The following is a 56,118-nucleotide window of genomic DNA, read 5'->3' on the forward strand; positions in this document are numbered from 1 at the left end:
CTGGCCAGGCCCAGGCCCAGGCTGCACAGGTCGCGCAGGCAGCTGCGCTGCAGGCCCAGATCGACGACGAAGTGGCCGCTGCTCAGGCTAGACTGCCCTGAGCCGGCCGCCGCTGCCGCTTATCCACCGCAAGGACACTGCCCGATGACCCAGGACAGCCAGAACTCCGGCACGCTCGTGCCCGCCACCACGCCCGCTCCGGAACTTGATGACAGCACGTTGAAGGCCCTCGGCCTGGTCCGCGACGATCTGCCGCGCATCGCAGAAATCGGCCGCGAGCTGGAAGATCTCCGCCCAGGCAACCTGCAGGTGTTCGGCCGTGAAGCCGCCGCCCGGACGACGGCCTTCTCCAGCCAGTTGCTGGACCAGGTGCGCAATCGTGATCTCGACGCCAACGGCGAGAAGCTCGGCGAAGTGGTGCGCATCGCGCGCGAGCTCAAGCTGGATGGTTTTTCCCAGCGCTCCAAGGTGCCGTTGATCGGTGGCCTGATCGATCGCCTGCGTTCCTCCAAGGGCGAACTGGTGCAGAAGTTCAGCGATACCAATTCGCAGATCGAACAGCTGCTCGGCGACGTCGGCGCGCAGCAGGCGCTGATGGGCAAGCGGGTGACCGATTTCGACCGCATGCATGACATCGTCCGCGAGGAACGGCACGCCCTGGGCCTGTATGCCGCCGCCGGCAAGCAGCGCCTGGCCCAGCTGCAGTCCGAGCAGCTGCTGGGGCAGGGCAGCGAAGATCCGCAGCAGCGCATCCGCCAGAGCGAGATCGACAATGCGATCCGCCTGATCGAGAAGCGCGTCTCCGATCTGCAGCTGATGCAGCATGCGGCTGATCAGTCGTTGCCGATGATCCGCCTGATCCAGGCCAATGCGCTGCAGCTGATCGAGAAGTTCAACACCGTCCGCGACATCACCATCCCATCGTGGAAGCGCCAGTTCGCGATCCAGTTGTCGCTGGGCGAGCAGAAGAACGCGGCCGAACTGGCCAATGCGATCGATGATGCGACCAACGAGCTGATGCGACGCAATGCCGATCTGATGCGGCAGGCCTCGGTGGACACTGCACGCAGCAACCAGCGCGGGGTGATCGACGTGGCCACCCTGCGCCACGTGCACGATCAGCTGATCGCTACGGTCGAAGAGGTGCGCAGCATCCATCGTGAGGGCATGCAGCAGCGTCAGCAGGCCGAAGTCGAGCTGTCGCGCCTGCGCGAGGATCTGCAGCAGCGCCTGGCGGCGCCGACGGCGCCTTGATAGCGCTTGGCAGCATCGAGCGTGCTCGATCGCTGCCGGTTGGTCCTTCTGTAGAGCCGAGCCCGCGCTCGGCCTTCGTACTCAACGCAACTGCCCAACCACCCAGTCCGCCAGCGCGTCCACGCGCGCATCGACAGGACCGTCCGGCCGCGCCAGCACCCAGAATCCGCCGGTCGCGGCAAACCCCCACGGTGCCAGCAGCCGCCCCGCGGCCAGATCCTCTGCCACCAGCGGCTCTGGCGCGATCGCCGGGCCCAGCCCCGCCACTGCCGCTTCCAGCAGGTAGTACAGGTGTTCGAAGCCGGTGCCCAGTTGCAGCTGGCCTGGATCCAGATCATGTGCCTGCGCCCATGCCGGCCACGCTTGCGGCCGCGAACTGGTATGCAACAGCGTTTCCTGCAGCAGGGCCGACGGCGGCACGTGGCGCAGCCGATGCGCCGCCGGGTGCGATGGCGCCACCACCACGCCCACCCGTTCCGGTGCCAATTCGCGTACCTGCCAGCCGCGCGGCCACGGCCCCTGCGCCAGTAGCAGCACCGCATCCAGGGTGGCCTGCGTCTCGGTGAAGCTGCCATCCAGGGCCGACCACTGCAGGTGCACGCCGGGCAGGGCCGCCTGCAGGGCCGGCAGTCGCGGAATCATCCAGCGCGCCAGCACGCTGCCGCTGCATCCCAGCACCAGCGCCGGTGAAGCCGCTGGCCGCTGCAATGCTTGCACGCAGTCCTCGATGCCGCTGAAGGCATCGCTGCAGGCTTCCTGCAGGCGGGTGCCGGCGGCGGTCAGGCGCAGGCCACGGCCTGCACGCTGGAACAGGGCCAGGCCCAGATGGTCTTCCAGCAGCTTCAGCTGGCGGCTGACCGCACCATGGGTCACATGCAGGGCCTGTGCAGCGCGGCCAACGCCGCCCAGACGTGCGGTGGCCTCGAATGCCCGCAGGGCATTCAGCGGCGGCAGCAATGACGTGCTCATGTGAGATTTCCTGACGTGATGCGCCAGATAATATCCATTTTCCGGACACAATCCGTGCGCTAGAGTATCCACCTGTCTGAACGACCGGTCGTCTCCATGTCTGCCTCTCCCATTGCCGATTTCCACGCATTCCCTGACGCCCAGGGCCACTTCGGCCGTTACGGTGGCAGCTTCGTCGCCGAAACCCTGGTCGGCCCGCTGCAGGAACTGGCCCAGGCCTATGACCAGGCCCGTCAGGACCCGGCGTTCCAGCTGGCCTATGACCGCGATCTGGCCCATTACGTGGGCCGGCCAAGCCCGATCTACCATGCTGAACGCCTCAGCGACCACGTCGGTGGCGCGCAGATCCTGCTCAAGCGTGAGGACCTGAACCACACCGGCGCGCACAAGATCAACAACACCATCGGCCAAGCGCTGCTGGCTGCGCGGATGGGCAAGACGCGCATCATCGCCGAGACCGGCGCCGGCCAGCACGGCGTGGCCAGTGCCACCGTCGCCGCGCGGCTGGGCCTGGAGTGCGTGGTGTACATGGGCGCCACCGACATCGAGCGGCAGAAGATCAACGTCTATCGCATGAAGCTGCTGGGTGCGACGGTGGTGCCGGTCACCTCCGGCTCGGCCACCCTGAAGGACGCCCTCAACGAAGCGATGCGCGACTGGGTCACCAACGTGCAGGACACCTTCTACATCATCGGCACGGTCGCCGGCCCGGACCCGTACCCGCGCATGGTGCGCGACTTCAACGCCATCGTCGGCCGCGAGGCGCGCGAGCAGATGCTGGCCGAGTACGGTCGCCTGCCCGATGCGATCACCGCCTGCGTCGGCGGCGGCAGCAATGCGATCGGCCTGTTCCATGCCTTCCTCAACGACCGCGAGGTCGAGATTGTCGGCGCTGAAGCCGCCGGCGATGGCATCCACACCGGACGCCACGCAGCCTCCATCGCCGCCGGCCGTCCGGGCGTGCTGCACGGCAACCGCACCTATGTGCTGTGCGACGACGATGGCCAGATCATCGAGACCCATTCGGTATCGGCCGGCCTGGACTACCCGGGCGTCGGCCCTGAGCACGCGTTCCTGGCCGACAGCGGCCGCGCGCGTTACGTCGGCATCACCGACGATGAGGCGTTGCAGGCTTTCCACCTGCTGGCGCATACCGAAGGCATCCTGCCGGCGCTGGAGTCCAGCCACGCACTTGCGCAGGCGATGAAGCTTGCGCGCGGGCGCCCGCGCGACCAGATCGTGCTGTGCAACCTGTCAGGGCGTGGCGACAAGGACGTGCATACCATCGCTGCGCGCGAAGGCCTGGTGCTGTGAGCGCGCTGCTGCGGAACAGCGGCATGCTTCTGCTGGTGCTGGGCCTGACCGCGTGCCAGCCGCCGGAACCGCCGGTGCTTGCGCCGGCTGCCAAAGCCACTACGCAGCCTGCGCAGCAGCCGGCCGCCAACGATGATCTTGACCCGATGGCGCGCACGCCCATCGTCGATCCGCCGTCCGCGGAAGGCACGAGCAACGGTGACGCACCGGCAGTGGCCTCGGTGGCGCTGGACCACGCCGGCGACGTGCTGGTTGGCCAGCACATGAGCGACGTCAAGCACCTCGGCTCGTGGGAGTCGCAGGGCGCGATCGAGACCTGCGAGTACTTCACCGGCAAAGGGCTGCCGCCGGGCGTTTCGATGATGGTCGACGATGGACGCATCGTCCGCTTCGACCTGGATCAGGATGAGGATGCCGAAACACCAGTCGCCCAGCCTGGCCCGTACGGCCTGCGCATCGGCATGACCCGCGCACAGGCGCTGGCGCAGTTCCCCGGCGCGCCGGTTTCCGAGCCGCATGCCTACCTGGACGACCAGGGCGAGTACCTGACCTGGCAGGATCCGGGTTCCGACCTGGCCATCCGCCTGGAACTGTTTGAAGGGAAGGTTACCCAGATGTACTGGGGAACCAGTGAAGCGATTGAACTGATTGAAGGGTGTGCCTGAAATGTCCGTATCCCGACTCGATGCCTGTTTCCTGCGCCTGCGCCAGCAGCAGCGCAAGGCCCTGATCCCCTTCATCACCGCCGGTGATCCTTCCCTGGAAGCCACGGTGCCGGTCATGCACGCGCTGGTCGAGGCCGGTGCCGATGTGATCGAACTGGGCGTGCCGTTCTCCGATCCGATGGCCGACGGCCCGACCATCCAGCGCAGCTCCGAGCGTGCGCTGGGCCGCGGCGCAGGTAGCCGCTATGTGTTGCAGGCAGTAGCGCAGTTCCGCGAGCAGGATGCGCAGACGCCAGTAGTGCTGATGGGCTATCTCAACCCGGTGGAGATCCACGGTTACGTGGCGTTCGCCAACGCGGCGGTGGCCGCTGGCGTGGACGGCGTGCTGCTGGTCGACCTGCCACCGGAAGAGGCCGGTGAAGCCCAGCAGGCCTTCGACGCTGCAGGCCTGGCGCTGGTTCTGCTGGCATCGCCGACCACCAGCGAGGCGCGCGCAGACAAGCTGTTGGCGTTGGCCCGTGGCTATCTCTACTACGTCAGCTTTGCCGGTGTCACCGGCGCCTCCGAACGACTGGACAGTGACGCGGCCAGCGCACGTCTGCAGGCGCTGCGGGCCAAGGCCAGCGTGCCGGTGGTGGCCGGCTTCGGCATCAAGGATGCAGCCAGTGCGGCAGCCATGGCCCGCCAGGCCGACGGCGTGGTGGTCGGCAGCGCGCTGGTGGCGGTGCTGGCCGAAGCGGGTTCCGCCGACGATGCAGCGCAGCGCGCAGGCGCCTTCCTCGCGCCTCTGCGGCAGGCGCTCGACGCGTAACGGTAGTGCCGGCCGCTGGCCGGCACCCTCCGTACCCGCCCGCGTGCAAGTGCTGCCGGCCAGCGGCCGGCACTCCCCAGCACCTAAACGTACGTCCCAGCATGGTTTTTTCCGCCGGGCCCAAGGCCGGGCAGGGGGTGCACGGGCAGGGAAAGCGGAGCTAGACTGTCCGCCTTTGCGGCCCCCGGGCCGCCCTGAACGGAAGTGTCCTCCCGCATGAGTTGGCTCAGCAAGTTGATGCCGTCTGGCATCCGCACCGACAACACCCCCAGCAAGAAGCGCAGCGTCCCCGAGGGCCTGTGGGAAAAGTGCAGCAACTGCGGCAGTGCGTTGTACCGTCCGGAGCTGGAAGAGAATCTGGAGGTCTGCCCGAAGTGCGGCCACCATATGGCCATCCGTGCGCGTGCGCGCCTGGCCGCGCTGTTCGACGCCGACAGCACCACCGAGATCGCCGCCCGCCTGGGACCGACCGACCTGCTGAAGTTCAAGGACCAGAAGAAGTACGGCGAGCGCATCAAGATCGCGCAGAAGAACACCGGTGAGTACGACGCGCTGATTGCCATGCGCGGCCTGCTCAAGGGCCGTCCTCTGGTGGCCTCGTCCTTCGATTTCGCCTTCATGGGTGGCTCGATGGGCTCGGTGGTCGGCGAGCGCTTCGCCCTTGCCGCCGAGACCGCGGCCGAGATCGGCGCACCGTACGTGTGCTTCTCCGCCAGCGGTGGCGCGCGCATGCAGGAAGGCCTGTTCTCGCTGATGCAGATGGCCAAGACCTCGGCCGCGCTGGGCAAACTGCGTGAAGCCGGACAGCCGTACATTTCGGTGCTGACCCACCCGACCACCGGTGGCGTGTCGGCGTCGTTCGCGATGCTGGGCGACATCAACATCGCCGAACCGCGTGCACTGATCGGCTTCGCCGGCCCGCGCGTCATCGAGCAGACCGTGCGCGAGAAGCTGCCGGAAGGGTTCCAGCGTTCGGAGTTCCTGCTCGAACACGGTGCCATCGACCAGATCTGCGATCGCCGTGAACTGCGTGACCGCCTGGCCGACCTGCTGGCGATGCTGCGCCGCGAGCCGGCACCGGAGGAGGTCTGATGGGGGCGCGCAAGTACTTCGGTACCGATGGTATCCGCGGTCGGGTCGGCCAAGGCGCGATTTCGGCGGATTTCGTGCTGCGCCTGGGCAACGCCCTGGGCCGTGTGCTGGTCGCCCAGCGCGGGCAGGATGGACGCCGTCCGATCGTGGTGATCGGCAAGGACACGCGGATCTCCGGTTACATGTTCGAAGCCGCGCTGGAAGCGGGGCTGGTCTCTGCGGGCGCTGACGTGCAGCTGCTCGGCCCGATGCCGACCCCGGCCGTTGCCTTCCTGACCCGCACCTTGGGAGTAGATGCAGGCATCGTCATCAGTGCTTCGCACAATCCGCACTACGACAACGGCATCAAGTTCTTCTCCGCCCAAGGCGAGAAGCTTGACGATGCCACCGAGCTGGCGCTGGAAGCCGCACTGGACGTGCCGTTCACCACTGTCGTTTCGGAGAAGCTCGGCAAGGCCTCGCGTGCACGCGAGGCCGTCGGCCGTTACATCGAGTTCTGCAAGTCCAGCGTGCCGCGCGCGTTTGATCTTCGCGGCGTGCGCCTGGTGCTCGACTGCGCGCATGGCGCCACCTACCAGATCGCGCCACTGCTGTTCCGCGAACTGGGTGCGGAGGTCATCGGCATCGGTGCCGAACCCAATGGCGTCAACATCAACGACGGCGTCGGTTCGACCCACATCGACAACCTCGCTGCCAAGGTGCGTGAGACCCGTGCCGACCTGGGCATCGCATTCGACGGCGACGGTGACCGGGTGTTGATGGCCGATGATCGCGGCAACCCGGTCGACGGCGATGACCTTGTGTACATCCTCGCGCGCGCTTGGCAGGCCGAAGGTCGCCTGCGCGGCCCGGTGGTCGGTACCCTGATGAGCAACTTCGGTCTGGAAAAGGCTCTGGCCGAACTGCAGATCCCGTTCCAGCGCAGCAACGTCGGCGACCGCTACGTGCACCAGGCACTGGTGGAGGGAGGCGGCGTGCTCGGCGGCGAAGCGTCCGGCCATCTGCTGTGCCTGGACCGGGCCACCACCGGCGACGGCATCGTCAGTGCCCTGCAGGTACTGGTGGCGCTGAAGCAGCAGGGAAAGAGCCTGCGCGAAGCGCTGCTGCCGTTGTCCAAGGTGCCGCAGAAGACGGTCAACGTGCGCCTCGGCGATGTCTCGGCCAAGGCCATCGTGCAGGCGCAGAGCGTGCAGGCTGCGCTGACCGAAGCGCAGCAGGCGGTATCCGGCCGCGGACGTGCCTTCCTGCGTCCCTCCGGCACCGAACCGGTGGTGCGGGTCACGGTCGAGGCCGATGACGCGACGTTGATGCAGGACACCCTGGATCGGCTTTCGGCGGCGGTCAGGACAGCGGCTGCGGCCTGAGCCCTGACGCTGGATCGAACCGACAACATGGCCGCCTGTGCGGCCATGTTGCTGTCTGCAGCAAGCAAGGCATCAGGCGCTGCGCGGCATCTCCGTCTGCCATTTCCAGGTGTCGCGGCACATGTCCGCCAGGCCATGGCGCGCGGTCCAGCCCAGCTCGCGCAGGGCGAGGGACGGGTCGGCAAAGCTCACCGCGATGTCGCCAGTGCGGCGGCCGGTGATCCGGAATGGAATCGGCCGGCCGACGGTCTGCTCGAAGGCCTTGATCAGTTCCAGCACGCTGTGGCCCTGTCCGGTGCCCAGGTTCAGGGTGATGCTGCGGCGCTTGTCGCGCAGGTACTGCAGCGCCAGCACGTGGGCCCGCGCCACATCTTCCACATGGATGTAATCGCGTACGCCGGTACCGTCGCAGGTCGGGTAGTCATCGCCGAATACCTGCACTTCGGGCAGCAGGCCGGCAGCTACCTGGGCGATGTAGGGCATCAGGTTGCTGGGTGTTCCGTGCGGCAGCTCGCCGATCAGGGCGCTGGAATGCGCACCCACCGGGTTGAAGTAGCGCAGCGTTGCCACATGCAGCGTTGCATCGGCGCCGACCAGGTCGGACAGCAGCTGCTCCACCACCAGCTTCGAACGGCCATAGGGCGTCATCGCGCAGGTCGCGGCCGTCTCGGCCACCGGGCAATGGTCCTGGTCGCCGTACACCGTTGCCGACGAGCTGAACACGAACGTGCCTACACCGGCATCGCGCATGGCGCCGAGCAGGGCAAGGGTGCCGCTGATGTTGTTGTCGAAGTAGTCCAGCGGCATCTGCCGCGATTCACCAACCGACTTCAGCGCGGCAAAATGCAGTACCGCATCGATCGAATGTTCGCGCAGCAAGGCAGCAACCCGCGCACGATCGCGCACGTCGGCCTGTACGAACAGCGGCGTGATACCGGTGATGTCGCCGATCCGGCCGATCACCCCGGCGTCGCTGTTGCAGAGCGAATCGACAATGACCACCGCATGGCCCTGCTGCTGCAGTTCCACGCACGTGTGGGAGCCGATGAATCCCGCGCCGCCGGTAACCAGAACGTTCATTTCCTGTAGTCCTTCCACTCGGTTGCAGCTTCCTTGCCGAAGCTGTGTCAGACCGGGCCTGGAGAAGCCGTCACGGCCCCGGCACCATCTTCTTCTGCCGTGCCTTGAAGCCATTGAACAGCGGTGCGATCAGCGGGTTGTAACTCCATGCGATACGCTTGCGCAGCCAGCTTGCCGGCCGGTTACGGATGGCGAAGCGGTAGATGCGCTCGGGGTCGCCGCCGACCACGTTGCGTCCGAACGGATGGGTGGTGTGCAGGTAGTGGAACCCCTGCTCACGTGCCACTTCGATGTAGTCCTGGTCGAAATCACCGTACGGCCAGCACAGCGTGTCGGACACTTCGCCCAGCTTCTCCATCAGCACTTCCCTGGCCTTCGACAGGTCGCCACTGATGCCGGCACGGCGCTGCGCGCGGTCCAGGTCCTGGCGGCGCAGCCAGCGCGTGTGGGTGTGGGTATGGCAATGGATCTCGAAGGTGCCCGCCTCGATGGCCGCACGTGCTTCGCTCCAACGCATCATCACTTCGTCGCTGCGGTCCTGCTTGTAGATCAGGTCTTCGCAGGCGCGATGTTCTGGCGTTTCCGGCAGCGTGGCGCCGGTGATGCCGGCATGCGGGCGCATCGGGCCCTCGTGCATCCAGCCGGTCACCACGAACACCACCGCGTGCATGCCGTATTTCTGCAGGATCGGGTGGGCGTAGACCCAGTTGTCCAGGTAGCCATCATCGAAGGTGATCACGATCGACTTGCGCGGCACCGGCTTGCCGGCCAGGAAACCCGCGTACTGGTCCAGCGTCAACGAAGTCCAGCCGGTGCGCGCCAGCCAGGCGATCTGGCTTTCGAAATTCTCCGGCGACACCGTGATCATGCCGGGCGAGTTGCTGACGTGATGATGCATCAGCACCGGTACGGTTCTGGCATTAGCCATGACCCAGCTCCTTCATCCATTGGTGGTAGTAGTGTTCGGTGGCTTCAGCGTGGCTTTCGGGGCTGAAACGCTTTGCGCTGCAGATCCACTCCCAGCCGGAACGACCCATCTGCCGGCGGCGCTCGGGATCTTCCACCAGCAGGCGCAGGGCGCCGGTCAGGGCCGCGCCGTCACCCAGGCGAGTGAGGATGGCATTGCTGCCTTCCACCAGCATTTCGGGCACGCCGCCGACCCGGTGCGACACGATCGGCAGGCCCGCCTGGGCTGCTTCCAGGAAGACCGTGCCCGATGCTTCCTTGTGTGTGGCCAGAGCGAAGATGTCGAAGCCGGGCATCAGCTGGTTGGCATCGCTGCGGAAGCCCAGCAGATGGACCTGGCGCTGCAGGTCGTGCTCGGCGCAGGTGGCCTGCAGGCGCTGCATCACGGCCTGGCCATCGCCGACCACCACCAGATGCAGGCGGGGGTTGGCCTTGCACAGCGGCACCATGGCCTGCAGCAGTTCGGCATGGCCCTTGGGTTCACGCAGCACGGCCACGCAGCCCACCACGATGTCCTGTTCGTCGAATCCGAGCTCGCCGCGCACGCGTGCACGGGCCTCCTGCAGCGCCTGCCAGGACGGCTCCTGCGCGGCGTCGATGCCGGTTGGAGAAACCGCCATCGGCGGCACGATGCCGATGTGATCGGCGGGGATTCCGCGGTCCGCCAGCAGCTGCTTGACGAAGTTGCTCACCGTGATGACGCGGTGGGGCAGGCCGGTGTAGGTCAGCAGCGAATTCACCGGGCTCATCAGATGGCGCGAGCGCACCACCAGCGGTGTGCCGCCCAGGCGTGCGCCTGCGGCGGCAATCAATGCATCGCGACGGCTGGTGGTGTTGACCACGTCGTAGCGCTCGCGGCGCACCAGCCGTGACACCGACCAGATGCCGCGCAGCAGCCGGGCAATGCCGCCCATCCGCAGCGTATGCACGGTGAAGCCATCGTCGCGCGCGCGGGTGGCCAGGCGCGCGTCCGGCTGGCACAGCAGGGCGACGTCATGGCCGCGCGCGCGCATCACCTGCATGTGGCGGAAAATGTAGATCTCCTGTCCACCCATGCCTTTGGCGGCTTCGGTATGCAGGATGCGCAGCGGACGGTTCATGGTGGATCGGTCCTTGGATTCAGCGGTTGCGGAAGCGCGTCAGCGCTTCCCATGCCGCGCGGATGCTGGCGGCGTCGGGGGTCTGTTGCGGCAGGGGGCGGTAGCGCGCATCGAGCGCGGTGGCGTTGCCGAATTTGTCGAACACGTAGATCGCCTCGCCAGTGCGCACCGCGCGCTGCGACCAGCTTTCCACCACCAGCGCACGCTTGCCGGTCGGTGCAGCCAGCAGGTCGTTGCCGGTGCTGTAGTCGGTCAAGGCGTTCTCGCAGCCCAGGCCGTGGCGCATCAGCGTCGGTACCCAGTCTTCATGCGAGCTGACGCGCGCGTCGCGGCCGCCAGCCTGGCCCGGCCAATGCAGCACGAACGGCACCTGCAACTGGTAGTTGGAGAAGTTGCCGTTGTGGCCCCAGTAGTTGAGCTTGAGGTCGTTGAATTCCTCGGCGTGGTCACCGGTCACCAGCACGATCGTGTTCTGCGCCAGGCCCTGTGCGCGCAGGTCATCCAGCAGCGATCCAATCAGGCTGTCGGCGTAATGCACGGAGGTGTGATAACGGTTCAACTCCGGCGTTGGATCGTGCTCGGGGCCGAACTTGAGAAAATCGATGGCATCGGCCATCGGCGTGGCGAGCGGCGGATAGCCGGTCGGCATGTGGTAGGGCGCGTGGGTGGAATCGAGGAACACGAAACCGAACCACGGGCGCTGCGCAGCCTGGCTGGCGCGGATGTCCTTCTGCAGTCCAGCGACGATGGCGGCATCGCGGCCGTCGGAGGTCAGTTCGGACGGCCCTTGGTGCAGCTGGTCGCGGACATCGGCGAACGCCGTGCGATCGAATTCCGGGCTGTACAGCGGCGCGCTGCCATACAGATGCAGGTCATAGCCCTGCTGTCCCAGTACCTTGAACAACTGCGAGCCGCGCTGCTCGTCGAGCATGCTGGGCCAGTAGCCGCCCGGCAGGCCATACAGCAGACCGAACAGGCCATAGCGGGTGGCGTTGCCGGTGCTGAAATGATGCTCGTACACCCGCGAGGACCGGGCCAGTGCCGATGCATTGGGCATGAACTGTGGAGTGAGCACGTCATGCCGCAACGACTCCAGTACCACCATCAGTACATTCGGCCGCTGATGGCTCTGGCAGCGCAGGGGCTGCAATGGATAGTTGAGCTGGGCATGGCGCGGGTCGGGCAGGCCGACCTGGTGCTGGCTGACCACGCCGAAGCGGCGCATCGCGCTCTTGGCGGTGATCGGTTGCGCCCATGGCAGGTAATTCCACTGGCTGATCACTGCGCGTTCGCCAAGTGCGTCGTAGTAGGCAGTGGCGACCTGGCCGCCGCCCATCAGCAGGGCAATCACCGCCCAGGCCTGCAGTACCCGCCGCCGCCGCGGCGCTGCGGGCAGCAGCTTCCAGCACGCCCAGGCCAGCAGGCCCTGCGCGGCGAAGATCGCCGACACCATGGCAGCCGCCTGCAGCCAGGTCTTCCAGGACAGGCTTACCTGGTCCTGCAGGGCGCCGCCGAACACCATGTTGGCGACCATCGCGTTGAGGTGGAAGCGATACAGCGCGAACACCTTGGCATCCACCAGCAGCAGGCACAGCCATAGGCCTTGGCAGATCACCGCCGAGACGCTCAGCGCGCGCGCGTTGCGCTGCCACAGGCCGATGGCCAGCGGCAGCAGGCCGGCCAGTGCGCCGAACGCGAGCAGATGGCCGGGCAGGGCAATCGCCAGATAGGCCAGGCCGAGTGTCCCGCCGGGGTTGTCGCGCAGCGGCACGTTGCCCAGCGCGATGAGCGCGGCCAGCACCGCGTTGGCCGCGATGAACAGGGACCACCAGGCCAGCCTGCGCCAGCGTCGGGCAGGGCCGGGAAGAGCGGCGGCGGTGGCGTCGGGCAGGGCGGCGTCCATGGAGAAGGCGGGTTGGGATGGGGCAACGGGGGGCGTTTCCCGGCGTGACGAAGTCGTTAAACCGCGCGCGGGTGGCGCATTGTATCGGTTTGTTTCAGTGTGTCGGTGGCGTGTTCCGATCTATCTGTCACAATGTTCAGATCGGTCGCCATGACATGGCGGGCCCGTACCGACTCAACGACAAGCCAGGAACCGCTGTGAGCCAGATCCCCACCCTCGACATCACCCGTTTCGACAGTGACCGCGACGCCTTCGTGGCCGAGCTGGGGGCGGCATATCGCCAATGGGGGTTTGCCGGCATCCGCAACCACGGCATCCCGCAGGCCGACATCGATGCGGCCTACGACGTGTTCAAGGCCTTCTTCGCACTGCCGGATGAGACCAAGCGCAAGTACCACGTGGCTGGCAGCGGCGGCGCCCGTGGCTATACCCCGTTCGGTGTGGAGACCGCCAAGGGCTCCAAGCACTTCGACCTGAAGGAGTTCTGGCACATCGGTCGCGAGATCGCCGACGACTCCAAGTACCGGGACGTGATGGCGCCGAACCTGTGGCCGTCCGAGGTCGAGGGCTTCCGTGAGCGTGGTTATGGCCTGTACCAGGCGTTGGACAACCTGGGTTCGCGTGTGCTGTCGGCCCTGGCCCTGCACATCGGCCTGCCGGAGCACTTCTTCGCCGACAAGACCAATTTCGGCAATTCGATCCTGCGCCCGATCCACTACCCGCCGATCACCACCGATGACATCCCGAACGTGCGTGCCGGTGCACATGGCGACATCAACTTCATCACGCTGCTGGTTGGCGCCAGCGCCGCTGGCCTGGAAGTGCAGTCGCATGATGGGGACTGGGTGCCGTTCACCTCGGACGCGGACACCATCGTGGTCAACATCGGCGACATGCTGCAGCGCCTGACCAACCATGTGTATCCGTCGACCATCCATCGTGTGGTCAACCCCCCGGGCGAGCTGGCTCGCCAGCCGCGCTATTCGGTGCCGTTCTTCCTGCACCCGAACCCGGATTTCCTGATCGACGTGCTGCCTTCGTGCATCACCGAGGAGAACCCGAGCCGGTACCCGGAGCCGATCACCGCCCACGGCTTCCTCGAAGAGCGCCTGCGTGAGATCAAGCTGAAGTAATGAAGAAGCCGCCGAAAGGCGGCTTTTTCATTGCGGGTAGCGCCGGCCATGCCCGGCGAGCGCAGCGCAGGGTGTTCGGCAGGGTTGCACCCTGCACCCGCAGAGGCCAGGGCCAGAGCCTAAAGCCAAAGCGGCTCCGGGTTTCTGCGGGTTGGGCGGGGCGGTGTGGGCTGGCAGGACACGCCGTAAACCCATCCCTGGGGGCTCGATGGCGCCATCCATGGCGCCAACGGTCCTGCCAGCCCACACCGCCCCACCCCCGACAATTTCCCGCAGCTGTTGGTAGGTGTCGACCTTGGTCGACACGATCTATCCACGCCATGCGTGGATGGGATCTGTCAGATCTCGAGGCGAGGGAGGGGACACGGCTTCTGCTTCTGCCTTTGCTCTTCTTTTTTCTTTCCGTGGCGGGCGGAACCGCCGCAATGTGTCAGGGGCCGGGCGGGTGGGGCTGGCGAGGGTGTCCGCGGCATGGATGCCGCGGCCAAGCCCCCATGGACGGGTTCACGGCGTCCCTCGCCAGTCCTACCCGCCCGGCCAACCCCACAAATCCAGCCGGGGCTCTCCGCGACCAACCCGCCCCCGCCACGAGGGGCTGCGCCGTTGGCTGAAAATCCATGTAACCGCTTACAAAGAAACGGTTTTTTGCCGCAGCAGGTATCATGGGCGGCTGAGTTCACACAGGAGCCACCCGCTCATGCGCCGCAAGATCGTCGCTGGAAACTGGAAGCTGCACGGCAGCCGTCAATTCGCCACCGAACTGCTGGGGCAGGTCGCTGCCGGGCTGCCGAAGCGCGGGGTGGAGGTGGTGATCCTGCCGCCGATGCCCTACCTGGGTGAGCTGGTCGAAGATTTCGGCGACACCGGCCTGGCCTTTGGTGCACAGGACGTCAGCAGCAACGAGAAGGGCGCCTACACCGGTGAGGTATGCGCGGCCATGCTGCACGAGGTGGGTGCCCGCTATGGCCTGGTCGGCCACTCCGAGCGCCGCCAGTACCACAACGAGAGCAGTGAGCTGGTCGCGCGCAAGTTCGCTGCTGCCCTGCACGCCGGCCTGGTGCCGGTGCTATGCGTCGGTGAAACCCTTGAGCAGCGCGAGGCCGGGCAGACCGAGGCGGTCATCGCCAGCCAGCTGGCCCCGGTGCTGGAGCTTGTCGGGGCGCAAGGCTTCGCCAATGCCGTGGTCGCCTACGAGCCGGTCTGGGCGATCGGAACCGGTCGTACCGCTACCAAGGAACAGGCGCAGCAGGTGCACGCGTTCATTCGTGGCGAAGTCGCGCGCATCGATGCTAGAATTGCTGATTCACTGCCCATTGTTTACGGCGGTAGCGTGAAGCCCGACAATGCCGGGGAACTGTTCGCGCAGCCGGATGTCGATGGTGGGCTGGTTGGTGGTGCCTCCCTGGTGGCCGCCGACTTCCTGGCCATCGCAGAGGCGGCGGCAAACAATTAGTTACGGTTGCCGGCTAGCCGCCGGCACTCTAGTCCGAGGGCGGATTTCCAATGCTGATGTTGATCCTCAATGTCGTCTACGTGCTGGTTGCCGTAGCCATGGTCGCGCTGATCCTGATGCAGCGTGGCTCGGGTGCGGCGGCAGGTTCGGGCTTTGGCGCTGGCGCCTCGGGGACCGTGTTCGGTGCGCGTGGCGCGTCCAACTTCCTGTCCAAGTCGACCAAGTGGCTGGCCGTGGTGTTCTTCGGCATCAGCCTCTTCATGGCCTGGTACGCCGGCCATGGCAACCGCCCGGCCGCCGAACAGGATCTGGGTCTGATGTCTGCCCCGGCGGCCAGTGCTCCGGCCGCTCCGGCGGGCGAATTGCCGGCTGTTCCGAAGGCCGATGCGGTCCCGGCCGCCCCGGTTCCGGCCGCAACTGTGCCGGCTCAGGCGGAATCTTCGGTTTCTGGTGAAGAAAAGCCTTCGGAAGGCTCCCAGAAAGACTGAAGCCGGTTACAATACGCGGCGCATCGGGAAGATAGTCTGATGTGATCGTTTGCCCAGGTGGCGGAATTGGTAGACGCACTACCTTGAGGTGGTAGCGACTTAGGTCGTAGGGGTTCGAGTCCCCTCTTGGGCACCATTTAGTAAGTAAAGCGGGTTCGTCTGGCGCGCAAGGCGCCAGGCAGATTCCCGTCCACTCCCCCATGCCAAAGCGCCTGCAGGCGCAGCGGCAGAGGCAAGAGAGAATCGCTGTGCTGGCCGAATATTTGCCGTCTCTGCTGTTTCTGATCGTTGCCACCGGTATCGGCATTACGCTGATGCTGGTTGGTCGATTCCTCGGTCCCCGCCGCCCCGATCTGGAAAAGCTGTCGCCGTACGAGTGCGGCTTCGAAGCCTTCGAAGACGCACGTATGAAGTTCGACGTGCGCTACTACCTGATCGCGATCCAGTTCATCGTCTTCGACCTGGAAATCATCTTCATCGTGCCGTGGACGCAGGTCTTCATGGAGCTTGGCGCGCGTTCGCTCGTCACCATGGGTCTGTTCGTCGGCATGCTGTTCCTCGGTTTCATTTATGTCTGGAAGAAGGGAGCGCTGGAATGGGAGTGATTCAGACTCTCGATGGCCTGATGACCAATCCTGTCCCGGAAGGGCGGGTTGATGACATCCTGCGGCCGGAAGGCGACAACCCACTGCTGGAAAAGGGCTTTGTCACCACCAGCGTCGATGCCCTGCTGAACTGGGCGCGCACCGGCTCGATGTGGCCCATGACCTTCGGTCTGGCCTGCTGTGCGGTCGAAATGATGCACGCAGGTGCGGCGCGCCTGGACCTTGACCGCTACGGCGTGGTGTTCCGCCCGTCGCCGCGTCAGTCCGACGTGATGATCGTCGCCGGCACCCTGGTCAACAAGATGGCCCCGGCGCTGCGCAAGGTCTATGACCAGATGCCCGACCCCAAGTGGGTGATCTCCATGGGCAGCTGCGCCAACGGCGGTGGTTACTACCACTACTCCTATTCTGTGGTGCGCGGCTGTGATCGCGTGGTGCCGGTGGACATCTATGTCCCGGGCTGCCCGCCGACCGCCGAGGCGCTGGTGTACGGGATCCTGCAGCTGCAGAAGAAGATCTGGCGTACACAGACCATCGCCCGCTGACCCCTTTACCTGACAAGAGCGCGCCAAGCCCCCATGGCAGAGCAAGCATCCTTCATCGACCGACTCTCCGCACGTTTCGCAGGTGCGAAGGTCATCGTGGTCGAACCCCGCGGCGAAGTGACGCTGGAAGTGCCTGCCGCTGAGTGGCACGCCACCGCCCTCGCGCTGCGTGACGAGTTTGGTTTCGAGCAGGCCGTGGACCTCTGCGGCGTCGATTACCTCGGTTACGGCTCCGATGAGTGGGACACCGCCGACGTGTCCTCGCAGGGCTTCAGCCGCGGTGTCGAAGGCAAGGCCCAGGGCCGCTTCGCCTGGGGCGAGTTCCCCAGCGAAGAGAGCGCCGACGGTGCCCGCCCGCAGCACATGCCGACCCAGCGCTTTGCCGTGGTCGCACAGCTGCGTTCGTACCAGCACAACCTGATGATGCACCTGCGCTGCTTCGCGCCTGACGAAGCGCTGCCGGTGGTGTCCTCGCTGACCGGCATCTGGCCGGGCCTGAACTGGTTCGAGCGCGAAGCGTTCGACCTGTATGGCGTGATCTTCGAAGGTCACCCGGACCTGCGCCGGATCCTGACCGACTACGGTTTCGTCGGCCATCCGTTCCGCAAGGACTTCCCGCTGATCGGCAACGTCGAAGTCCGCTACGACGAAGAAAAGAAGCGTGTCATCTACGAACCGGTCACCTCGGTGGAGCCGCGTGTCGGCGTGCCGCGCGTGATCCGCGACGACGCCCGCCTGCAGACCGCTGCCGGCGAGCGCTCGCAGGAGGCAGTGAAGTGAGTCACGTACACCAGGCCGGCGAAGCATTCGCCAGCAATGCTGCCGAAAGCCGGCAGGAAATCCGCAACTACACCATGAACTTCGGCCCGCAGCATCCGGCCGCGCACGGTGTGCTGCGCCTGATCCTGGAGATGGACGGCGAGACCATCATGCGTGCCGACCCGCACGTGGGTCTGCTGCACCGGGGCACCGAGAAGCTGGCCGAGTCCAAGCCCTTCAACCAGTCGATCGGCTACATGGATCGCCTGGATTACGTGTCGATGATGTGCAACGAACACGCCTACGTGCGCTCGATCGAGACCCTGATGGGGATCGAGGCGCCGGAGCGCGCGCAGTACATCCGCACGATGTTCGACGAGATCACCCGCATCCTGAACCACCTGATGTGGCTGGGTTCCAACGCGCTCGATCTGGGTGCGATGGCGGTGATGCTGTACGCCTTCCGCGAGCGCGAAGAGCTGATGGACTGCTACGAAGCGGTCTCCGGCGCGCGCATGCACGCGGCGTACTACCGTCCGGGCGGCGTTTACCGCGACCTGCCGGACCACATGCCGAAGTACAAGGAATCACGCTGGCACAAGGGCAAGGCCCTGAAGAACCTCAACGCCTCGCGCGAAGGTTCGCTGCTGGACTTCCTGGAAAACTTCACCAATGAATTCCCGGGTCGTGTCGACGAATACGAGACCCTGCTGACCGACAACCGTATCTGGAAGCAGCGTACCGTTGGCATCGGCGTGGTCACCCCGGAGCTGGCCCACCAGTGGGGCATGACCGGCGTGATGCTGCGTGGTTCGGGCATCGCCTGGGATCTGCGCAAGAAGCGTCCGTACGCGAAGTACGATGCCGTCGATTTCGACATCCCGCTGGGCAAGGAAGGCGATTGCTACGATCGCTACCTGTGCCGCGTGGCCGAAATGCGCGAGTCCAACCGCATCATCAAGCAGTGCGTGGCGTGGCTGAAGGCCAACCCAGGCCCGGTCATGGTCAAGAACTTCAAGGTCGCTCCGCCCAAGCGCGAGGACATGAAGGACGACATGGAAGCGCTGATCCACCACTTCAAGCTGTTCAGTGAAGGCTATTGCGTGCCGGCCGGCGAGACCTACGCCGCGGTTGAAGCGCCCAAGGGCGAATTCGGCTGCTACCTGGTTTCCGACGGCGCCAACAAGCCGTTCCGCGTACACCTCCGTGCGCCGGGCTTCGCCCACCTGTCCTCGATCGATTCGATCGTGCGCGGCCACATGCTGGCCGACGTGGTGGCGATGATCGGTACCTACGATCTGGTGTTCGGCGAGGTTGACCGGTAATGCCGTCCGCCACGCCAACGCCCGCTGCAGGCAGCCGGCGCAAGCCGGCGCCGCAGTTTCTGCAATTTCACGCTATGCATTTCGCTGAGGTCGGCCGATGAAGGCGACAGGTAATTTCGAGGCGGCGCGCGACGTCGACCCGATGGTGGTGTTGAGCGACAAAACTCGCGCTCACATCGATCACTGGCTGTCCAAGTTCCCGCCGGACCGCAAGCGCTCTGCCGTGCTGCAGGGTCTGCATGCTGCCCAGGAGCAGAACCAGGGCTGGCTGACCGACGAGCTGATCGCCGGCGTGGCCAAGTACCTGGACCTGCCGCCGGTGTGGGCCTACGAGGTCGCCAGCTTCTACTCGATGTTCGAGACCGAGAAGGTGGGCCGCAACAACGTGGCCATCTGCACGAACATCAGCTGCTGGCTCAATGGCGCCGAAGACATCGTGCGCCATTGCGAGAAGAAGCTGGGCATCAAGAACGGTCAGTCGACCGCTGACGGCCGCGTCTACCTCAAGCGTGAGGAAGAGTGCCTGGCCGGCTGCGCGGGTGCACCGATGATGGTCATCAATGGTCACTACCATGAGCGTCTGACCCTGGAAAAGGTCGACGAGCTTCTGGACGGGCTGGAGTAAGGGCATGGCACATCACCACGAATCCAAGGGTCCGGTCGGCCCCGCGCCGCTGCCGCACCAGGTGGTCTACACCACCCTGCATTACGACACCCCGTGGTCGTACGAAAGCTATCTGAAGACCGGTGGCTACGCTGCCCTGCGCAGGATCCTCGAAGAGAAGATCCCGCCGGAGCAGGTCATCGAAATGGTCAAGGCCTCGGGCCTGCGCGGCCGTGGCGGCGCAGGTTTCCCGACCGGCCTGAAGTGGTCCTTCATGCCCAAGGGCAACGTGCAGAAGTACATCCTCTGCAACTCGGATGAATCCGAGCCGGGCACCTGCAAGGATCGCGACATCCTGCGTTACAACCCGCATTCGGTGGTGGAAGGCATGGCGATCGCCTGCTACGCCACCGGTTCCACCGTGGGTTACAACTACCTGCGCGGTGAGTTCCACCACGAGCCGTTCGAGCACTTCGAGCAGGCCCTGGCCGACGCCTATGCAAACGGCTGGCTGGGCAAGAACGTGATGGGCTCGGGCGTGGATATCGATATCTACGGCGCCCTCGGTGCCGGCGCCTACATCTGCGGCGAAGAAACCGCGCTGATGGAGTCGCTGGAAGGCAAGAAGGGCCAGCCGCGCTACAAGCCGCCGTTCCCGGCCAACTTCGGCCTGTATGGCAAGCCGTCGACGATCAACAACACCGAAACCTATGGTTCGGTGCCGGCGATCATCCGCAATGGTCCCGAGTGGTTCAAGGGCCTGAGCCTGACCGCCAATGGCGGCCCGAAGTGCTTCTCGGTGTCCGGCTGCGTGCAGAAGGGCGGCAACTTCGAAGTGCCGCTCGGTACCACCTTCGACGACCTGCTGGAAATGGCTGGCGGCCTCAAGCCGGGCCGCAAGCTCAAGGGTGCGATCCCGGGCGGCGTGTCCATGCCGGTGCTGACCGCGGCCGAGCTGAAGGGCCTGCCGATGGACTACGACACCATCCGTGCGCTGGGCTCCGGCCTGGGTTCCGGTGCGGTCGTGGTGCTGGATGACAGCGTCTGCTGCGTCAAGTTCGCTTGCCGCATCAGCCAGTTCTTCCACAAGGAATCCTGTGGCCAGTGCACCCCGTGCCGCGAAGGTACCGGCTGGATGCACCGCGTGCTGGAGCGCATCGTTGCCGGCAAGGCCACGATGGAAGACCTGCACCAGTTGAAGACCGTGGCCGGTCAGATCGAAGGTCACACCATCTGTGCGTTCGGCGAAGCGGCGGCGTGGCCCATCCAGGGCTTCCTGCGCCAGTTCTGGGACGAATTCGAGTACTACATCGTCAACGGTCATTCGATGGTTGACGGCAAGAAGGTGGAGGCAGCCGCTGCATGAGCGCGCAACCCAATAATCCTGGAGTGACCCCCAGCGTGCCACCGGACCACGTCACCATCGAGATCGATGGCAAGTCGCTGGTCGTGCCCAAGGGTTCGATGATCATCCAGGCCGCCGACAAGGCGGGCATTTCGATTCCGCGCTTCTGCTACCACGAGAAGCTGCCGATCGCTGCCAACTGCCGCATGTGCCTGGTCGACGTGGAAAAGTCGCCGAAGCCGGCGCCGGCCTGCGCCACGCCGGTGATGGATGGCATGAAGGTCGCCACCCGCAGTGAGAAGGCGCTGAAGTTCCAGCGCTCGGTGATGGAGTTCCTGCTGATCAACCACCCGCTGGATTGCCCGATCTGCGATCAGGGCGGCGAGTGCGAACTGCAGGACGTGTCGCTGGGTTACGGCCGTTCGGTCAGCCGCTTCAACGAGCGCAAGCGCGTGGTGGTCGACGAGGACATGGGGCCGCTGGTCGCCACCGAGATGACCCGCTGCATCCAGTGCACCCGCTGCGTCCGCTTCACCGCCGACGTTGCCGGTACCTACGAACTGGGTGGCATGTACCGCGGTGAAAACCTGCAGATCGGCACCTACGACGGCAAGCCGCTGACCACCGAGCTTTCGGGCAATGTGGTCGACGTGTGCCCGGTCGGCGCGCTGACCAACAAGGTGTTCCAGTTCCGCGCCCGTCCGTGGGAACTGACCGCGCGCGAATCGCTGGGCTACCACGACGCGATGGGCTCGAACCTGTTCCTGCACGTGCGTCGCGGCGAAGTGCTGCGTACCGTGCCGCGCGACAACGAGTCGGTCAACGAGTGCTGGCTGTCCGATCGTGACCGTTATTCGCACCAGGGCCTGTACAGCGAAGACCGTGCGGTCAAGCCGCTGCGCAAGGTCAATGGCGAGTGGAAGGAAGTGAGCTGGGCCGAAGGCCTGGCCGCGGCCGCCGAGATCCTCAAGGCCAACCAGGGCGACAACCTGGGCGTGCTGGTGCACCCGTCGACCTCGAACGAAGAGGGCGCACTGCTGGCCCGCCTGGCCACGGGCCTGGGGTCGAGCAACATCGACCACCGCATCAACAACCGCGACTTCTCCGACGCCGCCACCGCCGAAGTGTTCGGCCTGCCGCTGGCCGAGATCGAAGGCGCCGACCGCATCGTCGTGCTCGGCAGCAACATCCGCCACGAACTGCCGCTGCTGCACGCCCGCCTGCGCAAGGCGCAGACGACCAACGGCGCGAAGATCCACGTCGTCAACCCGGTCGACTTCGACTTCGCGTTCAGCATTGCCGGCAAGCAGATCGTGGCCCCGTCAAAGTTCGCCGATGCACTGGCCAACGCCGAGCTGCGTTCGGCGGTGCAGGGCGGTACCAACACCGTGCTGATCGTCGGTGGCATCGCCGAGAACCATCCGCAGGCTGCCGCGATCCGTGCCGCTGCGCGTGATTTCGCCGCCGCTACCGGTGCCAAGCTGTGCCGTATCCCGCAGGGCGCCAACGCCATCGGCCTGACCCGCGCCGGCGTGCTGCCGGCCGGCAAGGACGTCGCCGCGATGCTGGCCGATCCGCGCAAGGCCTACGTGGTCTATGGCCTGGAACCGGGGCTGGACTTCGCCGATGCTCCGGCCGCGCGCAAGGCGCTGCTCGGCGCACAGGTGGTGGCCTTCAGCCAGTTCGCCTGCGCCTCGACCCGCGACGTCGCCGACGTGATCCTGCCGATCGGTGCGCTGCCGGAAATCGATGCCACCCTGACCAACCTCGATGGTCGCGAGCAGTCGGCCCGTGCCGGCGGCAAGCTGCCGGGCGAGGCCCGTGAGGGCTGGCGCGTGCTGCGCGCCCTGGGCGGAGACCTTGGTCTGGCCGGCTTCGAGTTCATCGACCTGGCCGGCCTGCGCGCCAGCCTGGCCCCGGTGACTGTTGCCGTCGCTGCCTCGGCCCAGCCGGCCCTTGCCGGCGAAGGCCTGGAAGTGGCCTCGACCGCTGCGATCTACCGCACCGATGCGGTGGTCCGTCGCGCGCCGGCGCTGCAGTCTCATCCGCTCAACAACGCCCCGCGCATCGTGCTCAACGCTGACGATGCCGCCCGCCTGCAGCTGCAGGAAGGGCAGATGGCCAAGGTCGGCACCGATGCCGGCAAGGCCACCCTGCCGGTGGTGGTCGATGCCCGCGTCGCTGCGGGTTCGGTCTGGATTGAATCGGGCCACGGCGCAACCGCGCCGCTGGGTGCCGCTCGTGTTTCGGTGGTGGCTGCATGAACGAATTGCTGATTAACGCGGTCGATCCGCTGCACCAGTGGCTGCTTGGCCTCGGTGACATCGGCGCGCTGATCTGGATCATCCTGAAGATCCTCGTGATCACCGTTCCGGTGATCGTCTCGGTGGCCTTCTACGTGGTCTGGGAACGCAAGCTGATCGGCTGGATGCACGTCCGCCACGGCCCGATGTATGTGGGCATGGGCATCTTCCAGGCCTTCGCCGACGTCTTCAAGCTGCTGTTCAAGGAAGTCCTGCAGCCCAGCAGCGCCAACAAGGCGATCTTCCTGCTGGCGCCGCTGATCACCCTCGCTCCGGCCTTCGCGGCCTGGTCGGTGGTGCCGTTCGACAACCAGCTGGTGCTGTCCAACGCCAACGCCGGTCTGCTGTACCTGCTGGCGATGACCTCGCTGGGCATCTACGGCGTGATCCTGGCCGGTTGGGCCTCCAACTCGAAGTACGCGTTCCTCGGCGCCATGCGCGCCTCGGCACAGATGATCAGCTACGAAATCGCGATGGGCTTTGCCCTGGTCGGCGTGATGATCGCTTCGGGCAGCCTCAATCTCAGCAACATCGTGGCGGCCCAGGCCGGCAGCTCCGGCTTCTTCGACTGGTTCCTGATCCCGCTGTTCCCGCTGTTCATCGTGTACTGGGTGTCCGGCGTTGCCGAAACCAACCGCGCGCCGTTCGACGTGGTGGAAGGCGAGTCGGAAATCGTCGCCGGCCACATGGTCGAGTACTCCGGCGGTGCGTTCGCACTGTTCTTCCTGGCCGAATACGCGAACATGATCCTGATTAGCTTCCTGATCTCGATCTTCTTCCTCGGCGGCTGGCTGAGCCCGATCCAGGGCTGGGTCAACCCGGGCGAGATCTCGCCGTTCATCGACTGGATCTGGAAGGGCGGCTGGCCGTGGCTGTTCGTCAAGGTCTTCTTCTTCGCCAGTGCCTACATCTGGTTCCGTGCAAGCTTCCCGCGCTTCCGCTATGACCAGATCATGCGCCTGGGCTGGAAGGTCTTCATCCCGCTGACCATTTTCTGGATCGCGGTTACCGCCGTCATGGTGTTCTTCGGCGTGATTCAAAAGGGCGTCTAAGTGATGAACAGGATTACCCATTACTTCAAGAGCCTGCTGCTGCTCGAACTGCTGGCCGGTCTCTGGCTGACGCTGAAGTACAGCTTCAAGCCGAAGTACACGATGATGTACCCGATGGAGAAGTTCCCGCAGTCGCCGCGCTTCCGTGGCCTGCACGCCCTACGCCGTTATCCCAACGGTGAAGAGCGCTGCATTGCCTGCAAGCTGTGCGAAGCGGTGTGCCCGGCATTGGCCATCACCATCGATTCGGCCAAGCGCGAGGACGGCACCCGCCGTACCACGCGCTACGACATCGATCTGTTCAAGTGCATCTTCTGCGGCTTCTGTGAGGAAAGCTGCCCGGTGGACTCGATCGTCGAGACCCACATCCTCGAGTACCACTTCGAGAATCGTGGCGAAAACATCGTTACCAAGCCGCAGCTGCTGGCCCTGGGCGACCGTCTCGAATCCGAGATCGCCGAGCGTCGTGCCGCCGATGCCGCTTACCGCTGAGGTCGAGAGATGGATTGGGTAAATATCGCTTTCTGGGTCTTCGCCATCGCGGCAACGGTTTCGGCCGCTGCGGTGATCAGCGTGCGCAACCCCGTGCATGCTGTCCTGTGCCTGGTGCTGACCTTCTTCTCCATCGCCTGCGTGTGGCTGCTGGTCGGCGCCGAGTTCCTCGGCGTGGCACTGGTGCTGGTCTACGTTGGTGCGGTGATGGTGTTGTTCCTGTTCGTGGTGATGATGCTCGACATCGATCCGGACAAGCTGCGTGAGGGCTGGGTGCGCTACCTGCCGGTCGGCCTGATCGTGGCCGTGGCGATGCTGGTGCAGATGCTGATCCTGATCGGCGTGAAGGGCAGGACGGTCAACCCGTTCCCGGCCGATAACGCCGCCGCGCTCGCCGCCGACAGCTCCAACGTCACCTGGCTGGCACGCAGCCTGTTCACCGAGTACCTGCTGCCGTTCGAGTTCGCCGCCGTCATCCTGACCGTGGCCGTGGTCGCCGCGGTGATGCTGACCCTGCGCCGTCGTGAAGGCCTGAAGACGCAGAACCCGTCGCAGCAGACCATGGTCAAGGCACACGACCGCCTGCGCGTGGTCAAGATGGACGTCGAGCAGCCGCTGATCCACAGCAACACCAAGCCGGCCGCTGGCGACGAGGAGACCAAGGCATGATCTCGATCACTCTGGGCCACATCCTGGCGCTGGGCGCGGTGCTGTTCTGCATCAGCCTCGCCGGCATCTTCCTCAACCGCAAGAACATCATCGTCCTGCTGATGTCCATCGAGTTGATGCTGCTGTCGGTCAACATCAATTTCGTCGGGTTCTCGCGGGAACTGGGGGACACGGCCGGCCAGCTGTTCGTGTTCTTCATCCTGACCGTGGCTGCTGCCGAGGCCGCCATCGGCCTGGCGATCCTGGTGACCCTGTTCCGTACACGCCGAACGATCAATGTCGGCGAAGTCGATTCGTTGAAGGGCTGATCCACAGATGGAAATCACTCTCTCCAAGAGTCTGTTGATCGCAGTGGTGCTTGCACCGCTGTTCGGCAGCATCATCGCCGGCCTGTTCGGTCGCCAGGTCAAGCGCTTCGGTGCGCAGACCATCACGATCCTCGGTGTCGCGGTTGCCTGCGGCCTGTCGATGCACACGCTCTACCAGCTGCTGTGGGGCGGGGCGCAGCCGTTCAACGAGAACCTGTACACGTTCTTCGAAGTCGGCCAGTACTCGGCCCACGTCGGTTTCATGGTCGACAAGCTGACCGCGATGATGATGGTGGTGGTGACCTTCGTGTCGCTGCTGGTCCACATCTACACGATCGGCTACATGCAGGACGATCCGGGTTACCAGCGGTTCTTCAGCTACATCTCGCTGTTCACCTTCTCGATGCTCACCCTGGTGATGAGCAACAACTTCCTGCAGCTGTTCTTCGGCTGGGAAGCGGTGGGCCTGGTGTCGTACCTGCTGATCGGCTTCTGGTTCAAGCGCCCGACCGCGATCTTCGCCAACATGAAGGCGTTCCTGGTCAACCGCGTCGGTGACTTCGGCTTCCTGCTGGGCATCGCCGGTGTGTTGTGGGTGTTCGGTACCCTGGATTACTCGCAGGTGTTCTCGCAGGCCGGCATGCTCGCCGACCCGCGCGCCCAGCTGCAGATCTGGGACGGCACCATGTTCGGCATGCAGCTGCTCAACGAGCCGGTGGTCTGGTCGATCGCCACCGTCATCTGCATCGGCCTGTTCATCGGCGCCATGGGCAAGTCGGCGCAGGTTCCGCTGCACGTGTGGCTGCCGGATTCGATGGAAGGCCCGACCCCGATCTCGGCACTGATCCATGCCGCGACGATGGTGACCGCCGGTATCTTCATGGTCACCCGCATGTCGCCGTTGTTCGAGCTGTCGCAGACCGCGTTGAACTTCATCCTGTTCATCGGTGCCACCACCGCGTTCTTCACCGGCCTGATCGGCATCGTGCAGAACGACATCAAGCGCGTCGTCGCGTACTCCACGCTGTCCCAGCTGGGTTACATGACCGTGGCGCTGGGTGTGTCGGCGTACTCCGCTGCCGTGTTCCACCTGATGACCCACGCCTTCTTCAAGGCGCTGCTGTTCCTGGGTGCCGGCTCGGTCATCATCGCGATGCACCACGAGCAGGACATGCGCAAGATGGGCGGCCTGCGCAAGTACATGCCGATCACCTTCATCACCATGTGGATCGGTACCCTGGCCCTGGTCGGTACGCCGTTCTTCTCCGGCTTCTACTCGAAGGACACCATCATCGAGGCCGCCGAGATCCACGCCCACATGCAGAACAGCTGGGTGGCCACCTATGGCTACTGGGCAGTGCTGGGTGGCGTGCTGGTGACCAGCTTCTACAGCTTCCGTCTGCTGTTCCTGACCTTCCACGGCAAGGAACGCTTCCGCGACGCACACGACGATCATGGTCATGACGACCACCATGCCGCCGACGCACATCATGCCGACGCGCATGACGACCACGGCCACGGCCACGGTCCGCATGAGCCGCATGAAACGCCGTGGGTGGTGACGCTGCCGCTGATCCTGCTGGCCATCCCTTCCATCGCCATCGGTTTCTTCAGCATCGGTCCGATGCTGCATGGCACCGACTGGGCCGGTCACCACGCCCATGCGGCGATCAAGGGCCAGGTCAACACGTTCTTCACCGGCATCGTCGATTTCTACGATCCGGCCAAGAACACCGTGGCCTTCCTGGGCGAGGAGTTCCATGGTCCGGTGGCGTTCGCGCTGCACGGCATGATGCTGCCGCCGTTCTGGCTGACCCTGGCAGGCTTCCTGCTGGCTGCGTTGTTCTACCTGTGGAAGCCGGATCTGTCGGGCAAGGCGCGCAAGACCTTCGCCCCGGTGGTGTCCGTGCTGGAAAACAAGTACGGCTTCGACAAGCTGTGGATCGATGGCCTCGCCGGTGGCAGCGTCAAGCTGGGCAAGGTCTCGCGCTGGATCGACAGCAACATCGTCGACGGCGTGGTCAATCTCTCGGCACGTGTTGTGGACGTCGCAGCCAGCGTGCTGCGCCGTACCCAATCCGGTTTCCTCTATCACTACGCCTTCGCGATGATCATCGGCCTGATTGCCCTCCTGGGCGTGCTGATGCATTACCTGCGTTGATGACCTGTACGGAATAAGAAGACGTGTCGAACTGGCCTCTACTCAGTGTCCTCATCTGGCTGCCGATCCTCGGCGGTGCCCTGATCCTTGCGATCCGTGATGCGCAGACCGCCCGCTGGGCGTCGCTGGGCGTCGCGGTGCTGACCTTCGTGGCGAGTCTCTCGCTGCTGGGCGGCTACAACCCGGGTATCGACGCGCTGCAGTTCGTCGAGACCCACGCCTGGATCCCGACCTACAACATCGGCTACAACCTGGGCGTGGACGGCATCGCCGTAGCGCTGATCCTGCTGACCACGCTGGTCAGCGTGCTCGCCCTGATCGGTGCCTGGAGCGCGATCGACAAGCGCGTGAACCAGTACGTGGCTGCCTTCCTGATCCTGGAAGGTGTCACCGTCGGTATCTTCTCGGCCACGGACGCGATGCTGTTCTACGTGTTCTTCGAGGCGATGCTGATCCCGATGTTCCTGATCATCGGTGTCTGGGGCGGCCCGCGCCGCATCTACGCCGCGCTGAAGTTCTTCCTGTACACCTTCCTCGGCTCGGTGCTGATGCTGGTGGCGCTGATCTACCTGTACATGAAGGGCGGCAGCTTCCAGCTGGCCGACCTCTATGCACTGCAGCTGTCGGGCAAGGAACAGACCTGGATCTTCTTCGCCTTCCTGATCGCGTTCGCGGTCAAGGTGCCGATGTTCCCGGTGCACACCTGGCTGCCGGACGCGCACGTGGAAGCGCCGACCGCCGGTTCGGTGATCCTGGCCGCCATCGCACTGAAGATCGGTGGCTACGGCTTCCTGCGCTTCAACCTGCCGATCGTCCCCGATGCGTCGCAGGAGTGGGCATGGCTGGTCATCGCACTTTCGCTGATCGCGGTGATCTACGTCGGCCTGGTCGCCCTGGTGCAGGACGACATGAAGAAGCTGATCGCCTATTCGTCGATCGCGCACATGGGCTTCGTCACCCTGGGCACCTTCATTGCCCTGTGGCTGGTGCGTGAAGCCGGCAACGTCGATGCGGCCCGCCTGGGCCTGCAGGGTGCCATGGTGCAGATGATCTCGCACGGCTTCGTGTCCGGCGCGATGTTCTCCTGCGTCGGCGTGCTGTACGACCGCATGCACAGCCGCCGCATCGCCGATTACGGCGGCGTGGTCAACGTGATGCCCTGGTTCGCCACCTTCGCCATGCTGTTCTTCATGGCCAACGCGGGCCTGCCGGGTACCAGCGGTTTCGTCGGCGAGTTCATGGTCATCCTCGCGGCGTTCCAGCGGAACCCGTGGATCGCCCTGGGCGCAGCCACCACCCTGATCATCGGCGCGGCCTACACCCTGTGGCTGTACAAGCGCGTCTTCTTCGGCGAGGTGGCCAACAGCCACGTCGCCGAACTGAAGGACATCAACGGCCGCGAATGGCTGGTGCTGGGCGTGTTCGCCATTGGCGTGCTGGCCCTGGGCATCTACCCCAAGCCGCTGACCGACCTGATGGAGCCCTCGATCGCAAAGCTGGCGATGCAGATCGCATCCAGCAAGTTGCTGTAATTCCAGGATTTGATGATGACCACCTCGCCGCTGCTGCCACTGACCGCCGCTGACCTGCCACCGCTCGCTCCCGAGCTGGTGCTGATCGGCAGTGCCTTCGCCCTGATGATCCTCGACCTGTTCGTCAGCGAACGGAACAAGATCGTCACCCACCTGTTCTCGGTCGCTGCACTGGCCGTGGTGCTGTTCATGCTGGCCACCGGCGTGGGCGGGCAGGGGGAGGTCTTCCATGGCATGTTCGTGCGCGATACCGCCGCGGACGTGATGAAGACCGGGATCGTGCTGCTCAGCGGCCTGACCCTGATCTACGGCTGGGGCTACCTGCGCGAGCGCAAGCTGTTCCAGGGTGAGATTCCGGTGCTGATCCTGTTCGGTACCGCCGGCATGATGATCCTGGTCTCCGCCGGCAGCCTGCTGATGGTGTACCTGGGCCTGGAACTGCTGGCCCTGTGCTCCTACGCGCTGGTCGCCAGCAACCGCGAAAGCGGCCTGGCCTCGGAAGCGGCGATGAAATACATCGTCCTCGGCTCGCTGGCTTCGGGCCTGCTGCTGTACGGCATGTCGCTGATCTATGGCGCCACCGGCAGCCTGCACCTGGATGCCATCCAGGCCGCCATTCCGCACTCGGAAGAGCGCGTGCTGCTGATCACCGGCGCGGTATTCATGATTGCCGGTGTTGCCTTCAAGCTGGGTGCCGCACCGTTCCACATGTGGCTGCCGGACGTGTACCAGGGTGCTCCGGCACCGATCGCGCTGTTCATCAGCTCGGCACCGAAGCTGGCCGCCTTCGGCATGGCCTATCGCCTGCTGGAAATGGGCGTGGGTCCGCTGTCGACCGAACTGCAGCTGATGATTGCCGGCCTGGCCGCGTTGTCGCTGGTGATCGGCAACCTGATGGCCATCGCACAGAGCAACCTCAAGCGCATGCTGGCGTTCTCCACCGTGTCGCACATCGGCTTCCTGCTGATGGGCATTGCCGGTGGCGGTTCGCAGGGTTATGCGGCTGCGCTGTTCTACGCTCTGGCCTACGCCATCATGTCCACCGCGGCCTTCGGCGCGATCATCGCGCTGTCGCGTGCTGGCTTCGAGGCGGAGAACATCGAGGATTTCAAGGGCCTGAATGCCCGCAACCCGTGGATGGCCGGCCTGGTGCTGTGCATCATGGCGTCGCTGGCAGGCATCCCGCCGTTCCTCGGTTTCTGGACCAAGCTGGCCGTGCTCGGCGCAGCCATCAACGGCGGCCTGTTGTGGCTGGCGATCCTGGGCGTGCTGTGCGCCGTGGTCGGTTGCTTCTACTACCTGCGTGTCATCAAGGTCATGTACTTCGATGAGCCGGTGGGCGAGGCCATGCCGCGCAGCAAGGACCGCGTGCTGGGTGTGGTGCTGGGCGTCAACGCACTGGCATTGCTGGCGCTGGGCCTGGCCTGGAACCCGATCATGGTCTGGTGCCAGCAGGCATTTGCGCATCTTGCATAAAAGTTGACACAAAGCTGCGCGATTCGTGTAATATACGCAGCTTGAGTTGTCACTGCAGCGGTTCAGCCAGAACATCGTTGCGGAGCGCCCCTCGCCAGAGTAGGGCGGCAGTTCAAACACTTCCGGTGCGGGGTGGAGCAGTCTGGCAGCTCGTCGGGCTCATAACCCGAAGGTCGCAGGTTCAAATCCTGCCCCCGCTACCAACACATCGAATCGGCGCCAACCAGTTCGATGAATGAGGAAAAGCTTGCAGGTTTTGAAGTTATCCCTCATAATTCCGCTTCTGATGCGGGGTGGAGCAGTCTGGCAGCTCGTCGGGCTCATAACCCGAAGGTCGCAGGTTCAAATCCTGCCCCCGCTACCAAGTAAAGAATGCGCCTTCGAAGCTCTGCTTCGAGGGCGTTTTTCTTTGCGGCTTCCGCCGATCCGCCGATCCGCCGGGCCATGCCCGGCGAGCGCAGCGAAGGGTTTCAGGACGGCCGCAGCCTTGCACCAGAGCGGTGCAAGGGCTATCATCAGCGGCCTAGAAGTACCCCTGACGGCGGCGCTCCCCATCGGAGATCCGCCCGGAAGGAGGGCCGCAACACGCTTGTTCAGCGCGTTGCAACCGGAATCCAGTCACCGGAGTCTTTCCGGAAAAGGGGCCCAGCGGGCCCTTCGTCGTTTTCGGGGCGTCATGTTTCCATGCTGGCCAAGGCCGGCACCCAACCAAGAGATCAAGGCAGGCTGTGAGCGACAAGGCAACCGACATCGCGAATCTGCTCGCCCCGACCGTTGTGTCGCTGGGCCTGGAGCTGCTGGGCGTTGAGTATCTGCCGGCCCCCGGCGGTGCGACCCTTCGCCTTTACATCGACGTGCCGCTGGCGGAACAGCCGGAGCGCATCATCAATGTAGACGACTGTGAGCGGGTAAGCCGCGAAGTTTCTGCGCAGATGGACGTCGAGGACCCGATCAGCGGCAATTACACGCTGGAAGTGTCCTCGCCGGGCGTGGATCGCCCGCTGTTCAACCTGGAGCAGTTCGGTCGTCACCTCGGCGAATCGGCCAAGGTCACCCTGAAGCTGCCGCAGGAAAACCGCCGTCGCCTGCAGGGTCGCATCGACGCGATCGACGAGGCGCAGGGCAGCATCACCTTCATCGTCGACAACACCGCACTGGTGGTGTCGGCCGACAACATCGACAAGGCGCGGATCATGCCTGACTGGGTGGCGCTGGGGCTGGCCCCGAGCAAGCCGACCGGTCCGGCACCGAAGCGTCCGAAGCCGAACAAGAATTCTTCTTCCAACGAGCCGGCGGCAAAGAAGCCGCGCGCGGAGTGAGCCAATGAGCAAGGAACTGTTGCTGGTAGTGGACGCGGTCGCCAACGAGAAGGGCGTGCCGCGTGAAGTAATCTTCGATGCCATCGAGGCCGCCCTGGCTTCGGCAGCGAAGAAGCGCTATCCCGACGAGGAAGTGCTGACCCGCGTGGTCATCGACCACAAGGATGGCAACTACGAAACCTACCGCCGCTGGGAAGTGGTGGCCGATGACGTAGTGATGGAGTCGCCGGATCGCCAGATCCGCCTGATGGACGCGATCGACGAAGCCGAAGGCGTGGACGTCGGCGATTACATCGAAGAGCAGATCGAGAACCCCGACTTCGGTCGCATCGCCGCCCAGGCCGCCAAGCAGGTGATCGTGCAGCGCGTGCGCGAAGCCGAGCGCCAGCAGGTTGTCGATGCGTGGGCCGACCGTGTGGGCGAGCTCATCACCGGTGTGGTCAAGCGCGCCGAGCGCGGCAACATCTATGTCGACCTTGGCGGCAACGCTGAAGGTTTCATTCCGAAGGACAAGGGCATTCCGCGTGATGTCCTGCGTGCCGGCGACCGCGTCCGCGGTTACCTGGCCGAAGTGCGTTCGGAGCCGCGTGGCCCGCAGCTGTTCATCAGCCGCGCCGCACCGGAATTCATGATCGAGCTGTTCAAGCTGGAAGTGCCGGAAGTCGGCCAGGGCCTGGTGGAAATCAAGGCCTGTGCCCGCGATCCGGGCGACCGCGCCAAGATTGCCGTGCTCGCCCACGACCAGCGCACCGATCCGATCGGCGCCTGCATCGGCATGCGTGGTTCGCGCGTGCAGGCCGTGTCCAACGAGCTCAATGGCGAGCGCGTGGACATCGTCCTGTGGAACGAGAACCCGGCCAACTTCGTCATCAATGCGATGGCGCCGGCCGAAGTGCAGTCGATCATCGTCGATGAAGACAAGCATTCGATGGACCTGGCCGTTGCTGAAGACCGCCTGGCCCAGGCGATCGGCAAGGGCGGCCAGAACGTGCGCCTGGCCAGCCGCCTGACCGGCTGGCAGCTCAACGTGATGACCCAGGACCAGGTGACCGCCAAGTCGGAAGCCGAACAGGCTTCGGCCCGCCAGCTGTTCATGGACAAGCTGGAAGTGGACGAGGAAATCGCTGGCATCCTGGTCAGCGAAGGCTTCGGCACGGTCGAGGAAATTGCATACGTACCGGTCGGCGAACTGCTGGCCGTGGAAGGTTTCGACGAAGACATCGTCGAAGAGCTGCGCGCACGTGCCCGCGATGCGCTGCTCAATGAGGCCCTGGCAGTCGAGGAAGGCCTGGAGGACGGCCAGCCGGCACAGGACCTGCTGTCCCTGAAGGGCATGGACGAAGCCACCGCATACGCGTTGGCCGGCCACGGCGTGCGTACCAGCGAGGACTTGTCCGACCTGGCCGCCGACGAGGTCATGGACTTCGGCATTGAAGGGCTGGACCAGGAGCGCGCCGCGGCGCTGATCCTGGCCGCGCGTGCCGAGGAAATCGCCCGACTGGAACGCGGCGAATGAGCCGGCAATGAACAGGGCCCTGAGCCGATCAGGGCGTAGAATCCGCGCCACCTCCAGATGCGGGGGGGCGCCCACAAGATCATAGGATCCGAATGTCGCAGCAAACCACCATCCGCAAGCTTGCTGAACTGGTCAATACACCGGTCGAAAAACTGCTGGAACAGCTGGCTGGTGCCGGCATGAAGTTCAGCGGTCCCGACCAGGTCGTGACCAGCTCCGAGAAAGTGAAGCTCCTGGGCTTCCTTCGTCGCTCGCACGGCAAGCCCGAGCAGGCCCCGGAAGAGACTGATCAGTCTGCCAAGAAGATCACCCTCAACCGTCGCAAGCAACAGGAAGTGACGGTCAGTTCCGGTCGCAGCAAGACAACCGTGAACGTGGAAGTGCGCCAGAAGCGCACCTACGTCAAGGATGGTGCTCGTGCGATGACCCCGGACGAAGAGCGTGCCGACATCCTGCGCAAGCTGGAAGAGTCGCGCGCACGCAACCTTGCCGAGCAGCAGGCCCTGGCCGAGAAGGACCGCCTGCGTGACGAGGCCATCGTCCGTGCACGCGAGGAAGAGGTCGCTGCCAAGGAGCGTGCCGAGGCCGAGAAGAAGGCGGCCGAGGAAGCTGCGGTTGCCGCCAAGGCTGCCGAGGCCCTGGCTGCCAGCAAGCCCAAGGTGCGTGCTCCGATCGACGAAACCGCGCCGCGCCCGCCGCGCGCTCCGGCCGCAGCCCCGGCTGCTCCGCGTAGTGCAGCGCCGCCGCGCAGCGACGACCGCAACAACCGCAACGCGCCGCGCAACGAGCGTGGACCGGGTGACCGCTTTGCCGGTCAGATGCACCTGTCCGCCGCCGATCGTGCGCGCCGTGGCAACAGCAACAACAGCAACAACCGTGGTCGCCCGGGCAGCCGTCCGACGTCCGGCCGTCGCGACATGTCGCGCGGCGGTGGCAACTCCGGCCCGCACGCCTTCGAGCGTCCGACCGCACCCGTCGTGCGTGAAGTGGCGATCGGCGACACCATCACCGTGGCCGACCTGGCGCAGAAGCTCGCGCTGAAGGGCGGCGAGGTGGTGAAGGCGCTGTTCAAGATGGGCGTGATGGCCACCATCACCCAGTCCATCGACCACGACACCGCGGCACTGGTCACCGAAGAGCTGGGCCACAAGGCGATCCGCGCCAGCGACAACGACGCCGAAGACGCGCTGTTGGCATCGGCGGGTGAGAACAAGGGCGAGGCCGTGCAGCGTCCGCCGGTGGTCACCATCATGGGCCACGTCGACCACGGCAAGACCTCGTTGCTGGATTACATCCGTCGCACCAAGGTCGCCACCGGCGAAGCCGGCGGCATCACCCAGCACATCGGTGCGTACCACGTTGAAACGCCGAAGGGCGTCATCAGCTTCCTGGATACCCCGGGCCACGCCGCGTTCACCTCGATGCGTGCCCGCGGTGCCAAGCTGACCGACATCGTGGTGCTGGTCGTGGCTGCCGATGACGGCGTCATGCCGCAGACCAAGGAAGCGATCCAGCACGCCCGTTCGGCGGGTGTGCCGCTGATCGTGGCGATCAACAAGATCGACAAGTCCGGCGCCGACCCGATGCGGGTCAAGAACGAGCTGCTCTCCGAGCAGGTCGTGGCCGAAGACTTCGGTGGCGACACCCAGATGGTGGAGATCTCGGCCAAGACCGGCCTGGGCATCGACGACCTGCTGGAAGCTGTATCGGTCCAGGCTGAGCTGCTGGAACTGAAGGCGGTCGACGAGGGTCGTGCCAACGGCGTGGTCATCGAATCGTCGCTGGACAAGGGCCGTGGCCCGATCGCGACGGTGCTGGTGCAGCAGGGCCGCCTGAAGAAGGGCGACTACCTGGTGTGCGGCATCCAGTACGGCCGCGTGCGTGCGCTGTTCGACGAAACCGGCAAGCAGCCGGAGTTCGCTGGCCCGTCCATCCCGGTGCAGGTCCTGGGCCTGTCAGGCGTGCCGGAAGCCGGTGACGACTTCGTCGTCGTCGACGACGAGCGTCTGGCCAAGGACGTTGCCCAGCAGCGTGAGACCAAGCGCCGTGAATCGCGCCTGGTCGCCACCGCTGGCAGCCGCATGGAAGACATCATGGCGACCCTGGGCAAGGGCGAGGGCCAGCAGGTCCTCAACCTGGTCATCAAGGCCGACGTGCAGGGTTCGGTGCAGGCGTTGAGCCAGGCCCTGGTGGCGCTGTCCAACGACGACATCCGCATCAACGTGATCCACTCCGGCGTGGGCGGCATCACCGAGTCGGACGCCAATTCGGCCGCCGCTTCGAAGGCCACCGTCATCGGCTTCAACGTGCGTGCGGATGCTTCGGCCCGTCGCATCATCGAATCCAACGGCGTGGACCTGCGTTACTTCTCGATCATCTATGACGTGATCGATCAGGTGAAGCAGGTGGCCTCCGGTCTGCTGGGCGTGGAGATCCGCGAAGAGATCATCGGTATCGCCGAGGTCCGCGACGTCTTCCGCAGCTCCAAGCTGGGTGCCGTCGCCGGCAGCATGGTCATCGAGGGTGTGGTCAAGCGCAACAAGCCGATCCGCGTCCTGCGCGACAGCGTGGTGATCTTCGAAGGCGAGCTGGAATCGCTGCGCCGCTTCAAGGAAAACGTCGAGGAAGTCCGCAACGGTACCGAGTGTGGTATCGCGGTGAAGGCCTACAACGACGTCAAGCCGGGTGACCAGATCGAGTGCTTCGAGCGTATCGAAGTGCCGCGCACCCTGTAATGCTGCAACGGACCGGCCCTCACGGGCCGGTCTCGTTTCATCCCGTAAACTGTAGTGCCTGACCTTGGTCGGGCCACAATCGAATCAAGAGCCTGCCGCGTGCCCAAGACTTTCCATCGAACCGACCGTGTCTCCGCCCAGCTGCGCCGTGAACTCGGCACCCTGGTGCACAACGCCGTGCGCGAGCACGGGTTGCCCTCGGTGAGCGTGTCCGACGTGGAAATCACCCGCGACATGGCCCACGCCAAGGTGTTCGTCACCGCGCTGATGCCGGAACGTTCGGTTGAAGCCATGAAGGGCCTGAAGGAACTGGCCTGGGGCCTGCGCATGGAGCTGGCGCGTGCGATGAAGCTGCGGCATGTGCCGGAGCTGCATTTCCACTACGACGATTCGGTCGATCGTGGCGAGCGCATCGACAACCTGCTGCGCGACCTGCCCGATACCGTGGCCGCCGAAAAGCGTCGCGAAGGCGACGAAGAATAACCGCGCGACGCCGGGCATGCCCGGCGTTGTTGCATTCCGGCTGCGCGATGTCTGATGCAGACCGCGCTGCGCGCTCGCCGGGCATGGCCCGGCGCTACCCGTACCTGTCATGACCCGAATTCAGTTCCGCCGCCTGGATGGCATCCTGCTGCTCGACAAGCCGACCGGCATGAGCTCCAACGCCGCGCTGCAGGTCGCCCGTCGCCTGTTCCGTGCGGAGAAGGGCGGCCACACCGGCAGCCTTGACCCGCTGGCCACCGGCCTGTTGCCGCTGTGCTTCGGCGAGGCCACCAAGATCGCCGGCCTGCTGCTGGGCTCGGCCAAGGCCTACGACGCCGAGATCGTGCTGGGCCAGACCACCGATACTGACGACGCCGAGGGCCAGGTGCTGCTCGAGCGGCCGGTGCCTGCGATCAGTCCCGAGACCCTGCAGGCGGCAATAGCGCCGCTGCTGGGCGACATCCTGCAGCGTGCGCCGATCTATTCGGCGCTCAAGCAGGGCGGGGAGCCGCTTTATGTGAAGGCCCGACGTGGCGACGCCATCGAAGCGCCCGAGCGCCAGGTCAAGGTCCACGCCATCGAGATACTGGAGCAGCAGCCCGAGCGGCTGCGGCTGCGGGTCACCTGCGGCTCGGGCACCTATATCCGCAGTCTGGCCCGTGACCTTGGTGAAACGCTGGGCTGCGGGGCGCACATCAGTGCCCTGCGTCGCTTGTGGGTGGAGCCGTTCCACGAACCGGCGATGGTCACCCTGGAGCAGCTGAGGGCCCTGGTGGAAGCGCAGGACGAGACCGCCATGGACGCGCTGCTGCTGCCGCTGGAGGCGGGTCTGTCCGAGTATCCCCGGGTCGATCTGGACGCCGAGCAGACCCAGCGTTTCTGCGTAGGCCAGCGCCAGCGCGACCCTTCCTGGCCGCGCGGCCTGGTGGCCGTGTTCGGCCCCGGATCGATGGCGCAGGGCCTGGGCCAGGTCGACGATGGCGGCCTGCTGGCCCCGCAGCGCCGCTTCAACCTCTGAACGGGGAGGCCCGGTTCAGCCCCGGACCTTGTTCCAAAGCCCCCTGGCCGTTACAATTCCGCGGCCGTTTTACGGCAGCCTGCCGAAGGCGGGTTTCATCCATTTGTTGGTTCACGGCGAGCCAGGCGGTGCGCGAAAGCGCGTTCCTGCCGGCCACGCATCACAGAGAAAAAAAGACATGTCGATCGACACCCAGAAGGTCATTGAAGACAACAAGCGCAGCTCGGCTGACACCGGCTCTCCGGAAGTCCAGGTTGCACTGCTGACCGCCCGCATCGAACTGCTGACCGGCCACTTCAAGACCCACAAGAAGGATCACCACAGCCGCCGTGGTCTGCTGCAGATGGTCAACCGCCGCCGCAGCCTGCTCGACTACCTGAAGAAGAAGGACGTCGAGCGTTACAAGGCCCTGATCGAGAAGCTTGGCCTGCGTCGCTAAGCAACGAATCCCCCGCGGCGCAGCGATGCGCCGCGGTTTTGTTTTGTAGCACCGTAATACCTTTTTCAGATCGGAACGACCGGTCATCCGTTGGCGGCAAGGGTCGCCCTCGGTCCATTCGCAGACAGCATCCCCAAGGACACCCTCCGTGGCAAAAATCACCAAAACCTTCCAGTACGGCAAGCACACCGTCACGCTTGAGACCGGCGAAATCGCCCGCCAGGCCGGTGGCGCCGTCATCGTCAAGTTCGACGACACCGTGCTGCTGGTCTCCGCCGTTGCCGCCAAGAGCGCGCGTGAGGGCCAGGACTTCTTCCCCCTGACCTGTGACTACCAGGAGAAGTTCTACGCCGGTGGCCGTATCCCGGGTGGCTTCTTCAAGCGCGAAGGCCGCGCGACCGAGAAGGAAACCCTGATCTCGCGTCTGATCGATCGTCCGATCCGTCCGCTGTTCCCGGAAGACTACAAGAACGAAGTCCAGATCATCGCCACGGTGATGTCGCTGAACCCGGACATCGATGGTGACATCGCTGCCCTGATCGGTGCCTCGGCTGCGCTGTCGCTGGCCGGCACCCCGTTCAAGGGTCCGATCGCCGCCGCCAAGGTCGGTTACAAGAACGGTGAGTACATCCTCAACCCGACCGTGACCGAGCTGAAGGATTCGGAGCTGGAGCTGGTCGTCGCCGGTACCGCCAACGCGGTGCTGATGGTGGAATCCGAAGCCGCGCTGCTGTCCGAAGACGTGATGCTGGGCGCCGTGACCTTCGGTCACCGCGAAATGCAGAAGGTCATCAACGCGATCAACGAGCTGACCGTGGAAGCCGGCACCAAGCCGTCGACCTGGGTCGCCCCGGCCAAGAACGACGTGCTGATCAGCGCCCTGCAGGAAGCCATCGGCCCGCGTCTGGGCGAAGCCTTCCAGGTGCGCGACAAGCTGCAGCGCCGCGACGCCATCTCGGCGATCAAGAAGGACGTGGTCGAGTCGCTGGCTGGCCGCGTGGCCGCTGAAGGCTGGAACCCGGCCGAGCTGTCGAAGGAATTCGGCGAGCTGGAATACAGCACCATGCGCAACTCGGTGCTGGACACCAAGGTCCGCATCGACGGCCGTGCGCTGGACACCGTCCGCCCGATCGCGGTGAAGACCGGCATCCTGCCGCGTACCCACGGTTCCTCGCTGTTCACCCGCGGCGAAACGCAGGCCATCGTGACCATCACCCTGGGCACCGCCCGTGATGGCCAGGTCATCGATGCCGTCTCCGGTGAGTACAAAGAGAACTTCCTGTTCCATTACAACTTCCCCCCCTACTCGGTGGGTGAGACCGGCCGCATGATGGGCCCGAAGCGTCGCGAGATCGGCCACGGCCGTCTGGCCAAGCGCGGCGTGCTGGCAGTGATGCCGTCGCTGGAATCCTTCCCGTACACCATTCGTGTCGTGTCGGAAATCACCGAATCCAACGGCTCCTCGTCGATGGCATCGGTCTGCGGCTCGTCGCTGGCCCTGATGGACGCCGGCGTGCCGGTGAAGGCACCGGTTGCCGGTATCGCCATGGGTCTGGTCAAGGAAGGCGATCGCTTCGTCGTCCTGTCCGACATCCTGGGTGACGAAGATCACCTGGGCGACATGGACTTCAAGGTTGCCGGTACCGCTGAGGGCATTTCCGCCCTGCAGATGGACATCAAGATCGAAGGCATCACCGAAGAGATCATGAAGCAGGCTCTGCAGCAGGCCAAGGCTGGCCGTCTGCACATCCTGGGCGAAATGGCCCATGGCCTGACCGCTCCGCGCGAAGAGCTGTCGGACTACGCGCCGCGTCTGCTGACCATCAAGATCCACCCGGACAAGATCCGCGAAGTGATCGGCAAGGGTGGTTCGACCATCCAGGCCATCACCAAGGAAACCGGCACCCAGATCGACATCCAGGATGACGGCACCATCGTCATCGCGTCGGTCAATGCCATCGCTGCGCAGGCTGCCAAGGCCCGCATCGAGCAGATCACCTCGGACGTCGAGCCGGGCCGCATCTACGAAGGCAAGGTCGCCAAGATCATGGACTTCGGTGCGTTCGTCACCATCCTGCCGGGCAAGGACGGCCTGGTGCACGTGTCGCAGATCTCCAGCGACCGCGTCGAGAAGGTCGGCGACGTGCTGAAGGAAGGCGACGTGGTCAAGGTCAAGGTGCTGGAAGTCGACAAGCAGGGCCGTATCCGCCTGTCGATGAAGGCCGTCGAGGAAGGCGAAGGCGCCACCGCCGAGTAATCGACGGTAGGTGTCAACCTTGGTTGGCACGCCTCGATTCCGGTAGGTGTCAACCTTGGTTGACACGCCTCGATTCCGGTAGGTGTCAACCTTGGTTGACACGCCGAAATGAAAAAGCGGGCTTCGGCCCGCTTTTTCTTTGCCCGCAACACCCGCCAGGCGTGGCGCTACGGCGACGGTTCCTCTGCATCTTCGTGCCCCAGCCACCACACCTGGCCGGGCTCCGGATCCGGAAGTGGATGCTCGCGCTGTTCAATCGCCTCCAGCACGCGCCCCCTGCCGGCTGCCGTCCATACCGCCATCAGCTTCTCCACTGCGGCCCGGCCCTGTGCGGCGATACCGAGGTTGCGTTCGCTTTCCCAGCGATCGTCATCATCACGGGTCTCGTCATCGCCACGGTCGTCATCGTGCTGGTGCGGCGTGCCATAGCTGCAGCGCAGGCACAGGTGACGCACCGACTCGGTCCAGTCCTCGACCAGGCCGATGCCCGGCAAGGTCAGCGCACGCAATGCGGCAATGTCCTCTGGCCCGTCGCACTGCACGAACACGGCATGGGTTGCCATGTCCGACGGCTGCAGACGCTGCATGGCGTTGAACACCGGTACCTGACGCTCACCATGGCTGCGATGCCCGGTGGATGCGCCGTCATGCAGCACGATGTCGCCGAAGCGGAACCCGCTCTCAGGCAGCGGTACGTTCTCCACCCGTGCACGCACCGGATCCAACCGGCGCATGTACACGGTCTCGCCGCTGGACCACGGATTCAAGCGGACACAGGCAACGCCGAAATTGCCGTCGATCGGGCCTTCGCCTTCGGGCAGTGTGATGCCGCAACGGGTCCATTGCCGGCGCGCCTCGGCCCAGTCACCGGCGCCGGTGGCGGCAATGCCGGCATTCCATGCGGTGGCCTCGTCGAATGCATCGCGCAGCTGTTCCGAGCGCAGGTTGTCCTGCAGCGATGCCGGCCAGTCGCGCAGGTACTTGTGCGCCAGCCCGCGCATGTAGTGCAGATTGGGCAGTTCGGGTGTGAGTTCGATCAGCTCGCCGAACAGGGTGGTGGCTTCCTCCAGGTCGCCAGCATCGAACGCCGCATAGGCACGCGCTTCCATTGCCTGCAGCTTTTCGAGGGTTTCGTCGTCCAGCAGTTCGCCGTCTGTGTCGTGGTCTGCGGTCATGTCCGTGTGCCATTGAAGATCCAGCGCCACCTTAGCCCAAGCGGGTCGTATGTTGTCCTGCAGCGAAGTGCTTTCGACGTTGCGCAGCCACGACCGTGTCAGCTTCCAGTGGCCGGCCACTGTCCAGCGGACGACTTGCACGGACATCCGCACCCTGGAGCGATCTGTTTGCTAACGTGGCTGCGCCTTCGACCCGGGAGTTTCCATGTTCCGCCAGACCTTGGCCGTACTTGCGGTGCTGATCGCCGGTACCCTGCCCATTGCCGCGCAGGCGCAACCCGCGCAAACGCCGATCTTCGGTGCGTACTACCCCGGCGGTTCGGCCGAGCGCTATCCGGTATCGAGCATCCCGGCCGAACGGCTCACCCATCTGTTCTATGCGTTCTCCACCATCGAGGACGGGCGCTGTGCGATCGGAGCCGAGGCGCCGGCCAACTTCGCCGCATTGGCCGCGCTCAAGCGCCGTCATCCGCATCTGCGCACGTTGATTTCGATCGGTGGCTGGGGCGCGGGCGGATTCTCCGACGCTGCGCTGACCGAGGCCAGCCGCAGGCGCCTGGTCGACTCGTGCATGGCGTTGTTCTTCGAGCGTCATGCCGGCAGCTTCGATGGCGTGGACATCGACTGGGAGTTCCCGGTCAGCGGTGGCCCGAAGGAACTGGCGCACCGTCCGCAGGACCGTGCCAACCTGACCAGGCTTGCGCAGGCCTTCCGCGTGGCGCTGGATGCGCGCGGCAGAAAAGCGGGGCAGCCGATGCTGCTGACTGCGGCGCTGGCGGCAGGTCGCCTGCAGACCGACGGTCCGTACGATCCCGGCGCCAGCTACGATCTGCCGGCGCTGGCCAAGGTGTTCGATTTCATCAACCTGATGAGCTACGACATGGGCACCGGCTTCTCGGCGGTGTCGACCTTCAATGCCCCCCTGCATGAAGTGCCTGCCGACCCGCTGGCGCCGGAACTGCGGCGCTGGAACAACGTCGCCGGTGCCGTGCAGTACTACCGCGAGCACGGCGTACCGGCGAGCAAGCTGGTGCTGGGCGTGCCGTTCTATGGGCGCGGTTTCAAGGTCACCGGCGAGTCGGCAGATGGCCTGTACCAGGCCTACAGCGCTCCGGCCGATGCCGGTGACTGGCGGGTGATCAAGGCGCGCTATCTCGACCGGCCGGGCTGGAACAAACACTGGCAGCCGCAGGCGCGGAGCCCGTGGTTGTACAACCCGACCGAGAAGATTTTCATCAGCTATGAAGACCCGCGTTCGATCGGACTGCGGGCGCAGTTCGCGCGCGAGCAGGGCCTGGCCGGTGTCTTCATGTGGGAGCTGACCGGTGACGACGAGCAGGCCAGCCTGCTCAACGCCATGCTGGCTCCGTGGCAGAAGGCCCGCGTCGGCGACTGACCGGCTCTGGCAGCGCCGGGCCATGCCCGGCGCTGTCACCCGATCATCGAAGGCGGGTGGTCAGTTTGCCCACACGCTGTTGGGGTCACCGTTGCGGGCCCGCCGCTGGCTCGCATATGCCAGGCGGGCAAAGCCGAAGGCCATCGCCAGCGCCATCGCATCGATCCAGAACAACGGCCAGTGGCCGCGTGCGGCGGCCAACCACAGCCAGTCACCGTTGAGGGCGCCGTGTGCCACCGGCACCAGCGCGGTGCTGATCGCCGCGGCCCATAGCAGCTCGCGCGCCGCCTGTGCCGGGCGGCGCAGGGCTGCCCACAGCGCACATGCGGCCCAGGTCACGAAGCAGGCCCAGCGGATGCCGTGGTCGACCTGGGCAGGGGAGACCCGCTCCAGCACCAGTGCGGCTACGAAGGCCACCGAGATCGCCACGCACAGGCCGATGCAGACACCCACCGTGGCCCGTGCCATGTTGACGGCAGCGCGTGACTGCTGCGGCTGACGGCGCTTGCGGCGCGACTCGATCCACAGCAGGTTGCCCGAATAGAACAGGAAGGCGCCGCCGAGGCCGAGCAGGAAGTACAGCCAGACCACCACGCCGTTGCCGAACTCGCCGAAGTGCAGCGCATAGGCGGCACTGAGCGTGGCGTGGTTGGCATCGCGTTGGCCGGGCAGCTGGCTGGCCAGCACGCGGCCGCTTTCGACATCCAGCGCGACAGCGCCGAGCGGGCCGAGCGTGCCGCTGGCCTCGCCGGTGATCTCGATGGTCGCGTTGGCATCACCGCCATTGGCCAGTTTCAGGTAGGCCGGTTCAAAGTTGGCCACACCTTGCGCGCGCGCCACTTCCAGCGCCCGTGCGTGCAGTTCGCGCAGGCTGCCCGGTGCAGCCGGGATGCCACTGGCTTCGCGCAGCGGCGCGGTATCCATCGCCGTCGGTACCGCCTGCAGCGCCTTGCCGTCGTAGATCAGGGGATTGAGCACGGCCATCTGCATGAACACCAGGCAGAGCAGGGCGCCGGTCACCGCGAACATCAGATGGAACGGCAGGCTGAGCACGCCGATCACGTTGTGCGCGTCCTGCCATTGCTGCTTCAGATTGCGGCCCGGGCGCAGCGCGAACAGATCGCCCAGCAGCTTGGGCAGGTGGATCACCAGTCCGCTGAGCAGGGCCATGCCGTACAGCAGGCTGACGATGCCCATTACGTAGATGCCGGCCACCGGCAGGCCCAGGCTGTAATGCAGCTCGTTGACCAGTTCGGCCAGCCCGGTCTGCGGTGGCGTCGGACTGCCGCCGGTCTGTCCCGGCCATGCATAGCGCCAGCTGCCGTCTTCGGCCTGCCAGTAGGCCAGCGGCTGCGGATGATCGGCACCGGGGAAGGTCATGCCAACGTGGCGACGCGCTTCGGCGTGGGTGGCCAGTACATCGTCGAGCAGGTACTGGGCGTCATCCAGGCCGGCCGGCAACGCGGTTGCTGCACCAGGCGTCTGCCACAGCGGGAGATCGTGGTGGAACAGGGTCAGCGCGCCGGCATAGAACGCCACGAACAGCCCGAAGCCGGCGACCAGGCCAACCCAGGTGTGCAGGGTGGTGAACGTGCGCAGGGTCTGTGAACTGAATTTCATGCGGTCGATCTCATTGCACCGCGCCGGTCAGGCGCAGCAGGCCGAGTACGGCGAAGCCAAGGGCCGCGCAACCGGCCAGGGTCAGCCAGGCGCGCAGCGGGCTGCGGAAACTGAAGGCCCACAACGCGGCCAGCATCCACAACGGGACGAATGCGATCAGGCTCGGCACCAGGGCCTTCTGCCAGGGGCCCGGCGGCAGCCATGCGACCAGGCCGGTCGCCGCAGCGGCAAGGAAGAAGCCGGCGAAGATGCCGGCCAGTGCGCGCGACCACATCAGCGCGGCTCCACATCGGGGCGGTGCCACGCGGCCAGTGCCGGCAGCAGCATGGCGGCCAGCATCCAGGTGCACAGCATCGCCACCAGGCCGGCGGCAAAGCCCAGTTCGGCCATCCACAGCCACAGTGCGGCCACGGCAGCGACCAGGCCGATCTGCCGGCCCAGGCGCCCGGCACGGCGCAGGCGTGGCCAACGGCAGTGCGGGGAGGCGGCATAGAAGGCCAGCGCGGAGAACATCGCCGACAGCATGCCGAGGCTGCAGAAGCCAAGGGTCGACAGGCCGACGGTGATCATTGCGGGCTCCGAGCCCGGCACTCGGCCGGTGAACGCGGGGCACGGGCGGGACCGGCAGGCGCCGGTCGGGGCGGGTGGCGCATTGCAGGGTCCTGGGGGAAGCGGGCAGGTCGGCACGGAGGCTGGCTGCGCGCACATGGTAATCATTGCGTTTTCACGCCGCCAGCGAGCGCCATTCAGGCGCCGCTTGGGCTTTGTCGGCCACTGGTTTAAGATCGTGGGCAACCACATCCTGGAAACCAAGGTGGCCCGCGCACTGCGCCGGCCGAGCGTGCGACATGAGCACTACCACCGCCCACTGTTGACCTGCCCCGAAGGCCCTGCATTCCAGGCGCCCTCGTGGCGCTTTTTTATTGCCCGGGCGTTGGCCCGGGAGCGCTTTCCAGCCCGCCCGGCGGGCCCCGCATGAAGCCATTGCAATGATCACGATTACCCTTCCCGACGGCAGCCGCCGCGAATTCGAACATCCCGTCAGCGTCATGGACGTCGCCCAGTCGATCGGCGCCGGCCTGGCCAAGGCCACCATCGCCGGTTCGGTGGATGGCGTGCTGGTGGATGCCAGTGACGTCATCGATCACGACGCCTCCCTGCGCATCATCACCGCCAAGGACGAGGAGGGCGTGGAAATCATCCGCCACTCCAGCGCCCACCTTGTCGGCCACGCGGTCAAGCAGCTCTATCCGGACGTGAAGATGGTCATCGGCCCGGTGATCGCCGAGGGCTTCTACTACGACATCTACTCCGAGCGCCCGTTCACCCCCGAAGACATGGCGGCGATCGAAAAGCGCATGGGCGAGCTGATCGCCCAGGACTACGACGTCATCAAGAAAGTGACGCCGCGCGCGGAAGTCATCGAGATCTTCAAGGCCCGTGGCGAGGACTACAAGCTGCGCCTGATCGAGGACATGTCGCCTGACATCCAGGCGATGGGCATGTACTACCACCAGGAATACGTGGACATGTGTCGCGGTCCGCACGTGCCGAACACGCGCTTCCTGAAGGCCTTCAAGCTGACCCGCATTTCCGGCGCCTACTGGCGCGGCGACGCGCAGAACGAGCAGCTGCAGCGCGTCTACGGCACCGCCTGGGCCGACAAGAAGCAGCTCGATGCGTACATCAAGCGCATCGAAGAAGCGGAGATGCGCGACCACCGTCGCATCGGCAAGCAGCAGGACCTGTTCCACCTGCAGGAAGAGGCGCCGGGCCTGGTGTTCTGGCACCCGAAGGGCTGGGCGCTGTGGCAGGTGGTCGAGCAGTACATGCGCAAGGTGTACCGCAGCACCGGCTACGGCGAAGTGCGCTGCCCGCAGATCCTGGACGTGTCGCTGTGGCAGAAGTCGGGCCACTGGGACAACTACCAGGACGCGATGTTCTTCACCGAGTCGGAGAAGCGTACCTACGCGCTCAAGCCGATGAACTGCCCGGGCCACGTGCAGGTGTTCAACCAGGGGCTGCACAGCTACCGCGATCTGCCGATCCGCTACGGTGAGTTTGGTGCCTGCCATCGCAACGAGCCCTCCGGCGCGCTGCACGGCATCCTGCGCGTGCGTGGCTTCACCCAGGACGACGGTCACGTGTTCTGCACCGAAGACCAGGTCGAGGCGGAAGTGACCGCGTTCCACCAGCAGGCGCTGGCGGTGTACCAGCACTTCGGCTTCGAGGAGATCCAGGTCAAGATCGCACTGCGCCCCGAATCGCGCCTGGGCGATGACGCCACCTGGGACAAGGCAGAGGGCGCGCTGCGCTCGGCACTGTCCAGCTGCGGGGTGGAATGGCAGGAACTGCCGGGCGAGGGTGCCTTCTACGGCCCGAAGATCGAGTACCACCTGAAGGACGCCATCGGCCGCACCTGGCAGCTGGGCACCATGCAGGTCGATTTCATGATGCCTGGCCGTCTGGGCGCTGAATACGTGGACGAAAACAGCCAGAAGAAGCATCCGGTGATGCTGCACCGGGCCATCGTCGGCTCGATGGAGCGTTTTCTGGGCATCCTGATCGAGCACCATGCCGGCCAGTTCCCGGCCTGGCTGGCGCCGACCCAGGTGGTGGTGGCCAATATCACCGATGCGCAGGCTGAATACGTGTCTGCCGTGACCAAAAGCCTTGCGGATCAAGGCTTCCGCGTCAGCGCCGATTTGCGTAACGAGAAGATCGGCTATAAGATTCGCGAGCACACGCTGCAGCGCGTGCCGTACCTGCTGGTCATTGGTGACCGCGAGAAGGAAAACGGCGCTGTGGCGGTGCGTACGCGTTCTGGCGAAGATCTCGGCAGCATGAGCCTCCAGGCTTTCACCGAGCGGCTCCAGGCCGAGGGCGCGTAAATAAAGGTCCGGCCCGTGCGCATTGGCGCCCGGGCCGGGTTCGACACCCTTGGGAGATCGCAATATCAGTACCCCTGACAACAAACAGAACCGCAAGAATCAGGAAATCCGTGTGCCGCGCGTCCGCGTGATCGGCAGTGACGGAGAAATGATCGGCGTGTTGACGCGAGACGAAGCGTTGTCCATGGCCGAAGATGAAGGCCTGGACCTGGTCGAGATCCAGCCGCAGGCAGACCCGCCGGTGTGCAAGATCATGGACTTCGGCAAGTTCAAGTTCGAAGCCCAGAAGAAGGCCAGCGAGGCCAAGAAGAAGACCAAGCAGGTCGAGATCAAGGAAGTGAAGTTCCGTCCGGTTACGGACGAGGGCGACTACCAGATCAAGCTGCGCAAGATGCGCGGTTTCCTTGAAGAAGGCGACAAGATCAAGGTCAACATCCGTTTCCGTGGCCGTGAAATGAGCCACCAGGAACTGGGTCGCGAGATGGCCAGCCGGATCGAGGGTGATCTGGGCGAGGACATCGTCATCGAATCCCGTCCGCGCCTGGAAGGGCGTCAGATGGTGATGATGATCGCGCCGAAGAAGAAGACCTGAGGCCTGACGGGCTGCCTCGCGGGGCGCCTGGCGGCTGAATGGATGAAGGTGAAGGGGCGCCGCTGGCGTCCTTTTGCTTTTCCGGGTCCGGCACAGTCGGGTTACGGATGAAAAGCTGTATGGGGCTGGTTACAGGGCGGTTTTGCCTGTATCATGCCCGGCTCGACCCACCCAGGACGGGTCGTACGCCGATCATGGCAGGACGGAAAGAGCGGCCCAGGCCGCCGCCAGATCAGTCAGAAACCAGGGTCATATCCCATCAAGGACATTGCAATGCCCAAGATCAAGACCAACCGGGCGGCGGCCAAGCGTTTCCGCAAGACTGCCTCGGGCAAGTACAAGTGCGGCCACGCCAACCGTAGCCACATCCTCACGAAGAAAGCGACCAAGCGTAAGCGTAACCTGCGTCAGACGAATCACGTCCGCGCAGAAGACGCAGGCCGTCTGGACCGCATGCTCCCTTACCTCTGAGGAACTGAAAAATGGCACGAGTTAAGCGTGGCGTACAGGCGCGTCGCCGCCACAAGAAAATCCTTGATCTGGCGAAGGGCTACTACAATGCCCGTCGCAAGGTCTTCCGCGTCGCCAAGCAGGCGGTCATCAAGGCACAGCAGTACGCCTACATCGGCCGTAAGCAGAAGAAGCGCAACTTCCGTTCGCTGTGGATCACCCGCATCAACGCGGCTGCCCGCATCAACGGCCTGAGCTACAGCCGTTTCATGAACGGCCTGCTGAAGGCTGGCATCACCCTGGACCGTAAGGTTCTGGCTGACATCGCCGTGCACGACGCAGCTGGCTTTGCTGCACTGGCCGAAAAGGCCAAGGGCGCACTGGCGGCATAAGTCCTTCCCGATGCCGTTGCCGTTCACGGAGAACGGTGTCAGGTAGAGGCAATGCATGGGGAAGGGCGCAAGTCCTTCCCCATTCTTTTTTGTGCCGGGCGCCGCCGTGCAGATGGCGGGCGACCGGCAAGCGGTTGCGACGGCGCGGCCCTTCGTGCATCGCGATGGCAGACCGACTGGAGTTCCGGCTACCCATGAGCGACATCCAATCCCTCACTTCCCAGGCGCTGGCCGATGTGGCCGCCGCGCAGAGCCCGGACGCGCTGGAACAGCTGCGCGTGGCCCTGCTTGGCAAGAGCGGCAGCATCACCTCGCAGCTCAAGCAGCTCGGTGCGCTGCCGGCCGACGAACGCAAGGCGGCCGGTGAGGCCATCAACCAGGCCCGCGACGCGCTGAGCAGCGCGCTGGGCGAGCGCAAGGCAGTGCTGGAAGATGCCGCACTCGATGCGCGCCTCGCCGCCGAGGCGATCGACATCACGCTGCCGGGCCGCAGTGGCGAACGCGCCGGCCTGCACCCGATCACCCGCACCCTCGAGCGCATCACAGGCATCTTCGGCCGGCTGGGCTACGAGTTGTCCGAAGGGCCGGAGATCGAGGACGACTGGCACAACTTCGAGGCGCTGAACTTCCCGCCGCACCATCCGGCGCGTGCCATGCATGACACGTTCTACTTCGGTGACGGTCGCCTGCTGCGCACGCATACCTCCGGTGTGCAGGTGCGTTACATGGGCGAACACCAGCCGCCGCTGCGCATGATCGCCGCCGGCAAGGTCTATCGCAGCGACAGCGACCAGACCCATTCGCCGATGTTCCACCAGGTCGAAGGCCTGCTGGTTGACGAGCACTCGACCTTCGCCGACCTGAAGGGCACGTTGTCCGAGTTCGTGCGCGCGTTCTTCGAGCGTGATTTCGAGATGCGCTTCCGCCCCAGCTACTTCCCGTTCGTCGAACCCGGCGCGGAAGTGGACATCGCCTGGCAGCAGCCCGATGGCAGCACCCGCTGGCTGGAAGTGCTCGGCTGCGGCATGGTTCACCCGAACGTGCTGCGCAACGTCGGCATCGATCCGGAGCGCTACACCGGCTTTGCCTTCGGCTTGGGCGTGGAGCGTTTTGCGATGCTGCGCTACGGCGTCAACGACCTGCGTGCGTTCTTCGAGAACGACGTGCGGTTCCTGAAGCAGTTCGCGTAAGCCACAGCCATGTCGTGCCGGGCCATGTCCGGCTGCACTTGAATCCGAAGCCCAGGCGCATGCGCCGGGCCCACCAGGGTGACCCCATGAAATTCTCCGAAAACTGGCTGCGCAGCCACGTCCCGACCACTGCCTCGCGCGATGAGCTCAGCGCGGTGCTGACCGCCATCGGCCTGGAAGTGGAAGAGGTGACCGCGCTCGGCGATGGCCTGCAGCACGTGGTCGTGGCCCGTATCGTCGAAGCCGAACGCCATCCCGAAGCCGACCGCCTGCAGGTGTGCAAGGTTGATGCGGGGCAGGCCGAGCTGCTGCAGATCGTCTGTGGTGCGCCGAATGCGCGCCCGGGCCTGGTCGCGCCGCTGGCGATGGTCGGTGCGCAGATCGGTGAATTGAAGATCAAGCCGGCCAAACTGCGCGGCGTTGAATCCAACGGGATGCTGTGCTCGGCCAAGGAGCTGGGCCTGGACAACGACGCCTCCGGTTTGCTGGAACTGCCGGATGACGCGCCGGTCGGCCAGACCCTGGTGGAGTACCTCGGCCTGCCGGACGCCAGCATCGAGATCAAGCTGACCCCCAACCGCGCCGACTGCTTCAGCATCCGCGGCATCGCCTATGACGTTGCTGCAGCCACGCGCAGTGAAGTACTGGATTTCATCGCAGAGCCGATCGCTGCCCACGGCAGCCGCGAGCTGGTGATCCAGCTCGACGCAGGTGCCGAAGCGCCGCGCTATCTCGGTCGTGTCATCGAAGGTGTCAACGCTGCGGCGAAGACTCCGTTGTGGATGGCCGAGCGCCTGCGCCGCAGTGGCGTGCGCCCTGTGTCGCTGCTGGTCGACATCACCCAGTACGTGATGCTCGAGCTGGGCCAGCCGATGCACGCCTACGATCTGGGCACCCTGCAGGGCACGATCGGTGTGCGTCGTTCGCGCGCCGGCGAAAACCTGAAGCTGCTGGACGGCCGTGATGCTGCGCTGGATGACAGCTTCCTGGTGGTCACCGACGCTGATCGCGCGGTCGGCCTGGCCGGCCTGATGGGCGGCTTCGATACGCGCGTTACCGATGCCACTACTGCCGTGTTCCTGGAAGCGGCGCACTTCGCGCCCGCCGCGATCATGGGCCGTGGCCGCAAGCTGGGCCTGCATACCGATGCCGGCCACCGCTTCGAGCGTGGCGTCGACCCGGCGCTGCCGCGTACCGCCATCGAATACGCCACCCGCCTGGTGCTGGACCTGGCCGGTGGTACCCCGGCGCCGGTGACCGAGGCGGTACATGCGGCCGACCTGCCGCAGCCGGCGACGATCCTGCTGCGCCGCGCGCGCATCACCCGCGTGCTGGGCATCACCATCGAAGACGCCGAAGTCGAGCGCATCCTGCGCGCGCTGGGCATGCAGGTGGTGGTCGCTGGCGAAGGCTGGCAGGTCACCGCGCCGAGCCGCCGCTTCGACATCGCCATCGAAGAAGACCTGATCGAGGAGCTGGCCCGGATCCACGGTTACGAGCAGATCCCGACCACGCTGCCGGGTGGTGCATCGCGTGTTGCGATGCCGACCGAGACCCAGCTGGACACGCTCAGCGTGCGCCGCCAGCTGGTTGCCCGCGACCTGCAGGAAACCGTCAATTTCGCCTTCGTCGACGACGCACTGCTGAGCCAGTGGCAGCTGCGCGACAACCTGGTGCCGCTGGCCAACCCGCTGTCGGCCGAGCTGGCGGTGATGCGCCCGGCGCTGCTGCCGGGCCTGGTCGCTACCCTGGGCCGCAACGCCGCCCGCCAGCTGGGCCGCGTGCGCCTGTTCGAAATCGGCCGGGTGTTCGCCCAGCAGGCCGGTGACGCGTCGCTCGGCGAAAGCCGGCCGGCACCGCTGGAAACCTCGCGCGTGGCCGCTGCGGTCTGCGGTGAAGCGCAGGCGGTGCAGTGGGGCCTGCCGACCCGCAAGGTTGATTTCCATGACCTGAAGGGCGACCTGGAATCGCTGGCCGCTGCCAGTGGCGCGGTGCTGGAGTTCCGCCCGTCCACCCGTGCCTACGGCCATCCGGTGCGTTCGGCCGAAGTCTTCCGCGACGGCGTGGCGATCGGCTGGATCGGTCAGATCCACCCGCGCCTGGCCAAGGCGATGGACATCGACGTGGACGTGTACGCCTTCGAGCTGGATCTGGAAGCGCTGTCCGCCCGTGCGCTGCCGCGCGCCGGTGAACTGTCGCGCCACCCGGCGGTGCGTCGCGACCTGGCCTTCCTGGTGCCTGAACAGGTGGCCTGGAGTGACCTGGCCGCGACCATCCGCCAGGCTGCCGGCCCGTTGCTGCGCGAGCTGAACCTGTTCGACCGCTACGTCGGCCAGGGCGTCGAGCCGGGATTCAAGAGTCTCGCTATGGGCTTGATTTTGCAGGACAAGTCGCGCACTCTGACGGACCGCGACGTGGAAGCGGTAGTGGCCGAGGCGGTCACTGCCATCGAGCGTGAACACCACGCCCGGATCCGCGGCTGAGCGGGCAGCACTCGGGGGTAGCAGGCAATGGCATTGACCAAGGCGGAGATGGCGGAAAAGCTGTTCGACGAAGTCGGTCTGAACAAGCGGGAAGCCAAGGAATTCGTCGACGCGTTCTTCGATGTGCTGCGTGAAGCATTGGAACAGGGACGTCAGGTGAAGCTGTCGGGCTTTGGCAATTTCGACCTGCGGCGCAAGAACCAGCGCCCGGGTCGCAACCCCAAGACCGGCGAGGAAATTCCGATTTCCGCCCGTACGGTGGTCACCTTCCGTCCGGGCCAGAAGCTCAAGGAGAGGGTGGAAGCTTATGCTGGATCCGGGCAGTAACCGCGAACTTCCGCCGATTCCGGCCAAGCGCTACTTCACCATCGGTGAAGTCAGCGAACTGTGCGACGTCAAGCCGCACGTGCTGCGCTACTGGGAAACCGAGTTTCCCAGTCTCGAGCCGGCCAAGCGCCGTGGCAACCGTCGTTACTACCAGCGCCACGATGTGCTGATGGTGCGGCAGATCCGCAGCCTGTTGTACGAACAGGGCTACACCATCGGTGGCGCGCGCCTGCGCCTGGATGGTCCGGATGCGCGCGAGGAATCGGCCTTGAGCAACCAGATCATCAAGCAGGTGCGGATGGAACTGGAAGAAGTGCTGCAACTGCTGCGTCGCTGACCCATTTCCGCCGTAATCCGCTATACTTCACGGCCCGCCGCACTGGCGGGCACATCGCAGCATCAGTCGGGGCGTAGCGCAGCCTGGTAGCGCATCTGCCTGGGGGGCAGAGGGTCGTCGGTTCGAATCCGGCCGTCCCGACCACTGTGATGAAACAGACAAGCCTGCGCAGCGATGCGTGGGCTTTTTTGTTGCGGCGTTGTATCCTGCGCGCACTCGTACTACCGCGGCTGCTGAACCCGGTACCCACGAGAACACGATCATGGAAACGCAAAGGAACCGCGCCTGGAGGCGCTCGCAGTCGCGCCATCACGGTGGCGACCACACGGCACCGCTGCCGATCTTCAAGCCGGAAAAGAACTGGAAGCTGATGTATACGCGGGGCGAAAAGCTGCTGCGGGCGCGCCAGCTGGGTTTCACCTATCCGGTCCTCAGCCCGCGGCAACTGCTGGATCAGGAATGTTGAACCTGTTGTTTGTCTGCAGCCGCAACCAGCTGCGCAGCCCCACCGCCGAAGCGATGTGGCAGCGCCGGCCGGGTATCAGTGCGCGCTCGGCTGGCACCAGCCCGCATGCGCGCCGGCCCATCAGCCCAGCGGATATCCGCTGGGCTGATGTCATCTTCGTGATGGAGCCCAAGCACCAGCATCGGCTGCAGGCGAATTTCGCGCGCCTGCTTGAACACACGCCGCTGCACTGCCTGGATATCCCCGACGACTATCGCTGCATGGATCCGGCGCTGATGGCGCTGCTGGAAGCGAAGGTCGCCCCTTACCTCACATCGTCAGTGGCGAAGCGGTAGATCAGCTCCGGATCGCCTTCGTCGAGGCCGTGCACGATCCCGCACCTTACGAAGCCAGCGGCTGCCAGCAGCCGCTGCATGCTGGTATTGGACTGGTTGGTCGAGCTGAAAAGTCGGGTGCCCGCGCTGATCGACGTGGCATGCAGAAGCAACGCACGGCCGATGCCGTGTCTGCGCAGCGGTGCGGCTACCATCAGCATCTCGATGAAGGCTTCACCGAAGAAGTGCCGATGCTGGACCCGGTAGCCGGCCAGCGTGCCATCGAGCTCGGCAACGTGCATGTGGCCGTCCACCAGCCACTGGCCGATCTGCACGGCACGGCGTGGGTCATCGGCCGCAACGCTATCCAGCGCGATCAGTGCTGGAAGATCCGTGCACGCAGCCATGCGTACCCGAAGTGCTGGAGACTGCAGGGTCATCGCCGACGGCTGCGTAGCAGCAATCCGCTGCCGCTGACCAGGCAGGCCAGAAGCGTGAGCAGCGACAGCGGCAGGTGGAATTCATCGCGACCGGCCGCAGCGAAGCCGGCATGGATGAGGGCGGTGCCGATACCCAGCACGCCGCACAACAACGCGTAGCGGCGCGCAGAGCCCAGGCCGAGCACCACCTGGCGATAACCGTGCAGCAGTACGCCGATGGCAAGCAGGTTGAACAGCAGGAATCCCTGGATGCCGCCGGGCACCTGGAACATCCGCCATTCCTGCCAGAACGCGGCATCGATCTGATGCAGCAGCAAGGACATCATCGTTGCCAGATACCAGCGTTCCATGCGGTGTTTCCTGCTGTGAGAGCCTCATTCTAGCGAGGATGGGCGCGCAGCCATCGCACTCAGTAGACGCGGAATTCGGCGCGGCAGCCGTCGCTGACCCATACACCTCGTCGGTCCCAGCCCCAGTTGCGGTCCTCGGTGCAGGTGGTGACCGACTTCTGCTTGACCAGCCGCACGTCATGACGGACGCGGATGCGGCACTGCTTCTCCTTGTTTTCGTAGGATTCGCAGACCAGGCGCTCGCCATCGCGATCACGGTCATGGTCACGGTCACGGTCACGTCCGGGCCAACGGCCTCGCCCACGCTCTTCGGCGACGAATTCGGCGCGACAGCCGTCGGTAACCCACAGCATGCCGCGGCGCTGTCCCCAGTTGTCGTCTTCCACGCATCGCGTCACCGACAGCTGCCGCGCCAGTCGCGCGCGTCCTTCGAACGGGCACTGCTGGGTCTTGTTGAAGTGTGATTCGCAGGTCGTGCGCGGTGACGATTCGCTGTCGTAATCCTGGGCCGAGACGGTGGTTGCGGCCAGCAGCAGGGCAAGCGCAGAACCGCCCAGGGGCAGTAGCAGGCGAAGGCTCATTGAAACCTCGGGTTGGGAATGGGACGCAAGAATGGCGCACGTGCGGCGCTCTGCGACGACCGGGGCCCGCGCTGGCTCAGGACGGATTTATAAGTGTCCGGCAGCGCATGCAGGGCGTTACATCCCGTATCATCCCCGGCACATCCGATTGCATCGGTTTACAGTTTTTTACACGTTCCAGCGCTTTCGAATGCGACCTTCGGGCCTCGTCCGTGGCTGCTGGCGCGGGTGCGGACAAGGATGTGCGGACCACGACGACCACAGGGGGTTGCGTTGATCAGCAGTATCGTCATTCATCGGTCGGCCGGCACAGGCGCGGTCGAAGTGCAGGTCCTGGACACGACGTTCAAGGGCAAGCGTGTTTTTGTTGCCTGGGGCCTGCGTGGCCTGGAATTGACCCGCCAAGCCGAGCCGGAAGATACGGCAGCGGCCCGGCGTGCCTTGCGGATGGTTTCGCGCCAGGCCGACGGACCGCGCAGCAGTGAGATTTTCATCGCCAGCCAATTTGGCGTGGCGATCAGCGTCTATCGGATGCTGACCGAAGCCCGCAGCGGCGACGCCGTGTTCTTCCTGTGCGAT

General features: G+C 65.2%; 55 protein-coding genes and 4 tRNA genes (2 of these 59 only partly in view). 47 read left to right on the top strand and 12 right to left on the bottom strand.

Going from position 1 to position 56,118, the window contains the following annotated elements; all coding sequences use genetic code 11:
- Both QOL57_RS13020 and QOL57_RS13025 read left to right on the top strand, forming a co-directional pair.
- A protein-coding gene (locus QOL57_RS13020) for a cell division protein FtsY (protein WP_089238031.1) crosses the window boundary here: on the top strand, nt 1-101 show its 3' end. 577 nt of this gene lie to the left of the window's left edge; the window shows 101 of its 678 coding nt (coding positions 578-678); its start codon lies off the left edge, out of view; it ends in the stop codon at nt 99-101.
- Nucleotides 102-144: 43 nt separating this feature from the next.
- Nucleotides 145-1,254, top strand: coding sequence for a toxic anion resistance protein (locus tag QOL57_RS13025; RefSeq protein ID WP_089236314.1), 1,110 nt, complete (start codon nt 145-147; stop codon nt 1,252-1,254).
- A gap of 81 nt (nt 1,255-1,335) precedes the next feature.
- Here QOL57_RS13025 and QOL57_RS13030 read toward each other — a convergent pair whose 3' ends face one another.
- Nucleotides 1,336-2,223, bottom strand: coding sequence for a LysR family transcriptional regulator (locus QOL57_RS13030; protein ID WP_089236313.1), 888 nt, complete (start codon nt 2,221-2,223; stop codon nt 1,336-1,338).
- Between the two features lie 96 nt (nt 2,224-2,319).
- Here QOL57_RS13030 and trpB point away from each other — a divergent pair, with 96 nt between their 5' ends.
- From trpB to glmM, 5 genes are all read left to right on the top strand, one after another.
- Nucleotides 2,320-3,537, top strand: a complete 1,218-nt coding sequence (trpB, locus tag QOL57_RS13035; RefSeq protein WP_089236312.1) for a tryptophan synthase subunit beta — start codon at nt 2,320-2,322, stop codon at nt 3,535-3,537.
- Complete coding sequence (locus tag QOL57_RS13040; protein WP_089236311.1) at nt 3,534-4,202, top strand: hypothetical protein; 669 nt, start codon at nt 3,534-3,536, stop codon at nt 4,200-4,202. Before trpB ends, QOL57_RS13040 begins: the two co-directional genes overlap by 4 nt.
- Before the next feature lies 1 nt (nt 4,203).
- Nucleotides 4,204-5,013: a tryptophan synthase subunit alpha gene (gene trpA, locus QOL57_RS13045; protein ID WP_089236310.1), complete on the top strand. Its 810-nt coding sequence runs from the start codon at nt 4,204-4,206 to the stop codon at nt 5,011-5,013.
- A gap of 216 nt (nt 5,014-5,229) precedes the next feature.
- A complete protein-coding gene (gene accD, locus QOL57_RS13050) occupies nt 5,230-6,105 on the top strand; it encodes an acetyl-CoA carboxylase, carboxyltransferase subunit beta (protein ID WP_089236309.1) in 876 nt (291 codons plus the stop codon).
- A complete protein-coding gene (glmM, locus tag QOL57_RS13055; protein WP_089236308.1) occupies nt 6,105-7,469 on the top strand; it encodes a phosphoglucosamine mutase in 1,365 nt (454 codons plus the stop codon). Before accD ends, glmM begins: the two co-directional genes overlap by 1 nt.
- Before the next feature lie 72 nt (nt 7,470-7,541).
- Here the strand turns inward: glmM and galE are convergent, their stop codons facing one another.
- The 4 genes from galE to QOL57_RS13075 form a co-directional block, all read right to left on the bottom strand.
- On the bottom strand, nt 7,542-8,549 hold the full coding sequence (galE, locus tag QOL57_RS13060; RefSeq protein ID WP_089236307.1) for a UDP-glucose 4-epimerase GalE: 1,008 nt from the start codon (nt 8,547-8,549) through the stop codon (nt 7,542-7,544).
- 70 nt (nt 8,550-8,619) lie between these two features.
- Nucleotides 8,620-9,477, bottom strand: coding sequence for a polysaccharide deacetylase family protein (locus QOL57_RS13065; RefSeq protein WP_089236306.1), 858 nt, complete (start codon nt 9,475-9,477; stop codon nt 8,620-8,622).
- Complete coding sequence (locus QOL57_RS13070) at nt 9,470-10,615, bottom strand: glycosyltransferase family 4 protein (protein ID WP_089236305.1); 1,146 nt, start codon at nt 10,613-10,615, stop codon at nt 9,470-9,472. Before QOL57_RS13070 ends, QOL57_RS13065 begins: the two co-directional genes overlap by 8 nt.
- Nucleotides 10,616-10,634: 19 nt before the next feature.
- On the bottom strand, nt 10,635-12,518 hold the full coding sequence (locus tag QOL57_RS13075) for a DUF3413 domain-containing protein (protein ID WP_244900645.1): 1,884 nt from the start codon (nt 12,516-12,518) through the stop codon (nt 10,635-10,637).
- Between the two features lie 155 nt (nt 12,519-12,673).
- On the opposite strand from QOL57_RS13075, the gene QOL57_RS13080 reads away from it, so the two are divergent.
- The 27 genes from QOL57_RS13080 to pnp all read left to right on the top strand — a co-directional run bounded on the left by QOL57_RS13080 (nt 12,674) and on the right by pnp (nt 40,535).
- The gene (locus tag QOL57_RS13080; protein WP_049469229.1) at nt 12,674-13,651 is read left to right on the top strand and encodes a 2-oxoglutarate and iron-dependent oxygenase domain-containing protein; all 978 of its coding nucleotides are present in this window, start codon (nt 12,674-12,676) and stop codon (nt 13,649-13,651) included.
- A gap of 697 nt (nt 13,652-14,348) precedes the next feature.
- Complete coding sequence (gene tpiA / locus QOL57_RS13085) at nt 14,349-15,104, top strand: triose-phosphate isomerase (protein ID WP_089236304.1); 756 nt, start codon at nt 14,349-14,351, stop codon at nt 15,102-15,104.
- A 50-nt stretch (nt 15,105-15,154) separates the two neighbouring features.
- Complete coding sequence (gene secG / locus QOL57_RS13090; protein WP_089236303.1) at nt 15,155-15,592, top strand: preprotein translocase subunit SecG; 438 nt, start codon at nt 15,155-15,157, stop codon at nt 15,590-15,592.
- A 51-nt stretch (nt 15,593-15,643) separates the two neighbouring features.
- Nucleotides 15,644-15,728 (top strand) — tRNA-Leu (locus tag QOL57_RS13095).
- A gap of 112 nt (nt 15,729-15,840) precedes the next feature.
- Nucleotides 15,841-16,197 carry an NADH-quinone oxidoreductase subunit A gene (locus tag QOL57_RS13100; protein WP_005414075.1) on the top strand — a complete coding sequence of 119 codons (357 nt, stop codon included), beginning with the start codon at nt 15,841-15,843 and terminating at the stop codon, nt 16,195-16,197.
- Nucleotides 16,188-16,742, top strand: a complete 555-nt coding sequence (locus QOL57_RS13105; protein WP_089236302.1) for an NADH-quinone oxidoreductase subunit B — start codon at nt 16,188-16,190, stop codon at nt 16,740-16,742. Before QOL57_RS13100 ends, QOL57_RS13105 begins: the two co-directional genes overlap by 10 nt.
- A gap of 33 nt (nt 16,743-16,775) precedes the next feature.
- Nucleotides 16,776-17,522, top strand: coding sequence for an NADH-quinone oxidoreductase subunit C (locus QOL57_RS13110; RefSeq protein WP_089236301.1), 747 nt, complete (start codon nt 16,776-16,778; stop codon nt 17,520-17,522).
- Nucleotides 17,519-18,826 (top strand): NADH-quinone oxidoreductase subunit D, encoded by a 1,308-nt coding sequence (locus QOL57_RS13115; RefSeq protein WP_089236300.1) that lies wholly within the window; start codon nt 17,519-17,521, stop codon nt 18,824-18,826. The genes QOL57_RS13110 and QOL57_RS13115 overlap by 4 nt, the downstream gene beginning before the upstream one ends.
- Before the next feature lie 97 nt (nt 18,827-18,923).
- On the top strand, nt 18,924-19,451 hold the full coding sequence (gene nuoE, locus QOL57_RS13120) for an NADH-quinone oxidoreductase subunit NuoE (protein WP_025876204.1): 528 nt from the start codon (nt 18,924-18,926) through the stop codon (nt 19,449-19,451).
- 4 nt (nt 19,452-19,455) lie between these two features.
- Nucleotides 19,456-20,796, top strand: a complete 1,341-nt coding sequence (gene nuoF / locus QOL57_RS13125) for an NADH-quinone oxidoreductase subunit NuoF (protein WP_089236299.1) — start codon at nt 19,456-19,458, stop codon at nt 20,794-20,796.
- Nucleotides 20,793-23,039: an NADH-quinone oxidoreductase subunit NuoG gene (gene nuoG, locus QOL57_RS13130; protein ID WP_089236298.1), complete on the top strand. Its 2,247-nt coding sequence runs from the start codon at nt 20,793-20,795 to the stop codon at nt 23,037-23,039. The genes nuoF and nuoG overlap by 4 nt, the downstream gene beginning before the upstream one ends.
- Nucleotides 23,036-24,130: an NADH-quinone oxidoreductase subunit NuoH gene (gene nuoH / locus QOL57_RS13135; protein ID WP_089236297.1), complete on the top strand. Its 1,095-nt coding sequence runs from the start codon at nt 23,036-23,038 to the stop codon at nt 24,128-24,130. The genes nuoG and nuoH overlap by 4 nt, the downstream gene beginning before the upstream one ends.
- Nucleotides 24,131-24,133: 3 nt before the next feature.
- Nucleotides 24,134-24,622 (top strand): NADH-quinone oxidoreductase subunit NuoI, encoded by a 489-nt coding sequence (gene nuoI / locus QOL57_RS13140; RefSeq protein ID WP_005417924.1) that lies wholly within the window; start codon nt 24,134-24,136, stop codon nt 24,620-24,622.
- A 9-nt stretch (nt 24,623-24,631) separates the two neighbouring features.
- Complete coding sequence (locus tag QOL57_RS13145; protein WP_089236296.1) at nt 24,632-25,291, top strand: NADH-quinone oxidoreductase subunit J; 660 nt, start codon at nt 24,632-24,634, stop codon at nt 25,289-25,291.
- The gene (gene nuoK / locus QOL57_RS13150) at nt 25,288-25,599 is read left to right on the top strand and encodes an NADH-quinone oxidoreductase subunit NuoK (RefSeq protein ID WP_032951897.1); all 312 of its coding nucleotides are present in this window, start codon (nt 25,288-25,290) and stop codon (nt 25,597-25,599) included. Before QOL57_RS13145 ends, nuoK begins: the two co-directional genes overlap by 4 nt.
- Before the next feature lie 7 nt (nt 25,600-25,606).
- Nucleotides 25,607-27,760: an NADH-quinone oxidoreductase subunit L gene (gene nuoL / locus QOL57_RS13155; protein WP_089236295.1), complete on the top strand. Its 2,154-nt coding sequence runs from the start codon at nt 25,607-25,609 to the stop codon at nt 27,758-27,760.
- Between the two features lie 23 nt (nt 27,761-27,783).
- Entirely contained in the window at nt 27,784-29,292 is a 1,509-nt protein-coding gene (locus QOL57_RS13160; RefSeq protein WP_089236294.1) for an NADH-quinone oxidoreductase subunit M, read from the top strand.
- 15 nt (nt 29,293-29,307) lie between these two features.
- A complete protein-coding gene (nuoN, locus tag QOL57_RS13165) occupies nt 29,308-30,768 on the top strand; it encodes an NADH-quinone oxidoreductase subunit NuoN (protein ID WP_089236293.1) in 1,461 nt (486 codons plus the stop codon).
- Nucleotides 30,769-30,894: 126 nt separating this feature from the next.
- Nucleotides 30,895-30,971, top strand: a tRNA-Met gene (locus QOL57_RS13170).
- Nucleotides 30,972-31,055: 84 nt separating this feature from the next.
- Nucleotides 31,056-31,132 (top strand) — tRNA-Met (locus tag QOL57_RS13175).
- A 364-nt stretch (nt 31,133-31,496) separates the two neighbouring features.
- Nucleotides 31,497-32,087 (top strand): ribosome maturation factor RimP, encoded by a 591-nt coding sequence (rimP, locus tag QOL57_RS13180; protein ID WP_089236292.1) that lies wholly within the window; start codon nt 31,497-31,499, stop codon nt 32,085-32,087.
- A gap of 4 nt (nt 32,088-32,091) precedes the next feature.
- Complete coding sequence (gene nusA / locus QOL57_RS13185; protein ID WP_089236291.1) at nt 32,092-33,603, top strand: transcription termination factor NusA; 1,512 nt, start codon at nt 32,092-32,094, stop codon at nt 33,601-33,603.
- 92 nt (nt 33,604-33,695) lie between these two features.
- The gene (gene infB / locus QOL57_RS13190; RefSeq protein ID WP_089236290.1) at nt 33,696-36,338 is read left to right on the top strand and encodes a translation initiation factor IF-2; all 2,643 of its coding nucleotides are present in this window, start codon (nt 33,696-33,698) and stop codon (nt 36,336-36,338) included.
- A gap of 99 nt (nt 36,339-36,437) precedes the next feature.
- Nucleotides 36,438-36,821 (top strand): 30S ribosome-binding factor RbfA, encoded by a 384-nt coding sequence (rbfA, locus tag QOL57_RS13195; RefSeq protein ID WP_089236289.1) that lies wholly within the window; start codon nt 36,438-36,440, stop codon nt 36,819-36,821.
- Between the two features lie 109 nt (nt 36,822-36,930).
- Entirely contained in the window at nt 36,931-37,839 is a 909-nt protein-coding gene (gene truB, locus QOL57_RS13200; protein ID WP_089236288.1) for a tRNA pseudouridine(55) synthase TruB, read from the top strand.
- Between the two features lie 178 nt (nt 37,840-38,017).
- A complete protein-coding gene (gene rpsO, locus QOL57_RS13205) occupies nt 38,018-38,278 on the top strand; it encodes a 30S ribosomal protein S15 (protein ID WP_005410445.1) in 261 nt (86 codons plus the stop codon).
- 148 nt (nt 38,279-38,426) lie between these two features.
- Nucleotides 38,427-40,535, top strand: a complete 2,109-nt coding sequence (gene pnp, locus QOL57_RS13210; RefSeq protein ID WP_089236287.1) for a polyribonucleotide nucleotidyltransferase — start codon at nt 38,427-38,429, stop codon at nt 40,533-40,535.
- Nucleotides 40,536-40,702: 167 nt separating this feature from the next.
- Here the strand turns inward: pnp and QOL57_RS13215 are convergent, their stop codons facing one another.
- Nucleotides 40,703-41,710, bottom strand: a complete 1,008-nt coding sequence (locus QOL57_RS13215; RefSeq protein ID WP_176429827.1) for a hypothetical protein — start codon at nt 41,708-41,710, stop codon at nt 40,703-40,705.
- Between the two features lie 205 nt (nt 41,711-41,915).
- On the opposite strand from QOL57_RS13215, the gene QOL57_RS13220 reads away from it, so the two are divergent.
- Nucleotides 41,916-43,106, top strand: coding sequence for a glycoside hydrolase family 18 protein (locus QOL57_RS13220; protein WP_089236286.1), 1,191 nt, complete (start codon nt 41,916-41,918; stop codon nt 43,104-43,106).
- A gap of 60 nt (nt 43,107-43,166) precedes the next feature.
- On the opposite strand, the gene QOL57_RS13225 is transcribed toward QOL57_RS13220, so the two are convergent.
- Genes QOL57_RS13225 through QOL57_RS13235 form a run of 3 tightly spaced genes read right to left on the bottom strand, consistent with a single transcriptional unit; the run spans nt 43,167 to nt 45,296 of the window.
- Nucleotides 43,167-44,726 carry a PepSY-associated TM helix domain-containing protein gene (locus QOL57_RS13225; protein WP_089236285.1) on the bottom strand — a complete coding sequence of 520 codons (1,560 nt, stop codon included), beginning with the start codon at nt 44,724-44,726 and terminating at the stop codon, nt 43,167-43,169.
- A 10-nt stretch (nt 44,727-44,736) separates the two neighbouring features.
- Nucleotides 44,737-45,000 (bottom strand): hypothetical protein, encoded by a 264-nt coding sequence (locus QOL57_RS13230; protein WP_089236284.1) that lies wholly within the window; start codon nt 44,998-45,000, stop codon nt 44,737-44,739.
- Nucleotides 45,000-45,296 carry a hypothetical protein gene (locus QOL57_RS13235; protein WP_025876254.1) on the bottom strand — a complete coding sequence of 99 codons (297 nt, stop codon included), beginning with the start codon at nt 45,294-45,296 and terminating at the stop codon, nt 45,000-45,002. The genes QOL57_RS13230 and QOL57_RS13235 overlap by 1 nt, the downstream gene beginning before the upstream one ends.
- Nucleotides 45,297-45,715: 419 nt before the next feature.
- On the opposite strand from QOL57_RS13235, the gene thrS reads away from it, so the two are divergent.
- The 11 genes from thrS (at nt 45,716) to QOL57_RS13290 (ending at nt 54,189) form a co-directional block, all read left to right on the top strand.
- Nucleotides 45,716-47,617: a threonine--tRNA ligase gene (gene thrS, locus QOL57_RS13240; RefSeq protein ID WP_089236283.1), complete on the top strand. Its 1,902-nt coding sequence runs from the start codon at nt 45,716-45,718 to the stop codon at nt 47,615-47,617.
- Nucleotides 47,618-47,666: 49 nt separating this feature from the next.
- A complete protein-coding gene (gene infC, locus QOL57_RS13245; protein WP_089236282.1) occupies nt 47,667-48,209 on the top strand; it encodes a translation initiation factor IF-3 in 543 nt (180 codons plus the stop codon).
- A gap of 273 nt (nt 48,210-48,482) precedes the next feature.
- Nucleotides 48,483-48,680 (top strand): 50S ribosomal protein L35, encoded by a 198-nt coding sequence (rpmI, locus tag QOL57_RS13250; protein ID WP_002811096.1) that lies wholly within the window; start codon nt 48,483-48,485, stop codon nt 48,678-48,680.
- 11 nt (nt 48,681-48,691) lie between these two features.
- On the top strand, nt 48,692-49,051 hold the full coding sequence (gene rplT, locus QOL57_RS13255; protein WP_005410435.1) for a 50S ribosomal protein L20: 360 nt from the start codon (nt 48,692-48,694) through the stop codon (nt 49,049-49,051).
- Nucleotides 49,052-49,245: 194 nt separating this feature from the next.
- Nucleotides 49,246-50,241: a phenylalanine--tRNA ligase subunit alpha gene (pheS, locus tag QOL57_RS13260; protein ID WP_089236281.1), complete on the top strand. Its 996-nt coding sequence runs from the start codon at nt 49,246-49,248 to the stop codon at nt 50,239-50,241.
- 86 nt (nt 50,242-50,327) lie between these two features.
- The gene (gene pheT / locus QOL57_RS13265) at nt 50,328-52,724 is read left to right on the top strand and encodes a phenylalanine--tRNA ligase subunit beta (protein ID WP_089238025.1); all 2,397 of its coding nucleotides are present in this window, start codon (nt 50,328-50,330) and stop codon (nt 52,722-52,724) included.
- 27 nt (nt 52,725-52,751) lie between these two features.
- Nucleotides 52,752-53,051, top strand: a complete 300-nt coding sequence (locus tag QOL57_RS13270; protein WP_005410432.1) for an integration host factor subunit alpha — start codon at nt 52,752-52,754, stop codon at nt 53,049-53,051.
- A complete protein-coding gene (locus QOL57_RS13275) occupies nt 53,032-53,388 on the top strand; it encodes a MerR family transcriptional regulator (protein WP_005410431.1) in 357 nt (118 codons plus the stop codon). Before QOL57_RS13270 ends, QOL57_RS13275 begins: the two co-directional genes overlap by 20 nt.
- Before the next feature lie 67 nt (nt 53,389-53,455).
- Nucleotides 53,456-53,532 (top strand) — tRNA-Pro (locus tag QOL57_RS13280).
- Nucleotides 53,533-53,650: 118 nt separating this feature from the next.
- Nucleotides 53,651-53,854 (top strand): hypothetical protein, encoded by a 204-nt coding sequence (locus tag QOL57_RS13285; protein WP_089236280.1) that lies wholly within the window; start codon nt 53,651-53,653, stop codon nt 53,852-53,854.
- Nucleotides 53,848-54,189: a phosphotyrosine protein phosphatase gene (locus tag QOL57_RS13290; protein WP_025876304.1), complete on the top strand. Its 342-nt coding sequence runs from the start codon at nt 53,848-53,850 to the stop codon at nt 54,187-54,189. The genes QOL57_RS13285 and QOL57_RS13290 overlap by 7 nt, the downstream gene beginning before the upstream one ends.
- On the opposite strand, the gene QOL57_RS13295 is transcribed toward QOL57_RS13290, so the two are convergent.
- From QOL57_RS13295 to QOL57_RS13305, 3 genes are read right to left on the bottom strand one after another with little or no spacing between them, the layout of a single operon-like run.
- A complete protein-coding gene (locus QOL57_RS13295) occupies nt 54,159-54,575 on the bottom strand; it encodes a GNAT family N-acetyltransferase (protein WP_244900643.1) in 417 nt (138 codons plus the stop codon). The genes QOL57_RS13290 and QOL57_RS13295 overlap by 31 nt on opposite strands.
- 29 nt (nt 54,576-54,604) lie before the next feature.
- Complete coding sequence (locus QOL57_RS13300; protein WP_089236278.1) at nt 54,605-54,958, bottom strand: DUF6713 family protein; 354 nt, start codon at nt 54,956-54,958, stop codon at nt 54,605-54,607.
- Between the two features lie 59 nt (nt 54,959-55,017).
- The gene (locus tag QOL57_RS13305) at nt 55,018-55,539 is read right to left on the bottom strand and encodes a DUF3011 domain-containing protein (RefSeq protein ID WP_089236277.1); all 522 of its coding nucleotides are present in this window, start codon (nt 55,537-55,539) and stop codon (nt 55,018-55,020) included.
- 273 nt (nt 55,540-55,812) lie between these two features.
- Between QOL57_RS13305 and QOL57_RS13310 the strand changes: the two genes are divergently transcribed.
- Nucleotides 55,813-56,118, top strand: the 5' portion of a protein-coding gene (locus QOL57_RS13310) for a hypothetical protein (protein WP_244900641.1). It continues 63 nt past the right edge of the window; the window shows 306 of its 369 coding nt (coding positions 1-306); the start codon lies at nt 55,813-55,815; its stop codon lies beyond the right edge, outside the window.

This window comes from Stenotrophomonas sp. yr243 (genome assembly GCF_900184195.1).
In the GTDB taxonomy this organism is placed as follows: domain Bacteria; phylum Pseudomonadota; class Gammaproteobacteria; order Xanthomonadales; family Xanthomonadaceae; genus Stenotrophomonas; species Stenotrophomonas lactitubi.

Bases quoted from the DNA above. Each gene is read 5' to 3' on its own strand.
- QOL57_RS13295 (WP_244900643.1), bottom strand. From the start codon at position 54,575: ATGGCTGCGTGCACGGATCTTCCAGCACTGATCGCGCTGGATAGCGTT.
- tpiA (WP_089236304.1), top strand. From the start codon at position 14,349: ATGCGCCGCAAGATCGTCGCTGGAAACTGGAAGCTGCACGGCAGCCGT.
- QOL57_RS13030 (WP_089236313.1), bottom strand. From the start codon at position 2,223: ATGAGCACGTCATTGCTGCCGCCGCTGAATGCCCTGCGGGCATTCGAG.
- QOL57_RS13270 (WP_005410432.1), top strand. From the start codon at position 52,752: ATGGCATTGACCAAGGCGGAGATGGCGGAAAAGCTGTTCGACGAAGTC.
- QOL57_RS13215 (WP_176429827.1), bottom strand. From the start codon at position 41,710: ATGACCGCAGACCACGACACAGACGGCGAACTGCTGGACGACGAAACC.
- QOL57_RS13065 (WP_089236306.1), bottom strand. From the start codon at position 9,477: ATGGCTAATGCCAGAACCGTACCGGTGCTGATGCATCATCACGTCAGC.
- glmM (WP_089236308.1), top strand. From the start codon at position 6,105: ATGGGGGCGCGCAAGTACTTCGGTACCGATGGTATCCGCGGTCGGGTC.
- QOL57_RS13275 (WP_005410431.1), top strand. From the start codon at position 53,032: ATGCTGGATCCGGGCAGTAACCGCGAACTTCCGCCGATTCCGGCCAAG.
- QOL57_RS13075 (WP_244900645.1), bottom strand. From the start codon at position 12,518: ATGGACGCCGCCCTGCCCGACGCCACCGCCGCCGCTCTTCCCGGCCCT.
- nuoF (WP_089236299.1), top strand. From the start codon at position 19,456: ATGGCACATCACCACGAATCCAAGGGTCCGGTCGGCCCCGCGCCGCTG.
- nuoK (WP_032951897.1), top strand. From the start codon at position 25,288: ATGATCTCGATCACTCTGGGCCACATCCTGGCGCTGGGCGCGGTGCTG.
- secG (WP_089236303.1), top strand. From the start codon at position 15,155: ATGCTGATGTTGATCCTCAATGTCGTCTACGTGCTGGTTGCCGTAGCC.
- QOL57_RS13105 (WP_089236302.1), top strand. From the start codon at position 16,188: ATGGGAGTGATTCAGACTCTCGATGGCCTGATGACCAATCCTGTCCCG.
- nuoN (WP_089236293.1), top strand. From the start codon at position 29,308: ATGACCACCTCGCCGCTGCTGCCACTGACCGCCGCTGACCTGCCACCG.
- pheS (WP_089236281.1), top strand. From the start codon at position 49,246: ATGAGCGACATCCAATCCCTCACTTCCCAGGCGCTGGCCGATGTGGCC.
- QOL57_RS13285 (WP_089236280.1), top strand. From the start codon at position 53,651: ATGGAAACGCAAAGGAACCGCGCCTGGAGGCGCTCGCAGTCGCGCCAT.
- QOL57_RS13110 (WP_089236301.1), top strand. From the start codon at position 16,776: ATGGCAGAGCAAGCATCCTTCATCGACCGACTCTCCGCACGTTTCGCA.
- QOL57_RS13300 (WP_089236278.1), bottom strand. From the start codon at position 54,958: ATGGAACGCTGGTATCTGGCAACGATGATGTCCTTGCTGCTGCATCAG.
- accD (WP_089236309.1), top strand. From the start codon at position 5,230: ATGAGTTGGCTCAGCAAGTTGATGCCGTCTGGCATCCGCACCGACAAC.
- QOL57_RS13220 (WP_089236286.1), top strand. From the start codon at position 41,916: ATGTTCCGCCAGACCTTGGCCGTACTTGCGGTGCTGATCGCCGGTACC.
- nuoH (WP_089236297.1), top strand. From the start codon at position 23,036: ATGAACGAATTGCTGATTAACGCGGTCGATCCGCTGCACCAGTGGCTG.
- rpsO (WP_005410445.1), top strand. From the start codon at position 38,018: ATGTCGATCGACACCCAGAAGGTCATTGAAGACAACAAGCGCAGCTCG.
- pheT (WP_089238025.1), top strand. From the start codon at position 50,328: ATGAAATTCTCCGAAAACTGGCTGCGCAGCCACGTCCCGACCACTGCC.
- nuoG (WP_089236298.1), top strand. From the start codon at position 20,793: ATGAGCGCGCAACCCAATAATCCTGGAGTGACCCCCAGCGTGCCACCG.
- nusA (WP_089236291.1), top strand. From the start codon at position 32,092: ATGAGCAAGGAACTGTTGCTGGTAGTGGACGCGGTCGCCAACGAGAAG.
- rpmI (WP_002811096.1), top strand. From the start codon at position 48,483: ATGCCCAAGATCAAGACCAACCGGGCGGCGGCCAAGCGTTTCCGCAAG.
- thrS (WP_089236283.1), top strand. From the start codon at position 45,716: ATGATCACGATTACCCTTCCCGACGGCAGCCGCCGCGAATTCGAACAT.
- truB (WP_089236288.1), top strand. From the start codon at position 36,931: ATGACCCGAATTCAGTTCCGCCGCCTGGATGGCATCCTGCTGCTCGAC.
- galE (WP_089236307.1), bottom strand. From the start codon at position 8,549: ATGAACGTTCTGGTTACCGGCGGCGCGGGATTCATCGGCTCCCACACG.
- nuoI (WP_005417924.1), top strand. From the start codon at position 24,134: ATGAACAGGATTACCCATTACTTCAAGAGCCTGCTGCTGCTCGAACTG.
- infB (WP_089236290.1), top strand. From the start codon at position 33,696: ATGTCGCAGCAAACCACCATCCGCAAGCTTGCTGAACTGGTCAATACA.
- QOL57_RS13070 (WP_089236305.1), bottom strand. From the start codon at position 10,615: ATGAACCGTCCGCTGCGCATCCTGCATACCGAAGCCGCCAAAGGCATG.
- trpB (WP_089236312.1), top strand. From the start codon at position 2,320: ATGTCTGCCTCTCCCATTGCCGATTTCCACGCATTCCCTGACGCCCAG.
- nuoE (WP_025876204.1), top strand. From the start codon at position 18,924: ATGAAGGCGACAGGTAATTTCGAGGCGGCGCGCGACGTCGACCCGATG.
- nuoL (WP_089236295.1), top strand. From the start codon at position 25,607: ATGGAAATCACTCTCTCCAAGAGTCTGTTGATCGCAGTGGTGCTTGCA.
- QOL57_RS13305 (WP_089236277.1), bottom strand. From the start codon at position 55,539: ATGAGCCTTCGCCTGCTACTGCCCCTGGGCGGTTCTGCGCTTGCCCTG.
- QOL57_RS13025 (WP_089236314.1), top strand. From the start codon at position 145: ATGACCCAGGACAGCCAGAACTCCGGCACGCTCGTGCCCGCCACCACG.
- QOL57_RS13290 (WP_025876304.1), top strand. From the start codon at position 53,848: ATGTTGAACCTGTTGTTTGTCTGCAGCCGCAACCAGCTGCGCAGCCCC.
- QOL57_RS13225 (WP_089236285.1), bottom strand. From the start codon at position 44,726: ATGAAATTCAGTTCACAGACCCTGCGCACGTTCACCACCCTGCACACC.
- QOL57_RS13145 (WP_089236296.1), top strand. From the start codon at position 24,632: ATGGATTGGGTAAATATCGCTTTCTGGGTCTTCGCCATCGCGGCAACG.
- QOL57_RS13080 (WP_049469229.1), top strand. From the start codon at position 12,674: ATGGCGGGCCCGTACCGACTCAACGACAAGCCAGGAACCGCTGTGAGC.
- QOL57_RS13235 (WP_025876254.1), bottom strand. From the start codon at position 45,296: ATGATCACCGTCGGCCTGTCGACCCTTGGCTTCTGCAGCCTCGGCATG.
- trpA (WP_089236310.1), top strand. From the start codon at position 4,204: ATGTCCGTATCCCGACTCGATGCCTGTTTCCTGCGCCTGCGCCAGCAG.
- rplT (WP_005410435.1), top strand. From the start codon at position 48,692: ATGGCACGAGTTAAGCGTGGCGTACAGGCGCGTCGCCGCCACAAGAAA.
- QOL57_RS13230 (WP_089236284.1), bottom strand. From the start codon at position 45,000: ATGTGGTCGCGCGCACTGGCCGGCATCTTCGCCGGCTTCTTCCTTGCC.